This is a genomic window from Staphylococcus sp. HMSC14D10 (genome assembly GCF_001808125.1).
GTDB classification, from domain to species: domain Bacteria; phylum Bacillota; class Bacilli; order Staphylococcales; family Staphylococcaceae; genus Staphylococcus; species Staphylococcus haemolyticus.
Genome location: NZ_KV792254.1, coordinates 7,864 through 56,964, shown reverse-complemented (window position 1 = coordinate 56,964; position 49,101 = coordinate 7,864). Strand labels below are relative to the sequence as shown.

Annotated in this window: 44 protein-coding genes and 1 riboswitch; of the genes, 18 read left to right on the top strand and 26 right to left on the bottom strand. The window is 34.6% G+C overall.

What is annotated here, in order from left to right:
• Nucleotides 1-95 precede the first annotated feature (95 nt).
• The 4 genes from fetB to lnsB all read right to left on the bottom strand — a co-directional run bounded on the left by fetB (nucleotide 96) and on the right by lnsB (nucleotide 3,360).
• Nucleotides 96-890 carry an ABC transporter permease gene (fetB, locus tag HMPREF3134_RS06675; RefSeq protein WP_011274923.1) on the bottom strand — a complete coding sequence of 265 codons (795 nt, stop codon included), beginning with the start codon at nucleotides 888-890 and terminating at the stop codon, nucleotides 96-98.
• Nucleotides 883-1,545, bottom strand: a complete 663-nt coding sequence (locus HMPREF3134_RS06670) for an ABC transporter ATP-binding protein (RefSeq protein WP_070441683.1) — start codon at nucleotides 1,543-1,545, stop codon at nucleotides 883-885. The genes fetB and HMPREF3134_RS06670 overlap by 8 nt, the downstream gene beginning before the upstream one ends.
• A 176-nt stretch (nucleotides 1,546-1,721) precedes the next feature.
• Complete coding sequence (locus tag HMPREF3134_RS06665; RefSeq protein WP_016930767.1) at nucleotides 1,722-2,522, bottom strand: CPBP family intramembrane glutamic endopeptidase; 801 nt, start codon at nucleotides 2,520-2,522, stop codon at nucleotides 1,722-1,724.
• Nucleotides 2,523-2,577: 55 nt separating this feature from the next.
• The gene (gene lnsB / locus HMPREF3134_RS06660; RefSeq protein WP_016930768.1) at nucleotides 2,578-3,360 is read right to left on the bottom strand and encodes a CPBP family lipoprotein N-acylation protein LnsB; all 783 of its coding nucleotides are present in this window, start codon (nucleotides 3,358-3,360) and stop codon (nucleotides 2,578-2,580) included.
• 188 nt (nucleotides 3,361-3,548) lie between these two features.
• Here lnsB and HMPREF3134_RS06655 point away from each other — a divergent pair, with 188 nt between their 5' ends.
• Both HMPREF3134_RS06655 and HMPREF3134_RS06650 read left to right on the top strand, forming a co-directional pair.
• Nucleotides 3,549-5,126: an FMN-binding glutamate synthase family protein gene (locus tag HMPREF3134_RS06655; protein ID WP_029376624.1), complete on the top strand. Its 1,578-nt coding sequence runs from the start codon at nucleotides 3,549-3,551 to the stop codon at nucleotides 5,124-5,126.
• Between the two features lie 273 nt (nucleotides 5,127-5,399).
• Nucleotides 5,400-6,686, top strand: coding sequence for an O-acetylhomoserine aminocarboxypropyltransferase/cysteine synthase family protein (locus HMPREF3134_RS06650; RefSeq protein WP_053019513.1), 1,287 nt, complete (start codon nucleotides 5,400-5,402; stop codon nucleotides 6,684-6,686).
• 60 nt (nucleotides 6,687-6,746) lie between these two features.
• Here HMPREF3134_RS06650 and HMPREF3134_RS06645 read toward each other — a convergent pair whose 3' ends face one another.
• Nucleotides 6,747-7,208 (bottom strand): YehR family lipoprotein, encoded by a 462-nt coding sequence (locus tag HMPREF3134_RS06645; RefSeq protein ID WP_070441680.1) that lies wholly within the window; start codon nucleotides 7,206-7,208, stop codon nucleotides 6,747-6,749.
• Nucleotides 7,209-7,375: 167 nt separating this feature from the next.
• Between HMPREF3134_RS06645 and HMPREF3134_RS06640 the strand changes: the two genes are divergently transcribed.
• The gene (locus tag HMPREF3134_RS06640) at nucleotides 7,376-8,452 is read left to right on the top strand and encodes a M42 family metallopeptidase (RefSeq protein WP_053016470.1); all 1,077 of its coding nucleotides are present in this window, start codon (nucleotides 7,376-7,378) and stop codon (nucleotides 8,450-8,452) included.
• 193 nt (nucleotides 8,453-8,645) lie between these two features.
• Here the strand turns inward: HMPREF3134_RS06640 and HMPREF3134_RS06635 are convergent, their stop codons facing one another.
• A complete protein-coding gene (locus tag HMPREF3134_RS06635) occupies nucleotides 8,646-9,464 on the bottom strand; it encodes an SDR family oxidoreductase (protein ID WP_070441677.1) in 819 nt (272 codons plus the stop codon).
• Between the two features lie 268 nt (nucleotides 9,465-9,732).
• On the opposite strand from HMPREF3134_RS06635, the gene HMPREF3134_RS06630 reads away from it, so the two are divergent.
• From HMPREF3134_RS06630 to HMPREF3134_RS06620, 3 genes are all read left to right on the top strand, one after another.
• Nucleotides 9,733-11,277 carry an AbgT family transporter gene (locus HMPREF3134_RS06630; RefSeq protein WP_070441675.1) on the top strand — a complete coding sequence of 515 codons (1,545 nt, stop codon included), beginning with the start codon at nucleotides 9,733-9,735 and terminating at the stop codon, nucleotides 11,275-11,277.
• 213 nt (nucleotides 11,278-11,490) lie between these two features.
• Complete coding sequence (gene ppx, locus HMPREF3134_RS06625; protein WP_070441672.1) at nucleotides 11,491-13,032, top strand: exopolyphosphatase; 1,542 nt, start codon at nucleotides 11,491-11,493, stop codon at nucleotides 13,030-13,032.
• A 96-nt stretch (nucleotides 13,033-13,128) separates the two neighbouring features.
• On the top strand, nucleotides 13,129-15,294 hold the full coding sequence (locus HMPREF3134_RS06620; RefSeq protein WP_070441669.1) for an RNA degradosome polyphosphate kinase: 2,166 nt from the start codon (nucleotides 13,129-13,131) through the stop codon (nucleotides 15,292-15,294).
• A gap of 56 nt (nucleotides 15,295-15,350) precedes the next feature.
• Here the strand turns inward: HMPREF3134_RS06620 and HMPREF3134_RS06615 are convergent, their stop codons facing one another.
• Entirely contained in the window at nucleotides 15,351-16,583 is a 1,233-nt protein-coding gene (locus HMPREF3134_RS06615; protein ID WP_070441666.1) for an acetylornithine deacetylase, read from the bottom strand.
• Nucleotides 16,584-16,700: 117 nt separating this feature from the next.
• A complete protein-coding gene (locus HMPREF3134_RS06610) occupies nucleotides 16,701-17,396 on the bottom strand; it encodes an SDR family oxidoreductase (RefSeq protein WP_070441663.1) in 696 nt (231 codons plus the stop codon).
• 189 nt (nucleotides 17,397-17,585) lie between these two features.
• On the opposite strand from HMPREF3134_RS06610, the gene HMPREF3134_RS06605 reads away from it, so the two are divergent.
• On the top strand, nucleotides 17,586-17,852 hold the full coding sequence (locus tag HMPREF3134_RS06605) for a DUF1413 domain-containing protein (RefSeq protein WP_037535652.1): 267 nt from the start codon (nucleotides 17,586-17,588) through the stop codon (nucleotides 17,850-17,852).
• A gap of 151 nt (nucleotides 17,853-18,003) precedes the next feature.
• Here the strand turns inward: HMPREF3134_RS06605 and HMPREF3134_RS06600 are convergent, their stop codons facing one another.
• The 12 genes from HMPREF3134_RS06600 to HMPREF3134_RS06545 all read right to left on the bottom strand — a co-directional run bounded on the left by HMPREF3134_RS06600 (nucleotide 18,004) and on the right by HMPREF3134_RS06545 (nucleotide 31,169).
• Nucleotides 18,004-18,195, bottom strand: a complete 192-nt coding sequence (locus HMPREF3134_RS06600) for a hypothetical protein (RefSeq protein WP_011274908.1) — start codon at nucleotides 18,193-18,195, stop codon at nucleotides 18,004-18,006.
• Between the two features lie 978 nt (nucleotides 18,196-19,173).
• Nucleotides 19,174-20,040: a UTP--glucose-1-phosphate uridylyltransferase GalU gene (gene galU / locus HMPREF3134_RS06595; protein ID WP_011274904.1), complete on the bottom strand. Its 867-nt coding sequence runs from the start codon at nucleotides 20,038-20,040 to the stop codon at nucleotides 19,174-19,176.
• 253 nt (nucleotides 20,041-20,293) lie between these two features.
• On the bottom strand, nucleotides 20,294-21,652 hold the full coding sequence (locus HMPREF3134_RS06590; RefSeq protein WP_070441660.1) for a gluconate:H+ symporter: 1,359 nt from the start codon (nucleotides 21,650-21,652) through the stop codon (nucleotides 20,294-20,296).
• A 40-nt stretch (nucleotides 21,653-21,692) separates the two neighbouring features.
• Entirely contained in the window at nucleotides 21,693-23,231 is a 1,539-nt protein-coding gene (gene gntK / locus HMPREF3134_RS06585; RefSeq protein WP_070441657.1) for a gluconokinase, read from the bottom strand.
• 21 nt (nucleotides 23,232-23,252) lie between these two features.
• Complete coding sequence (locus HMPREF3134_RS06580; protein WP_070441654.1) at nucleotides 23,253-23,933, bottom strand: GntR family transcriptional regulator; 681 nt, start codon at nucleotides 23,931-23,933, stop codon at nucleotides 23,253-23,255.
• A gap of 137 nt (nucleotides 23,934-24,070) precedes the next feature.
• Nucleotides 24,071-24,793 (bottom strand): MerR family transcriptional regulator, encoded by a 723-nt coding sequence (locus tag HMPREF3134_RS06575; RefSeq protein WP_070441651.1) that lies wholly within the window; start codon nucleotides 24,791-24,793, stop codon nucleotides 24,071-24,073.
• A gap of 92 nt (nucleotides 24,794-24,885) precedes the next feature.
• The gene (locus HMPREF3134_RS06570; RefSeq protein ID WP_070441648.1) at nucleotides 24,886-25,761 is read right to left on the bottom strand and encodes an alpha/beta fold hydrolase; all 876 of its coding nucleotides are present in this window, start codon (nucleotides 25,759-25,761) and stop codon (nucleotides 24,886-24,888) included.
• Nucleotides 25,762-25,902: 141 nt separating this feature from the next.
• Complete coding sequence (locus HMPREF3134_RS06565; protein ID WP_070441645.1) at nucleotides 25,903-26,601, bottom strand: GTP pyrophosphokinase; 699 nt, start codon at nucleotides 26,599-26,601, stop codon at nucleotides 25,903-25,905.
• A 164-nt stretch (nucleotides 26,602-26,765) separates the two neighbouring features.
• Nucleotides 26,766-27,185 carry a DUF2188 domain-containing protein gene (locus tag HMPREF3134_RS06560; RefSeq protein ID WP_053025346.1) on the bottom strand — a complete coding sequence of 140 codons (420 nt, stop codon included), beginning with the start codon at nucleotides 27,183-27,185 and terminating at the stop codon, nucleotides 26,766-26,768.
• 71 nt (nucleotides 27,186-27,256) lie between these two features.
• Nucleotides 27,257-29,194, bottom strand: a complete 1,938-nt coding sequence (locus tag HMPREF3134_RS06555; RefSeq protein WP_070441642.1) for an FUSC family protein — start codon at nucleotides 29,192-29,194, stop codon at nucleotides 27,257-27,259.
• Between the two features lie 168 nt (nucleotides 29,195-29,362).
• Complete coding sequence (locus HMPREF3134_RS06550) at nucleotides 29,363-29,647, bottom strand: putative quinol monooxygenase (protein ID WP_037550272.1); 285 nt, start codon at nucleotides 29,645-29,647, stop codon at nucleotides 29,363-29,365.
• A 241-nt stretch (nucleotides 29,648-29,888) separates the two neighbouring features.
• Entirely contained in the window at nucleotides 29,889-31,169 is a 1,281-nt protein-coding gene (locus HMPREF3134_RS06545) for a pyruvate MFS transporter (protein WP_070441639.1), read from the bottom strand.
• Nucleotides 31,170-31,508: 339 nt separating this feature from the next.
• A riboswitch (TPP riboswitch) is annotated at nucleotides 31,509-31,618 on the top strand.
• Nucleotides 31,619-31,681: 63 nt separating this feature from the next.
• Between HMPREF3134_RS06545 and HMPREF3134_RS06540 the strand changes: the two genes are divergently transcribed.
• From HMPREF3134_RS06540 to HMPREF3134_RS06510, 7 genes are all read left to right on the top strand, one after another.
• Nucleotides 31,682-32,272: a thiamine phosphate synthase gene (locus tag HMPREF3134_RS06540; protein WP_070441687.1), complete on the top strand. Its 591-nt coding sequence runs from the start codon at nucleotides 31,682-31,684 to the stop codon at nucleotides 32,270-32,272.
• Complete coding sequence (gene thiO, locus HMPREF3134_RS06535; RefSeq protein ID WP_070441636.1) at nucleotides 32,265-33,380, top strand: glycine oxidase ThiO; 1,116 nt, start codon at nucleotides 32,265-32,267, stop codon at nucleotides 33,378-33,380. The genes HMPREF3134_RS06540 and thiO overlap by 8 nt, the downstream gene beginning before the upstream one ends.
• Nucleotides 33,364-33,564 (top strand): sulfur carrier protein ThiS, encoded by a 201-nt coding sequence (gene thiS / locus HMPREF3134_RS06530; protein ID WP_037550281.1) that lies wholly within the window; start codon nucleotides 33,364-33,366, stop codon nucleotides 33,562-33,564. The genes thiO and thiS overlap by 17 nt, the downstream gene beginning before the upstream one ends.
• A 1-nt stretch (nucleotide 33,565) precedes the next feature.
• Nucleotides 33,566-34,333 carry a thiazole synthase gene (locus HMPREF3134_RS06525; protein WP_053018443.1) on the top strand — a complete coding sequence of 256 codons (768 nt, stop codon included), beginning with the start codon at nucleotides 33,566-33,568 and terminating at the stop codon, nucleotides 34,331-34,333.
• Nucleotides 34,333-35,331 carry a ThiF family adenylyltransferase gene (locus HMPREF3134_RS06520; RefSeq protein ID WP_070441633.1) on the top strand — a complete coding sequence of 333 codons (999 nt, stop codon included), beginning with the start codon at nucleotides 34,333-34,335 and terminating at the stop codon, nucleotides 35,329-35,331. The genes HMPREF3134_RS06525 and HMPREF3134_RS06520 overlap by 1 nt, the downstream gene beginning before the upstream one ends.
• 113 nt (nucleotides 35,332-35,444) lie before the next feature.
• Nucleotides 35,445-36,059, top strand: a complete 615-nt coding sequence (locus HMPREF3134_RS06515) for an undecaprenyl phosphate transporter UptA (RefSeq protein ID WP_070441631.1) — start codon at nucleotides 35,445-35,447, stop codon at nucleotides 36,057-36,059.
• 377 nt (nucleotides 36,060-36,436) lie between these two features.
• Nucleotides 36,437-38,401 carry a fructose-bisphosphatase class III gene (locus HMPREF3134_RS06510; protein ID WP_070441628.1) on the top strand — a complete coding sequence of 655 codons (1,965 nt, stop codon included), beginning with the start codon at nucleotides 36,437-36,439 and terminating at the stop codon, nucleotides 38,399-38,401.
• 273 nt (nucleotides 38,402-38,674) lie between these two features.
• Here HMPREF3134_RS06510 and HMPREF3134_RS06505 read toward each other — a convergent pair whose 3' ends face one another.
• Nucleotides 38,675-40,456: a cation:proton antiporter gene (locus HMPREF3134_RS06505; protein ID WP_070441625.1), complete on the bottom strand. Its 1,782-nt coding sequence runs from the start codon at nucleotides 40,454-40,456 to the stop codon at nucleotides 38,675-38,677.
• Between the two features lie 253 nt (nucleotides 40,457-40,709).
• On the opposite strand from HMPREF3134_RS06505, the gene HMPREF3134_RS06500 reads away from it, so the two are divergent.
• Nucleotides 40,710-41,747, top strand: coding sequence for a YkvI family membrane protein (locus tag HMPREF3134_RS06500; protein ID WP_276312338.1), 1,038 nt, complete (start codon nucleotides 40,710-40,712; stop codon nucleotides 41,745-41,747).
• A 61-nt stretch (nucleotides 41,748-41,808) separates the two neighbouring features.
• On the opposite strand, the gene HMPREF3134_RS06495 is transcribed toward HMPREF3134_RS06500, so the two are convergent.
• From HMPREF3134_RS06495 to HMPREF3134_RS06480, 4 genes are all read right to left on the bottom strand, one after another.
• Entirely contained in the window at nucleotides 41,809-42,402 is a 594-nt protein-coding gene (locus HMPREF3134_RS06495; protein WP_070441619.1) for a methylhydroquinone degradation carboxylesterase MhqD, read from the bottom strand.
• Between the two features lie 15 nt (nucleotides 42,403-42,417).
• Nucleotides 42,418-43,323, bottom strand: coding sequence for a VOC family protein (locus HMPREF3134_RS06490; protein ID WP_070441616.1), 906 nt, complete (start codon nucleotides 43,321-43,323; stop codon nucleotides 42,418-42,420).
• A 14-nt stretch (nucleotides 43,324-43,337) separates the two neighbouring features.
• Nucleotides 43,338-44,306, bottom strand: coding sequence for a ring-cleaving dioxygenase MhqE (locus HMPREF3134_RS06485; RefSeq protein ID WP_070441613.1), 969 nt, complete (start codon nucleotides 44,304-44,306; stop codon nucleotides 43,338-43,340).
• 62 nt (nucleotides 44,307-44,368) lie between these two features.
• Nucleotides 44,369-44,803 carry a MarR family transcriptional regulator MhqR gene (locus HMPREF3134_RS06480; protein WP_037550309.1) on the bottom strand — a complete coding sequence of 145 codons (435 nt, stop codon included), beginning with the start codon at nucleotides 44,801-44,803 and terminating at the stop codon, nucleotides 44,369-44,371.
• Between the two features lie 177 nt (nucleotides 44,804-44,980).
• Here HMPREF3134_RS06480 and aldA point away from each other — a divergent pair, with 177 nt between their 5' ends.
• On the top strand, nucleotides 44,981-46,408 hold the full coding sequence (gene aldA, locus HMPREF3134_RS06475; protein WP_070441610.1) for an aldehyde dehydrogenase: 1,428 nt from the start codon (nucleotides 44,981-44,983) through the stop codon (nucleotides 46,406-46,408).
• Between the two features lie 49 nt (nucleotides 46,409-46,457).
• On the opposite strand, the gene HMPREF3134_RS06470 is transcribed toward aldA, so the two are convergent.
• Nucleotides 46,458-47,420, bottom strand: coding sequence for a metal ABC transporter solute-binding protein, Zn/Mn family (locus HMPREF3134_RS06470; RefSeq protein ID WP_070441608.1), 963 nt, complete (start codon nucleotides 47,418-47,420; stop codon nucleotides 46,458-46,460).
• 173 nt (nucleotides 47,421-47,593) lie between these two features.
• Between HMPREF3134_RS06470 and HMPREF3134_RS06465 the strand changes: the two genes are divergently transcribed.
• Together HMPREF3134_RS06465 and HMPREF3134_RS06460 are read left to right on the top strand one after the other, a co-directional pair.
• Nucleotides 47,594-47,875 carry a GNAT family N-acetyltransferase gene (locus HMPREF3134_RS06465; RefSeq protein ID WP_037550318.1) on the top strand — a complete coding sequence of 94 codons (282 nt, stop codon included), beginning with the start codon at nucleotides 47,594-47,596 and terminating at the stop codon, nucleotides 47,873-47,875.
• A gap of 238 nt (nucleotides 47,876-48,113) precedes the next feature.
• The gene (locus HMPREF3134_RS06460; RefSeq protein WP_070441605.1) at nucleotides 48,114-48,920 is read left to right on the top strand and encodes a VOC family protein; all 807 of its coding nucleotides are present in this window, start codon (nucleotides 48,114-48,116) and stop codon (nucleotides 48,918-48,920) included.
• The last annotated feature ends 181 nt before the right edge of the window (nucleotides 48,921-49,101 follow it).

Genomic DNA, 49,101 nt, shown 5'->3' with positions numbered 1-49,101 from the left:
GGACTCATCAGTCCGATTTGACGTAGAGCCACAAAGCATAGTAGATTAAAAGTCAGTTTTCATTTGGTGATTCAAGTGAAAACTGACTTTTTAATTTATTTATCTTCATCTTCTTCATCGGGTGCGTTAAGTGCACTATTACGCGCCACTAATTGATGACGGACGTTAAAGAATTGATTATAGCTTAAATATGTCGCGATTAACGCTGACATAATTGTAGCCGTTGTATGAATAAACACAACTAACAATTGGAATTTAATCGCTTGTAATGGTGGTACGCCACCAATAATCAAGCCTGTCATCATACCAGGAATAGAAACTAGACCGTATGTTTTTACCGAGTCTATCGTAGGTACGATAGCAAGTCGTATACTCTCTCTAATTGATGCTTTAGAAGCCAATTTAGGTGTGGCCGCTAATGTAAGCTTAGATTCAATATCAGTAATATCTTTAACAAATGCTCGGTCTAAATTCTGGTAAGCTAAATTAATCGCGATAAGGCCATTATTAGCTAACATACCACCTATCGGAATAACTTCATTTGCTTTGAAATCAATCGCTCCAGCTAATACAGTAGCAGTTAGCGGTAAGGCAGTTCCAATAAATATAGCAATAAATGAAATCCAAAAGACATGATGCATAACAGGAGAAGCACGGTTAATTGTGTTCCACGATGCGTTTATAATAATGATTAGCACTGCTAACATTAATATCCATGCTTGATCTATTTTGAAAATATAGTGCAATATAAAACCTAAGATGATTAACTGTACAACTGCACGTACGGAAGCTACTACTAAATCTTTAATAATATGTAACCCTTCTTTATACGAAATAAAGATTGGAATTAATAATAATAATGCAGTTAAACAAAGGGCTGTATTACTCATTCTGATTTAACGCCTCCTCTTTCGTTATCTCACCATCACTAATTGTTATTCTTCTATGAAAATGTCTCATACTCTGGTCATTACTGTGCGTAATCCATAAGACTGCGACACCTTCTTTAACCATGTCAAAAATCATTTGTTCAATAATGTGCTTATTTTGCGTGTCGAGTGCACTTGTAGATTCATCTAGCAATAATATATCCGGACGATACATAAGTTGACGTGCAATCGTAATCCTTTGACGTTCACCTCCGGATAGATGTTCAATCTTAGAGTTTAAATCATACTGACCTAAGTTTACTTTCTTCAATAAATCGAGTGCCTTTTCCTTATCAAAGTGCGCATCACGAGCTAACGCTGGAAATGACATGTTATCCCCAATCGTCTCACCAAAAAGTTGACTCTGTTGCATGAGATAACTTATCTTCATACGCAATTCTTCAGGAGGATAGTCATTGAATGGCTTATCTTTGAAATAAAGTTCCCCATCTGTCGGGCTAATTAGATTATTAATCTGCTTTAAAAATGTACTCTTCCCACTACCGGATGGACCTATGATTGCTACTGCCTCACCTTCATTTAATTGAAAGTTGATATTTTTGAGTATCATACGTCTATCCGCTTTATATGATAAATTTTTGATGTTTAATAACATCTGTTACTAACCTCCTCTTAACTATTACTTTTATTGGAAAATAAATTAAAATACTTTTTTATTTAATCTGTTCTAGCATCATTTATATCTATAATAACAAAAAAAGAAGTAAAATAAGCAAATTCAAGTTAACATTTCTTGATTCACTGTATCTCACTTCAATCGGAGTAAATCGATTACCAAATAATCGAAATAATAATAGAGAAATATGAAATTAAGTTATTTATCATATGCAACGTAATGGTGATTGCTAAGTTACGACCACTATAGTGATACGCAACAACAAATCCAATAGCCATAATTAAATATGGTCCAACTTCAAATGGAGATGATGCGCTTAGTACGTGTAATCCAGCAAAGATTAATACTGATACAACGTACATTGCACCATATGTTAATTTCTTACCGAGTTCATGAATAATGAGATGTCTAAAGAGTAATTCCTCAACGATTGGCGTAACGATTACTATATCTAAAAATAATATTGGCCAAATCCATCTCGTCTTAAAGAGTTCCTCAATTTGTTTATTATTTTCAGTATTATTAAACTGATATTTTTCAGGTAGCAATTCTATTAAGTTTCCGTATAAAAATTGTGCCAAATACATCGCAATGAGAACAACAATAATCAGTATGATATGTTTTTTCAAATCTTTAAAGCGTTGAATTGCTAATGGAATAAGCGATTTGCGATGCATTAAATAAAATAATAGTAATAACAGACACTGTCCTAATAAGACAAAAATTTGATTAATCCCCATTAATTGTTTTATGAAAGGATCTTGTGAGGTTTGACCCGTAATAGCTACAATCGTAATCATTACAACTATTGTTAATATCAATGGCAAAACAATATTAATAATTAAGTAGCCTGGTATAAGCCAGAAATCACGTTTAACAATTCGTTTTGATGCAAATTCATTGTTTAGTTGTGAATGCTTAGATGTTTCTTGCGAATGTTCATATTCATTTGTCATAAGTCTCTCCCTATCTATTCTTTTTGAATATGTAAATTTCAACTATTATCAAAAATTAAAAGAACTTCTCTACCATTGTAGTAATAAATATCACCAAATGTACAGAGCTATGATAAAGATATGATGCTGCTAAACTCTTTCCACTTCTTATGTAAATAATGATAGAGCCAATTGATAATATTAAATACGGTATCACTTCCATGATGGATATCAAGTCATATACCTGTACACTTACTTCTATCACTATACTCAATACAATAACTACCATCAAATTCAGCTTTTTTCCGAGTTCATGAATGATTAAATGTCGATAAATTAATTCTTGAATTAAAGGTTGTAATGCAACCACTGTAATAAAAGTAAACACAATTGCAATTGGATGATTGAATAGACCTTCAAGACGAAGTTGCGCTTGAGTTACATCATAACTTAAAGGTTTAGGTAGTTTCTGCGCTACAAAATTAAAAGCATAATATAGCAATAATGCACTGATACTCACACTAACTATTAATGGTAAGTAATTACGTTTAGCAATGCGAAATTGTCTAAATGACACATCAGCAATATAGAGTTTATGTAATGCAAAAAATGATACGATAACAATAAATTGCGCTATAACGAAACTGACGCTCAACATCAAATTATATAAATAGAGTGGTGGCGGGTCTTGCGTTATCATCGCATGAACACCTAGAACACCGAAAACAATAATAATTGGCATTAAATTTTGAAAAACGATGTAAATGGGTATTAATAAGAAATCTTTTTTTACTACTTCAGGACTTCCCCATTGATTTCTTAAACCCTCTTGTTTCAATGACTTTCCCTTTTTTTCCATAGGTCACCTCTTACATCTTGTACATCATACTTTATCATCGAAATACATGTATGTCATATATCATTTGTTATTCTATCAGATTATTAATATTAAGAAATTGAAAATTTCTTCCTAATTTAAATTGTAAAAGATTTACATTGGTGTATGATTTTAATTGTAGAAAGTTCAAAGGGGGAGAAATAAAATTGATTTCTATACTTACAGTTATGCAGTTTATTGTTAACATCATGATATTTATTGTGATTCTTTCAATAATCGGCTTAGTACTTGTGTTGCTATTTAAAGATAAAGGGCAGAATCAACACAGTGTCTTACGTAATTATCCTGTTCTAGGACGTGTACGTTACTTTGCAGAAAAGATTGGACCAGAATTACGTCAATACTTATTTGCTAATGATACAGAGGGGAAACCATTTTCAAGAAACCAGTACACAAATATTGTGCTAGCAGGTAAATACAACTCTCGAATGTCTAGTTTTGGAACACAACGAGAGTATAAGGATGGATTTTACATACGAAATACAATGTTTCCTTTACAACGTAATGAATTACAAATTGATAATCAAACTATGATTTCAACATTTATCTATAAAGTAGACAACGAGCGTTTATTTCAACGTGATGAACATAGAGATCAAACAGATATTGATCCGTATTACTTAACAGACGATAACGCTATTATTCTCGGAAACAATCTAAGACATCCATATAAAATCAAACGTCTAGTCGGTCAATCAGGAATGAGCTACGGTGCACTTGGTGGTCGAGCAATCACTGCATTATCTCAAGGGTTAGCTCGTGCAGGCACATGGATGAATACAGGTGAAGGTGGATTGTCAGAATATCACCTTAAAGGTGGTGGCGACATTATCTTCCAAATCGGACCAGGTCTTTTCGGTGTCCGTGATAAAGATGGCAACTTTAGCGACGAGCAATTTCTGAAGACAGCCAATCATAAAGAGGTAAAAGCATTTGAAATTAAACTCGCACAAGGTGCTAAAACCCGCGGTGGACATATGGAGGGCAATAAAGTTACAGAAGAAATAGCCAAAATCAGAAACATCGAACCCTATAAAACCGTGAATTCACCTAACCGATTTGATTTTATAGACTCACCTGAAGACTTATTACAATTTGTAGATAAACTACGTCAACTAGGTCAAAAACCTGTCGGCTTTAAAATCGTAGTGAGTAAAGTTGAAGAAATTGAAGCGCTAGTTCAATCGATGGTTGATATGAATATTTACCCGGATTTCATCACAATTGATGGCGGCGAAGGTGGTACAGGTGCGACATTCCAAGAATTACAAGATGGTGTCGGTTTACCACTATTTACGGCGCTGCCTATCGTATCTGGTATGTTAGAGCAACATCAAATTAGAGATAAAATGAAAATCTTTGCCTCAGGTAAATTAATCACGCCAGATAAAGTAGCAATTGCTTTAGGATTAGGTGCCGATTTAGTTAATATTGCTCGTGGCATGATGATTAGTGTAGGTTGTATTATGAGTCAACAATGTCACTTAAATACATGTCCTGTGGGTGTTGCGACGACAGATCCTAAGAAAGAAAAAGCACTCATTGTCGATGAAAAGCAATATCGAGTAACGAACTATATTACAAGTTTACATGAAGGACTATTTAACATTGCAGCCGCAGTTGGTGTCAAAAGTCCGAATGAAATTACAAGTGACCATATTGTAATTAAACGCATTGATGGTTCAATAGAAAATATCATTGACTATAAATTGAAATTAATACGTTAACTCGATGACAAATTTAGGTTAGGTTCGGACAAAATAATATTTTATAGCTATTTCGTATACTCGTAATAGCTGACTAAAAAGAGAAGGTGCTTATATCAAGTGCCTTCTCTTGCTTAGTATTTCTTGATTTTATTGAACACCCTATATATATCGTTCAGAAATTCTATCCCCTACCTTTCAATTCCTACTAATTCAGTTTGATTTCATTTTAAAGTGCTGTATAATAATTAAAAATAAATTATCAGAATATTCTATTGATTGGAGGTAATATTTATGACAGACAATCATCCAAATTGGAAATTTGAAACACAAACAATTCATGCCGGACAAGTTATCGATGAATTCTCAAAATCACGTGCTGTGCCTATTTACCAAACATCAAGTTATGTCTTTGATGATACGCAACATGCCCAAGACCTATTCTCTTTGGCTAAACCAGGTAATATTTACACACGAATTATGAACCCAACTCAGAATGTCTTTGAAGCTCGTATCACACAATTAGAAGGTGGTGTTGGTGCATTAGCTACCTCTTCAGGTCAAGCTGCTATTACATTGGCATTACTTAATATTGTGGAAACTGGTTCAGAAATTGTAGCATCGTCTAACCTATATGGCGGTTCTTATAACTTATTAAACATCACCTTTGCAAAACTAGGTATTAAAGTTCACTTTGTTGACCCTAGTGATCCTAACAACTTTAAAGCAGCGATTAATGATAAAACAAGAGCGATTTATGCTGAAACAATCGGTAATCCAGCTATAGATGTATTAGATATTGAAGCGGTAGCACAAATTGCTCACGATAATGGTTTACCACTTGTCATTGATAATACTTTTGCTTCTCCTTATTTATGTCGTCCATTTGAACATGGTGCTGATATTGCTATCCATTCAGCTACTAAATTTATAGGGGGCCATGGTACATCAATAGGCGGCATTATAGTTGATAGCGGTAAGTTTAATTGGGATAACGGTAAGTTCCCTGGATTAGTCGAACCTGATCCAAGTTATCATGGCATTTCATATACGAATGATGTAGGTGAAGCTGCATACATCACTAAAGCACGTGTTCAATTATTACGTGATTTAGGTTCAGCTGTATCGCCTTATAATGTTCATGAATTTTTAATTGGTTTAGAAACATTACATCTACGTATGGAACGTCACTCTGAAAATGCCTTAAAAATTGCTCAATTTTTAGATCAACATCCTAAAGTCACTTGGGTAAATTATCCAGGCCTTGAAAACAATAAATATCATAGCTTGGCTAAAAAGTATCTATCTAAAGGACAAGGTGCTATTCTTACATTTGGCGTGGATGGTTCAGTGGAAGATATCGCCCGCTTCGTAGATAAATTACAACTATTCTCATTACTTGCAAATGTAGGAGACTCTAAATCACTTGTCATCCACCCTGCAAGTACAACACATCAACAATTGACTGAAGCAGAACAGCGTCAATCTGGTGTACTTCCTGAAATGGTTCGTCTATCTATAGGTACTGAAAATGCTGAAGATATTATTAACGACTTAAACGATGCACTTAGCATTATTTAATCATAAAAAACAAGCTGTAACGACTTGAGCATTACTCGTTGTTACAGCTTTTATGATTCATTATTCATCTGTCATATTACTTTTTTGTTTAAAGCCTAATTTCTTTAATTCTCTAACGGTCCCTTCCATATTGACCTTTTTGCCTTTTTTAGATGTTGCCATTAAAGAGAAGTGCTTCTCGACTTCTTTGATGTTTGCTTTTTTATAGTTTATATCGATTGTTTCAACCCATTTTTCATGATTATTTTCTAAGCTATAAGATACACCTTTAAGGTCTTTCAATTGATGATGATCATGGAACGTCTTCTTAGCTTCTTTCTTAGACATACCGAAATCATTATATTTTAATGTTGTTACCGTTGATTGTTTTACTACTTTATTCTTTTTATAAGACAATGTCGTTAATACATGCTTCCCTTCTATGTCTCCTTCATATGTCTTAGAGCGTTCCTTACTACATGCGCCTAATACACTTACACTTAACATCATTAATATCGTCAATACAAAGAACTTTTTCATCATACTCATCTACTTCCCACTGTGTCATTTTCCAATTAAATTATAGCATTTACTTTATCTTATTATGTATATCATTACCAGATAATTTTGATTAGAAACAATTTTTTCAGAAAAACAAAAATCTACATGCTACAATGTTAGTAAATAATGACGTTAGGAAGTGTGTGTATATGAAAGAATCAATTGAATTATTAAAATCATTGACTGATGTGAATGGCATTGCTGGTTATGAACGCAATGTAAAGGCAAAGATGAAAGAATATTTAGAGCCTGTAAGTGATGAAATTATAGAAGATGGTTTGGGTGGCATATTTGGTAAAAAAGCAAGTGACAATGGAACAAAATCACTTATGGTAGCTGGCCACTTAGATGAAATTGGCTTTATCGTGACTAAAATCGATAATAATGGATTTATTAAATTCCAACCTATTGGCGGTTGGTGGAACCAAGTCATGTTATCTCAAAAAGTAACTATCACAACAGATGACGGCACTGAAATTCGTGGTCTTATCGGTTCAAAACCACCACACGTACTTGACCCAGAGGAACGTAAGAAGCCTGTCCAAATTAAAGATATGTACATTGATATCGGTGTTCGAAGTAAAGAAGATGCTGAGAATCACGGTATCGAAGTTGGCAATATGATTACACCTTATAGTGAATTTGAAGAATTAGCGAATGGCAAATATTTAACTGCAAAGGCATTCGATAATCGCTACGGTTGTGCACTTGCGATCGATGTATTAAAAAGACTTAAAGATGAACAAATCGGTGTAGATTTATATGCAGGGGCAACTGTGCAAGAAGAAGTTGGCTTGCGTGGTGCTAAAGTTGCTGCTAATAAAATCAAACCTGACCTCGCTATTGCAGTGGATGTTGCAGTCGCATACGATACACCAGGAATGAACAACCTTGGAAGTGAGACGACTTTAGGAAATGGGCCTGTAGTAATCTTAATGGATGCATCTAATGTTGCACATCAAGGCTTACGTCAACATATTAAAGAAGTTGCAAGAAGACATTATATTACTGTGCAATGGGATACAACAGCTGGCGGTGGTACAGATGCAGGAAGTATCCATGTTGCCAATGAAGGTATACCTACAATTTCTATTGGCGTTGCCTTACGTTATATGCATTCAAATGTGTCAGTACTCCACACAGATGATTATGAAAATTCAGTGCGCCTTGTAACTGAAATCGTTCGTTCACTAAACGATGACGCTTATGAGAGAATAAAATGGTAAGTTACTAGTTAAAATATTATGAAGTTGATAGTTTAATTCATATCATCTAAATAACGCATTTTCACACTAGTGTGTGGTGTGCTTAATATAATGAAGATTAACGTCATTTGACGTCACTAAACCCCAGTCTACTGCCATAGACTGGGGTTATAATATTAACCTTCATTTTAATTTTAAGTATTACAATTAATTGCTATTCTACTGAATTCTTCCAACTATCATCACTTAACATTTCTCCAGGCCAAGTATAAGCCATAACACCACCATCAATTCGAATCGTTTCACCAGTAATAAATGAACTATCGTCAGATGCTAGAAATGCAACAAGTTTACCTACTTCTTCAGGTTTACCTAGTCGACCTAATGGAGTGACCCATTTTTGATTATTGCGGAACGTTTTACCCGCTTCATCTTCTGAAGTACCAGCTAAATTGTCTACTAATGGTGTTTCAATTGTTCCTGGTGCAATAGCATTCGCACGAATATTCTCACGACCATATTCAATAGCAATAGATTTCGTAAAGTTAATGACTGCACCTTTGGCAGCGTTATATCCAGAACGATATAAGTCGGCAGCTTGTCCTGAGAATGATGCCGTATTAATAATAGAACCACCTTGTTCCATCATTAACGGTAATAAGAATTTGGTTACTAAGAACGTACCTCTCATATCCACTGCCATAATTTTATCGAATACTTCAACAGGATACTCGTGGATTCGGCCTGCGCCATTATCTACACCCGCATTATTAAAGATAACATCTACACGCCCATACTCATCTCTAGCTTTATCCGCAAAGTCTTGAACTTGTTTATCATCTGAGATATCTACTTTATACGCAGTAGCTTTACCTCCATTACGATTTATTTCTTCAACCGTTTTTTCTAATTCATCCGAAATATCAAGTGCGAGTACATGTGCACCTTCATTAGCCAAGGCTTTTGCTGATGCTTGGCCGATACCTGTACTTGCACCAGTGATGACTGCAATTTTATTTTCTAAACGTTTCATAACGGCTTTCACTCCTATTTTCAAATTTCTTTAATGAAATTCAACTCATCTATACAATGTTTATCTTCCACACTTCAAACACCCTCAAACCTTATTCTCATAATGATAGCGCTTCATCACACAATTTAATTTCAATCTTATTTGATAAGTAATTATTATTGTACTTATCACATTAATAACCAATTCTTATATTTAAATTTCTGAAAATTGCTATATTTTAAAAATCAGTTTGTTATACTTTGAGTTAACTAACAAAGGGGGCCATTTTATGACCACTAATACAAAAGAAAGAACATCTTTAGTTAATAAATTTCTAAATGGTGTTGAAAAAGCTGGTAATAAATTACCAGACCCTGCAATGCTTTTCTTCTTAATGTGTGTTGGCTTAGCCGTTATCACTTGGATTGTGTCTCTTTTTGATGTGTCAGTGAAACATCCAGGAAATGGAGAAACCATACATATAAAGAGTATTCTTAGTACTGAAGGTATCGCTATGATTATGAATGATGCCGTTAAGAACTTCTCTGAATTTCCTGCGCTAGGACTTGTATTAGCAGTGATGATTGGTGTCGGTGCTGCTGAGAAATCAGGATATTTTGATAAGTTAATGATTTCAGTTATTAACCGAGCTTCAAAGCGAATCATTGTACCTACTATCATTTTAATTGGGATATTAGGAAGTTTAGCTGGGGATGCAGCAACAGTCATTTTACCCCCATTAGCAGCAATGATCTTTATTAAGATTGGCTATCACCCAATCGCCGGTCTTGCAATGGCCTATGCTTCTTCATTAGGTGGTTTTGGTGCAAACTTTTTAATTGGTATGCAAGATGCATTAGTCTATGCATTTACTGAACCAGCGACGAAGATTGTTTCAGATAGCGTCAAGATTAATGTGGCTATGAACTGGTACTTTATTGCCGCAAGTGTCATCTTAGTACTTCCTGTTATCTATTTCACTACAATAAAGGTTGTTATACCACGTTTAGGTGAATATGATGCGAGTCAAGCAAATTATGATGAAGACGAGGAAACATCATCTCATATTACGCCAACTGAAAATAAAGCATTATTCTGGGCGAACATGTCATTTCTTTTACTGATTGTTGGCCTAATCATTTGTTGTATTCCAGAAGGAAGTTGGTTAAGAAATGCTAAAACAGGCAGTCTCATTGATGATTCACCCTTAATTAATGGTGTTGGTTTAGTAATTCTTGTTATTTTCTTAATTCCTGGGATGGTCTATGGCATTTTGAGTAAACAAATCAAGAACTCGAAAGATTTAGGTAGTATGATTAGTGACTCTCTTGGTTCAATGGGATCTTTCATATTAATCGTATTCTTTGCAGCTCAATTATTAGCATTCTTGCAATGGAGCAATCTTGGTATTATTGTATCAGTCTATGGCGCCAAATTACTTCAACATCAAAATGGTATCGTGCTTATTATAGGCATCATTATTCTTAGTAGTTTTATTAACTTAATTATAGGTAGTGCATCGGCTAAATGGGGTATTCTGGCTCCAATCTTCGTACCGATGATGATTTTACTAGGTTATCATCCTGCATTTACTCAAATGATTTATCGTGTTGGTGATTCAATTACAAACCCAATCACACCGATGATGCCTTATATGCCACTTATTCTATCTTACGCGCAAAAGTATGATAAAAATATGAAACTAGGTTCCCTACTTTCAAGTTTAATGCCATACACCTTTGCGTTAGGTGTCGTATGGACATTATTCGTTATCGCTTGGTACTTACTAGGCATTCCATTAGGACCAGGTGGACCTGTTAAAATTCCGAAATAATATAATAATTAAACATAATATTTTAGCCATGTAGATGTGCACAAACCTCCTCTATCTCCGAGGAGGTTTATTTTTATGTAATCCCTTACAAAATTTTTACTAATTACTAAATATTTATCGCAGTCTCCCTTTTTCAAAGTGTTATATTACGGTAAAATAAAAGTATAGAAGTGTATTTTAATCAACATTATTCTAGTCATTTAGGAGGACACGATGGAAGAACGAATAGGTTTAGTAGATATTGGATCAAATACTATCAGATTAGTTATTTTTAACTTTACTAAAGAATCAGGAATTAATGAATTGCTCAACATTAAGACGCCTGCACGACTAAGCCAATATCTCACTAAAGATAATAAAATGAGTAAAGAAGGCATACAAGTACTCATTAATGCATTACACAGCTTTAAATCTGTGTCTGATAAATTCAATGTAACTGAATTACATCCGATTGCTACTGCCGCAATCCGTCAATCTAAAAACAATGATGAAATTGTCAAAGAAGTTAAAAATGAAGTTGATATTGATATTAAAATCGTACCCGAAGAAGACGAAGCTTACTATGGTTACTACGCAATTACTCACACTACTGAAATTGAAAACGGAGTATCCGTCGACATCGGTGGCGGTTCAACTGAAGTAACGTTATTTAAAGATAAAGAGTTATTTGAATCACATAGTTTCCCTTTCGGTGTCGTAACACTTAAAAGAAAGTTCTTCAACGACAAAGATCATAATGACAAAGGCGCCATTAAAGACATGGAGAAATTCCTATCTCAACAATTTGAATCTTTAGAGTGGTTGAAAGATAAAGAGGTTGCACTTGTAGGTGTCGGTGGTTCCGCACGAAATGTAGCTCGTATCCATCAAGCCGAACATTCATACCCTATTGGCGGTGTACACAATTATACAATGACGAATAAAGATATTGATGAAGTCTTTAATATCATTCGTAAAAGTGATCGCGATGATTTAACCAACCTTGACGGCCTAAGTCGTGACCGTGTAGATATCATCTTACCAGCTGTATCAGTGTTTAAAACGTTGTATAAAATTGTAGATGCTAAACAATTCACATTCTCTAGAAATGGTTTACGTGAGGGGTATGTCATGAAGCAAGTACGTGAACGCTACCCTGATGTCTTCGATAAAAATAATGTACGTAAAGAATCAATTCATTTCTTAGCACGTGAATATAAGATTGAAGATGTTAGTTCACAAGCACGTCTTAAATTAGCTAAATCCTTATTATCACAATTAATTGATATCGCTGATTTAGACATTAGTGATAACGATCAACGTCTATTTGAAGAAGGCGCTTATATTTACTACCTAGGTAGCTTTATCGATTCAGATTCAAGTTCTCCACACACGTACTACATCATTGCTAACTCTATGATTAACGGTTATACACATAAAGACCGTGTTAAATTAGCGCTACTCGCCAGTTTCAAAAATAAATCACTATTGAAATTCTATTGCAAAGAAACAGATTGGTTTAGCAATAAAGAAGTAGATACGGTTCAAGCACTCGGTGGCATCATTAAATTTATCAACGCTTTAAATATTTCTCAAACAAGCTTCGTAGTCGATGTTGAATTGAAGAAAATGAAAAAAGGCGACGAGGACTATCAATTAACTGTTTTTTATACTGAAGGCGAGCCTATTGCAGAAGAATATCAAGCAAACAGACAGAAAAAACATATTGAAAAGATACTTAAAGGAAATGTTTCCATTATCTTTACAAAATCTTAAAACAAGTATGCTATCTTAAACTTAGTATGTTATGCCTTTTACTTACTAATTGAAAAGAATAACGCATATTTGAGGAAATGACGAGGTGTATTTGGAATGCAAACTCAATTGGGAGAAAATGATATTAGCTTACCGCAATACTACAACAACCGCGAACTAAGTTGGCTTGATTTCAACTATCGCGTACTTCAAGAAGCATATGACAAAAATAATCCGCTACTAGAGAAGTTAAACTTTATATCTATTTTTAGTTCTAACTTAGATGAATTCTTCATGGTTCGCGTTGCAGGTTTAAAAGACCAAGTTAAGATGGGCTACGACAAACCAGAAAACAAAGCACAAATGACACCACAAGAACAAGTTGATGCCATCCAAGAAAAAGCTAAAAAATATGTTGATACACAATATGAACGTTATAACGAATTAATGACAGAACTTCAAGATTATGAAATAGTGATGTGTGAACCACATGAATTATCTGAACCTTTATTAAACAAATTAGAAAGAGATTTTAAACTAACGATTCTGCCAACTTTAACACCACTTGGCATTGATGCGTATCATCCTTTCCCTAAACTTAATAATAAAAGTTTAAACATCTTCGTAGACATTGATACTGAAGATGCGATTAATTCAGCAATTGTTCAAATCCCGTCACTCATTCCAAGATTCTTAACTTATAATGAAGGTCCTAAACAATATGTGGTTATGGTTGAAGATGTTATCACATATTTTATCAATTATCTATTTACTGGTTATGAAGTATTAAATACCTTCACATTCAGAATCACAAGAAATGCCGATTTGACGATACATGAGGATGGCGCTGAAGACTTACTTATCGAAATCGAACGTTTCCTTAAAGAACGTAAGAGTGGTTCAGCTGTACGTCTGGAAGTTGATGGTCGTACTGCAAATCCAGATGATTTAGACTGGCTTATCGAAACATTGGAAGTTGATAAGCAAGATGTTTATTTCTTAAATGGACCATTAGACTTAACATTTATTTTCGGCTTAGTCGATCACCTATCTCATAAATTAAACTATTTAACTTATGAAAAATATTCACCACAAATTCCACGTTCTTTAGGCAATAATAATTTATATGAACTTGCATTAAAACGTGATATCTTCTTCCATCACCCATACGAATCTTTCGAACCAATTGTTGACTTTATTCGCGAAGCTGCGGACGATCCAAATACAATAGCGATTAAACAGACATTGTATCGCGTTAGTAAAGACTCACCTATTATTAAGAGTTTAAAAGAAGCTGCTGAAAAAGGTAAACAAGTAACCGTACTTGTAGAATTGAAAGCACGTTTCGATGAAGAAAACAACGTACACTGGGCACGCATGTTAGAAGATGCAGGTTGTCACGTTATATATGGTATGACACATCTTAAGACACACAGTAAAATCGCTTTAGTCGTTAAACGTATCGCTGGCGAATTAACATCATTCGTTCACTTAGGAACAGGTAACTATAATGACAAGACTGCGAAACTCTATACAGATATGGGTATTATCACTACAAATGAACAAATTGCAGAAGATGCCATTAACTTCTTCAATTATTTAAGTGGGTACTCAGTAAAACCAGAATACAATAAATTAATCGTAGCACCATTTGATATTCGTGATGTCTTTATCGATCGCATTGATAAAGAGATTAGCAGTCACCTTCAACATGGCAATGGTAAGATTATGATGAAGATGAACTCACTTACGGATAAAGCCATCATTGAAAAGTTATTCGAAGCATCACAAGCCGGTGTGAAGATTCAACTCATTATTCGTGGTATCTGTTGCTTAAAACCAGGTATTCCTGGCATAAGTGAGAATATTGAAGTAGTAAGTATCGTTGGTCGTTTACTAGAGCACTCTCGTATTTATTACTTCCATAACAATGGAGATGAACGCATCTATTTATCATCAGCTGATGTAATGACACGTAACATGATTAAACGTGTAGAAATCTTATTCCCAGTTGAAGATAAAGAAATTGGAAAACGCCTAGTCGACTTCATGGACTTACAATTATCTGATAATCAAAAAGGACGCTACCAAGATGAACATGGTCATTATCACTATGTGGAAAATAACTTATCACCATTAAATTCACAAGTCTATTTAATGCAAGAAGCAATTAAATATGGACAAGAACTTAAAAAACGTTCTGCTCAACCATCAGGTATGCCAGTTGTATCTAAACGTCGTGCCAATTGGATGAATCGTATCCGTCGTTCACTAAAGAAATAACATATAAAATAGGCAATGGTCGCACATGACCATTGCCTTTATTTTTGTAAACAATTTTATTTCTCAGGGTGATCGTACCAATGATTTAAGAATTGGTAGAGAACATCACTATAGGTTTGTAGTTCTGATGCTTCTATCTTCTCATCGACGCTATGTGCTTCTTCTAAACTACCAGGCCCATATAAAATAGTTGGTATACCAAAGTGTGCTGTCCAACCACCATCAGTTACAGTCGTACTCATACCATGCTTTAAATCCGTTCCATGAACAGTTTGATGCGCTGACTGTAATTGTTTAAATCCAGGATGTTCAGTAGGAATGGTGAAGCTAGGAAAGATTTCACCTTTGTCTTCAATCATTGATTCACCGCCCCATTCAAACTTCATTGGATTCTCCCGAAGCCAAATATCAGCCTCAGCCACCCGATTCAAGTAATCTTCTATTTCTGCAACTACATCTTCATATCGCTCGTTTGGCAAATAATGAACCGTTATCCATAAACGACATTCATCTGCAATAAATGCCGGATGACGTCCACCTTCAATCACTGCCGGGTTAATGGTATTTGCACCTGGAGGCATACCTGGACTATGTTTCATTACAGCCCAGTGCTGTTCTAATTCGTTTAGTGCGTGAATAATTTTTGTCATTTTTTCAATAGCACTCGCACCAAATAACCCACCACCAGCATGGATAGTTTGACTCCGCGCACCGTCATGAATGGTATTTTTACTTTTCACGGTAATCCAGCCGGTAATCACACCACCTTGACCAAGCGCCATATTCTCACTTGTGTCTAACACGAATGCTAGATCAGCTTTAGGTCCAATTTCACAAGCAAGTTTCGTACCTGCTTCACCCACTTCTTCTCCTACAACCGATTGCACAATAATATCGCCTTTCGGTTGCCGTCCTTCTTGATGTAACTTTTCAAGAATATAAAATAATGACGCCATACCACCTTTCATATCACTTACCCCACGACCATAAAGCCAGTCATCCACTTGGGTTAATTCAAATGGCGGATACGTCCAGTTTGAATCATCATCTACTGATGCCACATCTACATGGCCATTTAATATAAGTTTAGGTGCGGAAGGGTCACTCCCCTTCAAAGTCGCGACAATGACACTATCATCCTTATAAAGTTGTTCCCGTTGAATACTAAATCCAAGTGCTTTTAATAATTCTTCAATCTCATCTTGCAAAGGGTCTGTATTACGTCCAGGTGGACTCTCCGTATTATAGCTAACTAATAATTCTAATAAGTTATAAAGACGTTTCTCCATCTTTGTCACTCCTCCAAATCTTAGTTATCCCCACTATCATCCTTCATTATCAGTGTACCATTTTAATATAATTTTACATTATATAAGTACTTAATGTCCTAGTCTCTCTATAATCTACTACACTGGTCGTACTGTCACTTCGTTCACATTAACATGTGCAGGTTGTGTTAATGCGTAAATAATCGCATCTGCAATATTTTCAGGATCTAGTTTCTTACGACCACCAAAGTCACTGCGTTCTGTCATTGGTGTATCTACCATTCCTGGTAATATGCTTGTTGTTTTAATCCCCGTTTTTGCTAATTCTTTTTCTAAACCATTAAAAATCATCAGTACAGCAGATTTTGTAGCACTATATAATGCACTTTCTTTAGATACTTCATTCGCAGATATAGATGCTAAATTTACCACATGTCCTGACCCCTGTGCTTCAAACTTAGGTAATATCGCATTGAGACTGTATAGAAGTCCTTTAATATTCGTATCAACCATTGAATCCCATGACTCAACTTGATAGTCTGTGATTTTAGATGAACGCATTACACCTGCACAATTTACGAAGATATCCACATGTCCAAATACATCGATGGCTTTTGCTACTAATGCATCTACTTCTGCTTGGTTTGTCACATCTGTAGGCACAATATGTATATTGTCTTCATTCATATCTTTCGCTACCGTATTCAATTTATCATGACTACGTCCTGCTAGTACGATTTTAACACCTTGCTTTTCAAGTGCTTTTGCTGTTGCTGCTCCGATACCACTACTTGCACCGGTAATAATTGCTACGCGTCCGTTTAATTCTGTCATTTCACTTCATCCTTTATTTTAGATTCATAAAATACATTACCTTATTTAAAATGCATTAAACCTTTAAGACAATTTCCAGGAAATATTATTATGAAAATACTAAGATGAATTGTAATCTTTATGAAAACGTATTAAAGTGAATATATGTAATTAAATCATTGGGCATATAGAAAGATAGGAGGATACACAATGACATTTGATGAACGTATTCAAGCGTTACGTGCTGAAAAGAGTAGAACAAGTTTCTCGTTTCATTTCATCGATTTATATAGTGAAGAGGAATGGATGAATATGAGTGTGAAGCAACGTACACGCCAAGAGAGAGAATTTATCGCACAATTGGATCAAATTCCACGTGTAAGAATGCCATTCTCTAGTCAAGAAGGCTACAAATTTAAGTTATATAATCAAGAATATCAATATAATGAAGTTAAGAAGAACTTCAAAGATTTATAATACAATGAAGCCCGTATCTCTATGGTAAGATACGGGCTTTCAACACATTATTCCAGAATGATTAGGGGTATATTTATGGTATGCCTTCGACTGCTCACCAACGAAGGCATATAAGGTTCTTGAATGTTAATAGGAGGCCATTCAATTTGTATTAATTTGTAACGAGTGTTTTACGTTCGAGTCCATAGTAATATAGTCGTTCTGCATCAATATATGGAATTGAATCGATAGTCAAGTAGCCATCTTTAATATCGCCGATCATTCCTTGATTAACACCAGTTTTCAAATAAATGTCGTAACTACCTTCATCAGAAAAAACAACTTCTTCAATTACTTTTCTCATCAGTATCACTTCCCATTACTTATTCCTTACAATTCTTATCATACACCCTTTTAAAAATTTTTAAAGTCTTTTGTGATACTTTTCACAAATAGTTCACTTTTTTGAAAATGAAAGTAATTGAAGGGATTTATGTATGTGGAATATAGATGGCATCATTATATAATTTTATAACTCAATTTGTTACTATGCTTGACTACATATAGTTACAATCAAAAGTCCCTAAAGATAAATATTTTACCACCTATATATTGTTAAAATTACATAAATTGATATTATTAGACAAAATATTGATACTAACCACTATTAAAAAAGATTCAATTCCATAGTATAATTAACTCACATTAGATCGATCTGATGTATGAGGGAGATAATAAGCTCTCAACTGATAAAATTCGTTAGAGACGCATCTTAACTGGAGAGTAAGGTGGGTCTCTTTCTTTTTCACTAAATTTTAAATGAAGTAAAAAGATTGATATTTTTAGCTAAAGGTTTGATATTACGACAGGTATTCTATCTGAATAATATATTGTACAATTTAAGTGTATTAGATATACATCTAATACATAGAGTTTTAGAGGAGGTTGGGAAGTATAACCATTACATATTATATTTCCCAAAAAGCTCATCTTAGCGGAAACTGAGATGAGTGGAATTTATACTTCTTGAAATATATGTTCATAATGCTCGTGACAAGTCAGTCAACGCAACATGAATCAAACAGCCAAGATTACGTAATCCAAAGAAGTACCCATAATTCTTTACCATATGTCAGGTGTATTATGAACTATATTTTTAGGAAAAAAGCTATTACAAAATTTTTAATTAATACTTACTCTCTGATGCTTTAACTAAGTATTAATTAAGTCGAAATGTATCTAAAGAAGTATAGGTGCGATATTTTTCACATCAAAGATGAACCCCATAAACATTTAAGCTGATCACTTAAGTGTCTATGGGGTCTTCTTCTGTATCATTATATTAAAATCCTAATTCTTTAATAAACTTAATGAGTTCATCTTTCATCTTTGGATCTTTAAGTGCATATTCAATCGTTGTTTTAACGAAGCCTAATTTTTCTCCAACATCGTAACGATCACCATCAAAGTCGTATGCATAAACTGGAATATCACTATTCATACGTTCAATCGCATCAGTGAGCTGAATTTCATTTCCAGCGCCTTCTTTTTGTGTTTCAAGGTAGTCAAATATCTCAGGTGTTAAGATGTAACGTCCCATGATGGCTAGATTTGAAGGTGCTGTACCTTGTTTCGGTTTCTCAACAAATTGTTTTACCTCGTAACGACGGCCTTCTTTTTCTAATGGATCAATAATACCATATCTATGAGTAACGCTCTCTGGTACTTCTTGAACACCAATGACTGAATGACCTGTTTCTTCGTAAACGTTCATCAATTGTTTGATAGCTGGTGTCTCTGATTCAACGATGTCATCACCTAACAAGACTGCAAATGGTTCATTTCCAATAAATTGACGAGCTGTATGTATCGCATGTCCTAATCCTTTTTGTTCTTTTTGTCGAACGTAGAAGATGTTTGCTAAGTCCGTAGAATATTGTACTTTCTCAAGTAGGTCATCTTTTCCTTTTTCTTCAAGAACCATTTCTAATTCTTTTTGATTATCAAAATGATCTTCAATTGCGCGTTTATGTTTACCAGTTACGATGATAATATCTTCAATTCCTGCACGAGAAGCCTCTTCCACTATGTATTGAATTGTAGGTTTGTCTAGAATAGGAAGCATTTCTTTAGGCATCGCTTTAGTAGCTGGTAAGAATCGCGTCCCTAAACCAGCAGCAGGTATGATTGCTTTTTTTATCTGTTTCAAACTCAAGTAACTCCTTTGCACATTCTGTCTTTTATATCATTTGTTAGTTTATCACTCTTTTGATTTCTTTCCTAGCAATAGCTTATTAATTTAACTATGGGTGGTACAGGCACTACACTGGTGGTGCCATTTAAGTATGCAAATTTTTATTAATATATTCATTTTCAAACGGTTGAAAATTGTTAGTAGAAAACCTATTTGTTGAACTAAAAAACACTCACCATTTTGCAGTGAGTGCTTTTATAAAAGATTCTTATACAAATAAGTTAATAAATAATATAAAGATGATACCTGATACAGAGATGATTGTCTCAAGTAGTGACCAAGTTAAGAATGTTTCTTTGACGGTTAATCCGAAGTATTCTTTAAACATCCAGAATCCTGCATCATTTACGTGAGATAGAATAACGCTTCCTGCTCCTATTGCAAGTACAACGAGTGCAACGTTAACATCTGAGTGTTGTAATAATGGTAAAACGATACCTGTTGTAGAGATGGCAGCTACTGTGGCTGAACCTAATGCAATACGTAATACTGCTGCTACTATCCAAGCAAGTAAGATAGGTGACATTGTAGAACCTTCGAACATTTTTGCGATTGTATCACCCACGCCACCATCAATTAATACTTGCTTGAATGTGCCACCACCGCCAATGATTAAGATCATCATACCAATTGGATAGATGGCATTTGTAACTGACTTCATAATGTCGTCCATCTTTCTGCCACGGTTCAAGCCCATTGAGAAGATAGCGAAGATAACTGAAATTAACATCGCAGTACCAGCCGTACCTATGAAGTAAACAATTTGTTCAAATAAATTTTTAGCTTCTTCATGGCCAGTGATTAATTGAACAATAGTCGAAATTAACATTAAGATCACTGGCAATATTGCTGTAAATAAACTTAATCCAAAACCTGGCATTTCAGATTCTTTAAATTCTTTTTGAGAACCCAATGCTGAGATATCACCTTCACGAGTGTATGCTGAAGGTATAATTTTTTGTGCAATTTTATTAAATACAGGTCCAGCAATAATCGTTACTGGAATTGCAATGATGATTCCAAATAGTAATACTTCTCCCACATTCGCTTTTAGTTCTTTAGCGATAACGACTGGTCCAGGGTGTGGCGGTAAGAAACCATGTGTAACTGATAAAGCTGCCACCATTGGTAAACCAAGTTTTAAAGGTGATACTTTTGCACGTTTAGCAATCGTAAACACTAACGGAATTAATAAAACTAAACCTACTTCGAAGAATAGTGCGATACCCACGATAAATGCTGCAATCAACATTGCCCATTGCACGTGTTTAGGTCCAAATTTAGCAATCAATGTGTCGGCAATTCGATTGGCACCGCCACCATCTGCAAGTAATTTACCAAGCATTGCCCCTAATCCAAAGATTAATGCAATGTGGCCAAGCGTACTTCCCATTCCCGCTTCTATAGTTTCCATTATTTTATTTAATGGCATACCTAGTAGTATAGCAGTCACGACAGAAGTGACGATTAATGAAATAAATGTATTCAATTTCAAGAATATAATTAATGATAGTAGTAATAAAATCCCGATAACAACACTGATAAGTGGCCAAATATCTCCAAGCATAGTGAATCCTCCCAATGTTTTCTTTTTTTAATTAATTGATTTACTTCATGTGCTTACGTTGAAAATCTGCAATTTCTGCATAACGTTCTTCTAATGAGCGACTTAAATTAATAAAGATTGATACTAACTGTTGATACACTAGAACGGTTTCTGAATCAGGTTGATGTGCATTCGTTGTCCCGACCATTTCTTCAATAATTGAGAAGTCATCAATTTCCCCTAATGATTTCAAACCTAATACACAAGCGCCTAAACAAGAACTTTCATAGCTTTCAGGCACGATAAGGTCTGTGTCGAAGATATCTGCCATCATTTGACGCCACACTTCACTCTTAGCAAATCCTCCTGTCGCTTTGATTGTGCTTGGTGTTTCGTTCATTACTTCTATAAGCGCAAGATAAACTGTATAAAGATTATAGAGTACACCTTCTAAAGCAGCACGAATCATATGTTCCTTTTGATGCGAGAGTGTAAGACCGAAGAATGAACCACGTGCATCGGCGTTCCATAATGGTGCACGTTCACCTGCAAGGTACGGATGGAAGATGAGACCTTCTGCACCTGGCTTAACCCGACTTGCGATTTTAGTCAGTACATCATATGGATCAACGCCTAAACGTTTGGCAGTTTCAACTTCACTTGCAAGGAGTTCATCTCTTAGCCATCTCAGAACAACTCCACCGTTGTTTACTGGTCCGCCAATGACATAATGTTCTTCGTCTAGTACGTAACAGAAGATACGTCCTTTATAATCGGTGCGAGGTTTATTAATGACTGTTCGAATCGCGCCAGATGTACCGATTGTGACAGCGACTTCGCCTTTTTTATAACTATTCACTCCTAAGTTAGAAAGAACACCATCACTTGCACCTACAATAATAGGTGTATTCTCATCAATGCCCATTAAAGTTGCATAGCGTTTCTTCATACCTTTAAGAATATGTGTCGTAGGTACCAATTGTGGTAATTGTGCTTCAGTGATACCCAACAATTCAAGTGCCTCTTTATCCCAGTCAAGTTTTTCAAGATTGAACATGCCAGTAGCTGACGCCATTGAGTAATCGATGACATATTTTTCAAATAGTTGGTAGAATATGTAAGTTTTTATATCTGCGAACATGGCAGTTTGTTTATAAATATCTGATTGTTCATGCTTCATCCAGAATATCTTAGATAATGGTGACATCGGATGAATTGGAGTTCCTGTACGTTGATATATGTCTGAGCCATAATATTCCTTATTAATTAGTTTTGCGTATTTACTCGCGCGATTGTCTGCCCATGTAATACTTTCAGTCAAACGATGATGTTGTGCATCGAGTGCAATCAGACTATGCATTTGTGCACTAAATGAAATTAGTTTGATGTCTTCTTTTTTTATATTTGCTTCTCTAACAACATATTTCACAGTCATTAGTACTGCATCAAACAATTCGTCAGGGTTCTCTTCAGAAACATCTACATTTGGGGTATGTAAGGGGTAACCAATGTTGTGTTTCATTATGAATTGTCCATTTTCATCATATAATACTGATTTCGTACTTGTTGTCCCTATGTCAACACCAATCATGTATTTCATATTATTCCTTCTTTCTTCTATTTATCTTAGCCAGAAACTTTCAATGTCTTCGCCAACATCATCAAAATTTAAGTGAAAGGCTTCTCTTAATTTTGTAGAGTCATAGTGTTCTACCGCTTCAATAAACACCTCATGGTTACTATGAATGCGTTCAAAATCTTCTTTATCTTGCTCCATGCGATGTCTCATAGATAGTAATACGAGTGTTTCTATTACGGGTTTCAAATGATTCCAAAATGCTTGTAAATATTGATGGTTGGATGCGATAATCATGGCTTCATGAAATTGAATGTCATGTTGTGTAAATGCTTCAGCATCTTCGAATTTAACTGCTACTTTCATCATTTCAAGGTGCTTACGCATCTCTTTAGTTATAGGTGCTCTATCAGTGTGTTTGATCTTAGAGAAGGCAAATGACTCTAACATTAAACGTAAATCATAGAGTTCTTTCTTCTCTTGATCACCAAACAGTAAAACTTTAGCTCCCATGCGTTCTAATTGAATAAGTTGATCCGTCTGTAATAATTTGAATGCATCTCTAACAGGGGAACGACTAACATCAAATTGTTTTGCGACTTGATTCTCAGTAAGTAGCGTATCTACTTCGATTTCCCCACTCACAATTTGCAATCGTATTTCTGCTGCGACACCTTCTCCTTTAGACATGCCACCAAGCCATTGTTCTGGATAACCTTCTTTCACATCTTTCACTCCTATTGACTCAATTACAACTTGTATACAAGTATATTAATATATACGTTTCGTTTTTGCAAACGCTTTCTTTTTATAAATTTAAAAAACCCGGCCACAGATGGACCGGGAAAACCATGATTAAAATTCTATTTCTTCTCTTCAGAAACTTCGATGCAGTAATGTGTTTCGTGACACTTAGGGCATTCTAATTTACGTGTCTGCATAGTATGTCGTGCCAAAATAAACTGTTTCAATGATGGCTTAAACGTATATTGGCAATTGGGACACAGATATGAAATATTTTTATAATAATATGTTGTTAATCCAACGGCATAGGTTACTAAGATAGGCACTATCGCAATAAAAGGTTTACTCGAACTTCTCAATAAACTTGCGATTAACACTGTGTATTGAATAATGCCAATGACACCTGCGCTAATCCATACTTTACTTTTAAACGATTTCAATGTAGTAGATTGTTTCATTGCTTTATCTATGTCAGATAAATGATTTATTGGAGCGCTTGATTGACTTGAAATATATTGGTCAACGTTGTTCAAATGTTTTAGTGCTTTTGTTTGATTATATATACTTGTCTCTAATTCTTTCTTATTCAGTTGCAACATTGCTTTAAGCGTCTGCATATCGCTATCCTCGTAAAGTAGCGTTTTAATTTCATCCAATGTACAACCAAATTGCTTTAACAAAACTATCAACTGTAGTTGTTGTATATGATCATCATTGTAATGTCTACGATTTGATTCTGATGCACGTTCAGCTGTCAATAAGCCTTTACGATCATAATATTGTAGTGTTCGAACTGTAACTCCTAAATGATTGGCTAGCTCTCCAACTGTATAATGTGACATAGTGTCCACCTCCTACATTGAATCTACCTCATGACGCTACGTCACGAGCAAGAGATTTTTACACATAGCTTAAAGTAAGTCTGAAGGATGTCTTATTTGTCTTCTATCCAATCTTTAATATGATCGACAATGCCTACCGTACCATTTGGTAATTGTTCAAGGACAGAAGGAAAGTCCATATGGCCGATACCTGGATAGACGATTTCTTTCGTTTCTCCTCCATAGCGTTTATACTGCTCCATTGTCGCTTGTGAATCAGTATACGGAATGATTTCATCATCTTTGCCAGAGATAAATAATAACTTAGGAAATTGTTCAATTTCTTCAATATCTGGAAGATAATCAGCTTTAATTGTATAAATTAAGTCTGTAATGATTGTTTTAATTGGGGCGACGAATGATAAGATATCTAGTCCGTTTTCTTTTCGTGCGTAGACCGTCTTTTTTAAAATATATTGTGGCAAATTTTTAATTGCAGTAATTTCATCTTTAAAGTGATCACGTTTACTATCTGTAGAGAACAAACGTGCTAGCATACTTGTGTTTGGTGTAATTTTAGCTGCGCTGCTTAAATAAACAAGGTGCGATATAGGCAATGTATTAAATTTCAACAAACGTGTGCCAATCATACCACCCATCGAGTAACCAATGACCATGACCTTTTCAAGTTGTTGTGACGAAACAATTTGTTCCAAAACGTCTTCAATTCGTTCAGAGTAATCATCTAATGTGTGATTATTGCGATCGATACTTGAGCTTTTGCCACGGCTTGGACAGTTAATATAGATCATCTTATATTCTCTAAAGTACGGTTCAAACATCGTCATAATGCGGTAGGTCATGATTGCCCCATGTAAGAAGACAATTGCCCTATTTGAAGTTTGATTCCCGGCAAATGCCACTTCGACTTGTTCGTTATGATAATTTTTCAATTGATAAATTTGTGTTTTGAAATATTTTCTGTTCATAATCAACCTCAAAAATTGCTATATTACTAAATTATTATTTTATCACAAAATTATCAAAACAGAGGCAAATTAAAAAGTATAACTTATAGAATTGTTGCAAGTTACGTACAATTCATCAAGTTATACTATAAACTAATCGTTTTAGTTATTATCTGAAATAGCAGAATGAATCGATTGCATTTTAGATTCTACATCTGCAATTTCAAGTGCACAGTCTTTTAACATATCACTATAATCATCCGTACTCGCATTATTTTTATAGCGAATTTTATGCTCTAGACTTGCCCACATATCCATACCAATGGTTCTAATTTGAATCTCCACTGGAAGCTTTTCAACTTTATTTGATAAGAATACTGGGATAGACACAACAATATGTAAGCTTCGATAGGCGTTGTCTTTTGGATTTTTAATATAGTCTTTACGTTTTAGAAGTTTGACATCCTCTTGTTTTAATAGCATCTTTTCAATGACATAAATATCCTCTAAATAGTTACAAACAACGCGAATACCTGCAATATCTAATATATGTTCACGAGCACTTTCTGCACTAATATCTAGTTGTTTGCGGTGCAACTTTTTAATTAAGCTGTTCATTTCTTTCACACGGCGTTCCATATGGTGAATAGGGTTGTGTTTATAAACGTGATTGAAGTTGTCATCTAGAATATCTAATTTTGTACTGATTTCTTTTAAGGCTGAGGAGTATAAGTGGTCCAGTTCTACGAAGCCAATAAGTCTATCAAAGGCTTCGTCTCCATCTTTAAAATGATGTAAGTTATCTTTAAATTCACTTCGTAATTCTTCTATATACAATGATGGTTTTCTTTCTACATACATAGTATTTCCTCCTTAATCATCACTGTATATTATAGCGAATTGCAAAATGAACTAAAAATAATACTCTTTGATTTCACATTATTTTTAACAATTAAATTTATAATTAAAAATGCAAACCTTTATATTGAACAATGCGTCTAGACATAAAGGTTTGCAACTATTAATTATGATGATTCATTCTTATTATGTTCGATGACTTTTGTACCACGATTATCAGCGATGTCTTGTGCGCGTTTAGTGGCCTCTGCTTTCATCTCAAACGTATCAGACGCTTGTTTCGCACCTTCTGTTTTCACTTTCCATTCATCATCTTCGAAATAGACATGTACATTTTCGTCATTTAGTTTTGGATTTGCAGATTGATCTTTTTTGTGTTGGGTAATGTGTTTATGTTTTAATTCATCTAGCTCATCTTTCGTCGCATCTTTATACCAATCTTTAGCTTGCTGTGTAGCAATCGGTATAACATCCCCTTCTTTATAACCATCTTTTAACATAGCATTACCAATATCAATTGCTTTCTTACGTTCTAATTCATCGAAGTTCTTCCACGTGTTCGGATAATCATCCATCGTCCAAGGCATCCTATCAAACTCCTTTTTAACTTGATAGTTTGCTTTACCACTATCGTTTAGAGTGAAACTTGCTTATTGGACTATGCTTTAATCGCCACACCATTTTCAACATCATCTATATCTTTACGTGTATGCACACAATTATTTTGTAGTCTCATTAATGCCGATTTAATGTAATTATATTGAGGTAAATCGGAGAGTTCATTAATTTCAAGTCGGCTTTGAAGTTCGAAATGTTTCGCTAAATTTTCAAAAGTAACTAGGTATTCTCCCATTTGCTGATCTGAAATACGTTGACGTTGATGATCTTGCATCGCACGCATTAACATAAAGTTAATCTCTTCCAAGGCAAATATACTTGGATAATAATAACGAATTACTTCTTGATTAGAGAACAATTCATCACTTGCTGAATTGTTGATTTGAATCATGTTACTCATTTTCACTGAAAGTGCTAAACTTTCATCTCTTTCACGTAAATCATCTTGGTAGTGATTCTCTGAGAATAAATATTGGAAGATTACCGCTTCCTTACGAACCACTTCTGCAATCGTTCGTGGTAACATGACAGACGCTGTTTGACGGTTAATAAGAAGAATTCCGACAACTGCAATTGCTATACCGATTAATACATCAAAGATACGTGTATAGGCAATTGAAATTGAAAGGTTATCTGATGCTAAACCATTTAATAATATAACTTGGATCGTGATAAATATAACTGCGAACGCATAGTTTGAACCTACAAATGTTTCAGTGACCATCGCTGCAATACCCATTATGATAACGGCAATGATTAAGTGTGGATTGAAATACAATATAGCTGATAAAACAAGTGTTCCTAAGATAGTACCTAGTCCACGAGCAACAGAACGGTCTAACATACGTCGAGTTGTCATGCCTAATAAGACTGTATGTGCTGTTAATGGTATCCAGTAAGATTTTTGGATATTAAAGGCTAATGAAATAAAGATTGCTACTGCCATAATGACGGCGTAAATTAATGTATTTCGAAATACAATCGAATCTAATGTTAAATTATGAATGATACGTTGACTATATAACGGTTTACGAACACTTGCTTCATGTTCAATTTGACTTGAATCTAAGTTCGTAATTTCATCAATTTTCAAGATATATTGTAATAAATCATCAAATGCTTCATCTACATGAACTTCTTTTGCCCACTTTTCACGAGAGGCTGTTGTTCGATATGCATTTCGTATCGCAACATCCATCATTTCAACTAATTCATTTGGTATAGGGCGTATACCTTTTTCATGTAGTTCCAATAATTCTGAATATAACCCCTGTGCCGATGTGTGGAGTAATAACAGTCTTTGAAAGCGCGGACTCAATTTCTGGTTCACTCCAGCCGTAGCAGTGATTAACAATTCATCTGAATTTTTAAACTGTGTTACCGCTGTTTTTGTACTTTCTTTAAATTTATCGACATCATTATAATTGTGCATTAATTCTTTAATCATGTTAAAGTCCGAATTAATCGCTCTATTTTCGATTTTTTGTTTTTGGAAAAGTATTGTCAAGATGACTACTAATGTAGCAATCGCACCACCAACAAGAATTGCTAAACCACGGTATAACGCTTCATTTGGTGCTATTGGCAAGTTACTTGGTAAACAAAACGTTACAAGAAAGAATGTTGAAGATGGTCCTGCAATCTTCAATGCACTGAAGATGTAATATGGGATGACTGTAACTAATAATAAGGTTACGCCATATAATATCGGCTCAGTAACTGTAAGTGTGCCCAGTATCATACATACTGCAAATGACAATGAGCATACGATAACAGTTCTAATCATTGAGCGGGGTGAACTTTTGAACACATAGATATGCGCCAACGTCCCAGTCGATACAAGCAATCCTAATGCAAAATTGCCTAGGAAATAACCTAATAGTGCTGGGATAATTAATAACAAGCCTTGTCTGACACCCTTCATCAGATCAACTTTACTTGTGTCAAATGTGATAAGTGAGTTTAAAACATTTCCCAATGTTATCTTTCCTTTCTATAAAACATACATATTTAATGGTAACACTTTTTATTAAGTTATATGATGACCATTGTCTAATTTACAAAAAAGGTAGGATTGAAATTATATCTGTGACATAGATTTCAAATCCTACCTTAGTAATGTATATTATTATGAAAATTTCTTTAATTATTTGGCTTCCGCAACATCGATGACTGGTTTTTCTGTAATATATTTGCCGATATTTTCGCTGAACACTTTAAAATGGTCTGAGTGGTTGTGTGCTTCAACCGCATCTTGATCTTTATAGTTCTCTACGACTACGAATGTATTTCGTTCAGTTACATCTTCATAGTGGCTATAAAATGTATTTCCTTCCTCTTCACGTGCATGTTTAACTAAGTTCGTCATTAAATCTAAATAGGCTTCACGATGTTCTTCACTTACTTTAAGTTTGGCATTAATAATAATCATACATTTCACCCTCAATTTTGTGATTAATTTAATACTATTTTACCATTTTCACTCATACATAAAACAATAATGTGACTTTAAGCTTTAAACACATTTTATTATATTTTCTCAAAATAGACATTTAGTGAATCTATGTTCCAAAGCACTTAGCAAGTAATGTAATTAAATAAGCCAGTAAATGAATTAATTAAAATCCACTTACTGGCTAGATTCTAGGAATGATTTCCTAGCTTATATGAAATTATTTTAATTCACGACTTTCATCTTTAATCAATGGTTTGTCTGGTGATACAAACAACCATAAAATTGCTGCGATGACTGCTGGAATAATTAATAATTGGAAAGTCATTGTCCAACCAAGTGATGCAACCAACGCACCAGCTAAGAATGGACTTAATAATGCACCAATGTTACCCCATAAATTCATCCAACCAGATACTGTACCGGCAAAGTTTCTACCAATGTCATTAGCTGCTGCCCAGCTCATACCCATTGATATACCCATACCACCTAAACCAAGTGATAACCAGAAAATCGTTACGTATAAATTCTCAGTATGTACTGCAAAGAAAATTGAAATTGCAAATACGATGAAACCAACAATGGCAATTAAACCTCTTGAAACGAATCTTGATTGTCCGCTGCGTAAAATTTTATCTGAAATCGCACCAGCAGACAAAATTAAAATAAACATGATAAACCAAGGTAATGAACTAATAGTCATGTCTTTAAATTCAACATGATATTGTTCAGTTAAATAAGTTGGTAACCAAATCAAGAATAATGAAATAACGAATTGTACTACAAAGTATTGACCTGCAATCGCATAGAAACTTACACGACGGAAGAATTGATTCCAAGGTGGTAGTGATTTACTTGTTTGAACAAGGTCACGATTCTCCATAATGAAATGTTTCTCAGCGTCATTAACCATACGGTGTTGCTCTGGTAAGTCTTTCGCAATGATTCCCCATAGTATTGCAATTAAAATACCTACAGCACCGAAGATGTAAAATACAGCTTGCCAATTAAATGCATTTACAATAGCAATAGTAATCACAGGCGCTAATACAGGTCCAAAATAAGAACCAGCGAGTAACATACTAGATGCTCTACCTTTCTCATCTTTAGAGAACCAGTTTGCATTAAACACAGCGTTTGATGGATACATTGGCGCTTCACCAACACCGAATAAGAAACGCACTAAATATAATAAACCGTGATGTTTAATCATACCTGTAAAGATAGTGAAAGCACTCCACCATACTAAAGCGATTGTAATCATCTTACGAGGTCCAAATTTCTCAGCTAACATACCAGAAGGTACTTGCATTAACGCGTAACCTAATGAGAAGAATGAAGCTAATAGACCAAATTGTTGCTTTGTCATATGTAAATCTTCCATCATTTGTGGGGCAATATATGAGATGTTAGATCTATCCATGTAAGCAATAACACCTATGATAAAAAATGCTAATGCGAAAAACCAACGAACACTACTTTTCTTTTGTCTTTGTACCATATCCTCTTTTTCCTACTTCCTTTAATTTGTTGATTCTAAATATGTTGTCTAATATAATCACGAGACTCCCTATTTGTAAAAATAACTCCCTTAAAACCCTTACCATCATAAGGTTTCAGCATTTATTTTTAATAATATTACCAGTTTTTGAAATCGTTTTCAACATCTTATTTAAAAGTTCTTTTATTAAATTGTAGATCGTTGGTTACTTTATTCACTAAATTCGTATTTACGCTTTGTAATCTCAATATTCATTAAAATTTGAACTCCATTTAAAAAAATTGTAAAATGAACTTGAAATGAAACGCTACTCATCATTATTTAAAATTAAATAGATAATTTATCCACTGGAAGTGCCTTTGTTTAAGGCTGAGAGTAAAGAAAGAACTTTATAATTCCTGGAACCTGATCCAGTTTGTACTGGCGTAGGAAAGTGGCTTACACATATCGTTACATAGATACTAACGCTATTTCCTACTAAGGAGATAGCGTTTTTTCATTTATTAGGGGTGATAGACATCTTTATTGCGATAACAACTTATAAACATTTAACAGAAGCAGACTTACAACACTTCATTGAAATTAATAAAGGCATCGATGGTTTACTCTTTCGTACGCCTATGTCTAGTGATGATTTATTTTCCTTTTTAAAAAAATTAATCGCTGCTGGCTTTCCAAGAAACAAAATTATTATCCATAGTGATGTTGACTTATTAGAATCCTTAAAACTTAAACGCTTGCACTGTCGTGAAATGGACACATTAGCGTTCGATTATAAAGCACAACATCCTGATGTTGAAGTAAGCATGTCGACGCACACTATTAACTCTGTGAAACAAGCTTTTAAACATCAATTAGATTATGTCTTTTATGGTCATATCTTTACCACGGCTTCTAAGCCAAATCAGCAGCCTAGATCAATGTCTGAAATCAAAGCCGTGTTACAAGTTCCGATTCCAGTCTATGCCATAGGAGGTATTACTGAAGATACGATACAACGGCTTCCAAATGGCTTTGCAGGAATTTGTGCAATTTCTTATTTTATGAGCGCATCTTTACAACAAATTCAACATCTACGAAAGGAGTGGTTGAAAGATGCATGACGTACTTATTGTTGGTTCTGGTGTTATCGGAATGTCCATTGCGAGACAAATAAGTCATACGCAACTCGACATTGCAATTGTCGACCGTGATATACCTGGTAAACATGCTTCATATAAAGCTGGAGGCATGTTAGGTGCACAAAATGAATTTACAGAAGACAGTGACTTATTTCGTCTCGCTCTAGAATCACGTGAATGCTTTCCTGAATTATGCGAAACACTCCAAGATGAAACTGGAATAGATATCCAATATCAATCATCTGGATTGATTAAAATCGCAAATCAAATTGAAGATGTTGAGCATTTGCGCTCACAATTTCAATTCTTACACGCCTTAGATGACAATGTAATTGAACTATCAGACGATGAATTAGCAGATTTAACCGATGGTAGTGTGGTTGCATCTGAAATGGCAATCTACATTCCAAATGATGGACAAATCAATGCAAATCATTATACGAAAGCATTATTTAAATCCTTACAACAGCGTCGTATTTCGCGCTACTTCAATACAAATGTAACAGATATTATTCGCCAGAATGGTTACTATCAAATCGTTTCATCTCAAGGTGATTTATATGCGAAGAAAATCATTGTCGCAGGTGGTGCATGGTCATCTCAATTGTTAAAACAATATCAATTGCCTCGTGAGGTTGTCGGCGTTAAGGGCGAAGTTCTTCTCATGGAACATGACGATTTAAACTTACAGCAAACGGTATTTATGACTAATGGATGCTATATAGTTCCGAAAGCGCCTAATCGTTACTTAATTGGTGCTACTAGCGAATTTGATAATTATTCTGTAGGTAATACGGAACAAGGCGTCTCATGGTTAAAACACTATGCGACAGAACGTATACCTGAACTTGCAAACGCACGTATCATGAAGCAATGGTCTGGCGTACGTCCATATACCAATGGCGAATTACCAATTATGGACCGAGTTGACGATGGATTATATGTCATTACCGGCCATTATCGAAACGGTATTTTATTGTCCCATGTTATTGGTCGTGACATTGCAAATTGGCTATTAACTGGAGTCAAACCATCTCGCTATGAATCTTTCAATGTCTCAAGGAGGTTAAATCATGAAATGCATTATTAATGGCGATGCATTCACATTCGACACTGAGCAATCCATTCATCAAGTGCTCATCTCTCTAGAATTAGACCCAGAACGTGTCATTGTTGAACATAATAAAACATTAATTAAACAAGAAGATTATCATCAACACACGGTACGTGAAGATGACCAATTAGAATTATTAGAATTTGTTGGAGGCGGATAAAATGTTTAAAATTGGAAATTTAGAATTACAATCTCGTTTATTACTAGGTACAGGAAAGTTTGAAAATGAAGACATACAAACAGAAGCGATTAAAGCTTCAGAAACAAATGTACTTACTTTCGCAGTAAGACGTATGAATTTGTATGACAAGAATTTACCTAATCCACTCGCAAACATTAATTTAAAAGACTTTATAACTTTTCCAAATACTGCTGGCGCAAAAACTGCTGAAGAAGCCATTCGTATTGCAGAAATCGCTAAACATGCAGGTGTATGTGACATGATTAAAGTAGAAGTTATCGGTGATGATGAAACATTATTACCTGATCCATTTGAAACATATGAAGCTTGTAAAGTATTGCTAGAGCGTGGATACATTGTATGTCCATATATTTCTAATGACGTCGTTTTAGCTAAACGTTTAGAAGAATTAGGTGTGCATGCCGTTATGCCATTAGCATCTCCAATCGGAACAGGTCGCGGCATAAACAACCAACTTAATTTAAGTTACATTATTAAAAACTCAAATGTGCCAGTTATCGTTGATGCTGGTATTGGTTCTCCGAAAGATGCATGTCATGCGATGGAATTAGGGGCTGACGGCATTCTACTCAATACAGCGGTATCAGGTGCTAAAGATCCTGTGAAGATGGCAGAAGCAATGAAATTAGGTATTCATGCTGGTCGTTTGTCTTATGAAGCAGGACGAATCCCAGTAAAATATACTGCCCAAGCATCAAGCCCAACTGAAGGTTTAGGTTTCTTATAATGCAACGTTACAATCGTCAAATGAGATTCCCTCCTTTTGGTGAACAAGGACAGCATGCCCTTTCTAATGCACAGTTACTTATTCTAGGTGCCGGCGCATTAGGTAGTCATGTCGCCGAGCTTCTTGCTCGGATGGGGGCACATCACATCACAATCGTTGATATGGATATAGTTGAAACGTCTAATCTACATCGACAAGCGCTTTATACTGAAGATGACGATCAAAATATGGTACCAAAAGTACACGCAATAAAAGAACATATTGCACATATCAATCATCATGTAGACGTACAAACTTATTACCAAGAAATAACTTCAAACAATATTGAAGATATATTAAATGAAGTTAAACCAGATATCGTTATCGATGGGATGGATCATTTTAAAATTCGTTATCTCATCAATGAAGTGTGTCACAAACATCAAATTCCTTGGGTATATGGTGCTGCTGTCGGCAATAAAGGAACAGTTTATGGCATTGATTTCAAAGGACCATGTCTAAAATGCCTCTTAAAACAAATGCCATCAAGTGGCGAAAGTTGTGCGATTAATGGCGTACTACCAACTATTATTACGCAAGTAGCAAGTTATGAAGTTGCAGAAGTACTTCGTTACCTATCTGGGGAAGGCTTTTCAAAGAAACTAATCACTATTGATACGTGGCATATCGATTATAAAGCGATGAACGTCGATATATTGAAAGATCACGCGTGTGAGGTATGTGCGAATCAACACTACTCACTCTTAGAAACGAAACACCAGCAGCATATTGAAAGCTTATGTGGACGTACATATCTCTTTAGATATCAGCCAAGTATATTTGAACACGCACACCACCTTCCCTGTGAAATTGTGAAATCCACTTCTTTCGCAAAATTAATTAAAGATGACGATTATGAAATTACCTTATTTAAAGATGGACGTATGAATGTTTATGGCATCGAAGATGATGAAGAAGCAATTAAGTTGTATCATTCTTATTTAAAAGCGCTAAAATAAAAATACACATAGATTTATACAAGCAATTCATAGTAAATTTTATTATAATAAATTTACTATGAATTTTTAATTTCACAAATAATGCTTTTAATAAAAGGAGTTCTTGAATATAAATGGAACAATTAATCACTGATTTTATAAGTAAGTGGGGTTATACTGCAATCTTTATTCTCATCTTATTAGAGAATGTTTTACCTGTTGTCCCTTCTGAAATAATTCTTACCTTTGCTGGTTTAATGTCAGTTAAGTCGGGTTTATCAATACCTATTTTATTCCTTATATCAACAATCGCATCATTTATTGGATTATTAATCCTATATTATTTATGCCGTTTAATTAACGAAGAAAGTATTTATCGTTTTGTAGATAAACATGGTAAATGGTTTAAACTTAAGGGTAAAGATGTAAGGCGCGCAAATGACTGGTTTAAACGTTATGGTGCATGGGCAGTATTACTATGTCGCTTTATTCCAGTATTACGTGTATTAATCACAATTCCTGCAGGTATCAATAAAATGAATGTCGTTACGTTCGCAGTATTGTCATTACTAGGTACTACAATTTGGAACTTCGCCCTAATACTATTAGGCCGTATGCTAAGTGGTAGTTTCGATACTTTAATGGCTGGTTTACACACTTATTCATATATCATGTATGTCATTATTATTCTTGCAGTACTTTACTTACTGTATAGAATATTCTTTAAAAACAGAAACCGAGTTAAATAACAGTTAAGGGAGTGGGACAGAAATAATATTTCCAAAATTTATTTCGTTGTATCCCCAACTTGCTTAGCTTGTAGAATTTCTTTAAGAAATTCTCTTTGTTGGGGCCCCGCCCACCAGGCAAGGTTGACTAGAATTTAAAAAAGCTTGTTACAAGTGCATTTTTAAATCAGTCAACTACTGCCAATATATATTTGTAGCCTGAGTCATTAAATTATGTCCCAGGCTTTTGTCTTACATATATTTAAACTTTAAGAATTAATTCTTACATTTTAAGCATCACCATTGAAAAAGTGGTGATTTTTAAAGATAATTAATGTAAGCGATTTTATGACATATCTACCCATATGAATATCAATTCCAAACAGGAGTGAAATTAGATGACACAAACGACTGAAAGTGAATTACGAGAGAAATATTTAGATTTATTATCACAACAATTTGATAGTCCTGAGAAGTTAGCAACAGAAATTGTCAACTTAGAGTCTATTCTAGAATTACCAAAAGGTACTGAACACTTTGTCAGTGACCTTCATGGTGAATACGAATCGTTCCAACATGTATTGCGTAATGGATCAGGTAATGTCCGTTCAAAAATAAACGACCTTTATGCAAAGACATTATCCCAAAAAGAAATCGATGACTTAGCTGCCCTCGTCTATTACCCTGAAGAAAAATTAAAACTTGTGAAAAATAACTTCGATTCAAAGGGAAAATTGAATGTTTGGTATATTACTACAATTGAACAATTAATTGATTTAATTACTTATTGTTCATCAAAATATACACGCTCAAAATTACGTAAAGCGTTACCTAAAGAATATACATATATCGTTGAAGAGCTACTTTATAAGAATAATGAATTCAACAATAAAAAGTCATATTATGAAACACTAGTAAATCAAATTATCGAGTTAGAACAATCTGACGACTTAATTATTGGTTTATCTTATAGTATCCAACGTCTAGTAGTTGATCATCTCCATGTAGTTGGTGATATTTACGACCGTGGTCCTCAACCAGATAAGATTATGGACACGTTAATCAATTATCACTCTGTTGATATTCAATGGGGAAACCACGATGTCTTATGGATAGGTGCATATGCTGGTTCTAAAGCATGTTTAGCCAACCTACTTCGCATATGTGCACGATACGATAATTTAGATATTATTGAAGATGCTTATGGAATTAATTTACGTCCGTTATTAACGCTTGCTGAAGAACATTATAGTGGCGATAATCCTGCATTTAAACCTAAGAAGCGCCCTGATAAACCAGTTGGGCTATCTAAACTTGAAGAAAGCCAAATCACTAAGATTCATCAAGCCATTGCGATGATTCAATTCAAACTAGAAATGCCAATTATCAAACGTCGTCCTACCTTTGAAATGGAAGACCGTTTAGTCTTGGAAAAGGTCAACTATGATACGAATGAAATCACGATTTACGGTAAAACATATCCTTTAAAAGATACATGTTTCAGTACTGTGGACCCACAAGATCCTGGTAAATTATTACCTGAGGAAGAAGAAATTATGAATAAACTGCTACTTTCTTTCCAACAATCTGAGAAATTGAAACGTCACATGTCGTTCTTGATGAAGAAAGGAAAACTTTACCTTCCATATAATGGCAATCTTCTTATTCATGGATGTATCCCTGTTGATGAGAATGGAGAAATGGAATCATTCGAAATTGAAGGTGAACAACATAAAGGGCGTGACCTTTTAGACGTGTTTGAAAGACATGTACGCTATGCATACGACTACAAAGAAATCACTGATGATCTATCAACAGATTTAGTGTGGTATTTATGGACTGGTAAATACAGTTCACTTTTCGGAAAAAGAGCGATGACAACATTTGAACGTTACTTTATTGAAGATAAGGCTTCTCATAAAGAACCTAAGAATCCATATTATTATTTAAGAGAAGATGTTGATATGATTCGCAAAATGTTAAAAGACTTCGGTCTCAATCCAGATGAAGGTCGAATCATTAATGGTCATACACCTGTTAAAGAAATAGATGGTGAAGACCCTATCAAAGCAGATGGTAAAATGTTAGTTATCGATGGTGGATTCTCAAAAGCATATCAAAAAACGACAGGTATTGCGGGTTATACATTACTTTACAATTCATTTGGCATGCAATTAGTCGCACATCAACATTTTGATTCAAGAGATAAAGTACTATCAGACGGTGCAGATGAATTATCAGTTCGTCGTGTTGTAGATGAAGAATTGCAACGCAAAAAAATCAGAGATACCAATGATGGTAAAGTACTTCAAGAACAAATCCGCATCTTAAAATTATTAATGCATGATAGATACTTAAATTAATACAAATATTTATGACACCATAAAATAAAGGGCAATTTCTATATATTCAAAATAGAAATTGCCCTTTATTTTGTTTATTCTTAATAACAGATAGTAAAGCACACAAATAGGTAAGTAATTCTAAAATGGATTATGAAACATAGTTGATAAGACTCCTAAGGGAGCAGTGGCGTAAATGAACGTAAGTGTTCACACACTTACGTAAGTAGTTCTAATGATTAAAATCAAAGAACTACTTTACAATCCTCTAATTAAACATAACTTAAACTATTTTCAATACACATCTCTTAAGATGCCGTATGTGCCTTGATCATATTGTGGTATAGGTTTAGTACTTTTATTAAATGAGACAACACTATTATCATCAACGTGATAAATAATCATATCATGATCAGTAATTGTGTCGTATTCCTCTGCAAGTACCTCCACAATATTCTTATTACTTATCGTATTATCAAACCATCTTGGACTGTGTGATTCATCAAATAAAATATGATTGCGTAATGGACCATTTAAGTTATTACGTGCCTGTTCATCAGTAAATGACACTGGCATCATACTTACATTATTCAATCCAAACTCCGGTACCAATTCATTAAACGCTAAACTATTAAAAATAAACGACTTAGTCATTAATAGACATTTATTATAACGAATTAAATCCGCATATATTCGATCACTACTTGATAATAAATTCCCCTTAAACACTTCAAAACCAAGTTCTTCTGCCTTCTCCGACGTATTCTCAAACAAATTAAATACCATAATAGGAATATCATGTTCATGCAATTTCTTACCTAGATGGAATGAAAATTCACTCTCTCCTACTATAATAACGCCTGGTGGTTCTGTACTCGCAAGTCCAAGCAACTTACTCAATGGCGTAAAGCTAAAGCCATAAATGACAACTGTAATAAACACTAGTCCAAACGTCACTGGCGTGATATAACTTGCCATTTTCACATGATCATCCATGAATAATCCTCCAAAGAATTGTGCCACAGTTAAAACGACAATCCCTCGAGGTGCCATCATTGCAACAATAGCGCGTTCTCTTTTCGTGATCTCTGTACCTATTGTTGATAATAAAACAGAGATTGGACGTACCAATACAATCATTGCAATCGCAAAAATCACTAATTGCCATGACAAGACATCCATCAATACAGATGACGTTAATGACGAAGTGATTAATATAAAGACGGTAGATACAAGAATAGATGATGCATTTTCAATGAAATGATCTGACTCCTTGTAAATTAAATCATGTCTCTTATAACGTGCCATCATTAAGCCGAAAATGGTAACGGCTAATAATCCTGATTCTTGTAATATTTGGTCACAAATACTAAAGACTAATAAAATAAAGACCAACTGAATCGATGGCATCAAATTTTGCAGAATAAAATCACGTTGAATTAACCAATTGAAAACGAATGATGCTCCGAAGCCAATAATGGCTGTTATAATCATTTTCAAAATAAAGATGAGAATAACTTGGACACCAAAACCTTGCTCAAATATTTGATAAATATAAAACGCTGTTAATGCGAGTATCGGTCCTATTGGATCTAATATGATACTTTCCCATCTTAAAATAGAGTCAACACTCTTACGCACCTTTGCTTGCTTAAGAAGTGGCTGAATGACGGTTGGACCTGTAATTAAGAATAATCCGCCCATCACAACCGCAACAGAGATTGGAAAATCTAAAATTTTATGTAATGCAATCGCACCGAGCACCCATGATATAGCTGCGCCAACGGTAATAATTCGAATGACCGCTTTAGAAATGCCTCTTAATTCACGAAAGTCTAAATTACTACTTCCTTCGAATAAAATGACAGCTACAGCTAAAGACACAATCGGACTAAATACTTCGGCTCCCAATGTTTCTTGAGGGTTAACCAGTCCCAATATCGGTCCAATCAATAAGCCCACAATCGACATAACTACAATTGATGGCCATTTAATCTGTGTCGCTAACCATTGACTAAATATGCCTAATGCTAAAAATAAGACAATGATTAACATGACAGGTAAATCTAATGACATACCTACACCTTCCTCAATAAGATTCAACTTTTTTTATACTGTGTAATACTATCAAACTTTGATTAAGCCTGCATTATTATTTTATAAACAACCTGTTAATGCCTTTTTAGGACACACAATGTTCACTTCGAGTAAACTTTCCTATTTATTTCTAGTATCTTTTCATCTAAAATAGGTAATTGCGTTTAAATATATGAATTTAGAAATGATTTGAAAGGAAATTTTAATTGTGCAACTTTTTAAAGAGAGTATCATGGTAGCTTTCGCATTTGTTGGTGTTGTCGTTGGTGCTGGTTTTGCTACTGGTCAAGAAATATTTCAGTTCTTCACAAGTAACGGTATCTATAGCATCTCTGGCATTATTGTTACCGGTTTGATTATAACGCTAGCAGGCGTGTTCGTATTAAACACTGGCTTTGTCATTCAATCTCATAATCATTCTGAGTCTATTCGATATTATTTACATCCAATCATTGCACGTATCTTTGATATTATCTTAACTCTATTCTTATTCTCCTTAGCGATGATTATGACTGCGGGTGGTGCGTCAACTATACATGAAAGTTTCGGATTACCTTATTGGTTAAGTTCATTAATTCTAGTGTTAGTCATTCTGATGACGCTATTTCTTAGATTTGAACGTCTGATTACGGTATTAGGTATGGTTACACCGTTCTTAGTCATTGTTGTTTCTATTATAGCTATCTATTATTTTATAACAGGGGATTTAAATTTTAGTGCGACCAATCGTTTCAATAAACAGCATCATTCTCTATCACTTGGTTGGTGGTTTGATGGGTTAAATTATGCAAGTCTACAAATTGCAGCCGCATTTAGTTTTTTAAGTGTTATGGGCGGTCGCATGCAGCATCGTCAGTCTGGCTTATGGGGTGGCCTAATTGGTGGCATCATTATCACATTACTGTTATTAATGATTAATTTTGGCCTTGTTACAGAATTTGAACATATTCAATCTGTCGCATTGCCTACCCTATTACTCGCAAGTCACATTTCACCATTATTAGGTACAGTGATGTCGATTATAATGGTTCTTGTTATCTATAATACGATTGTAGGTCTTATGTATGCATTTGCTTCCAGATTTACAGAGCCATTTTCCAAAGGGTACTTTGTACTCATCATTATAATGGCTATCATCACGTTTATATGTACATTTATCGGTTTCATTTCTTTAATTGGAAAAGTCTTCCCAATCATGGGATTATTTGGCTTCATACTCCTTATCCCCATTTTATACCAAGGGTTTAAACACTTAATATTCTCTAAATAATTTAGGAAAACATTAAAATGGACCCAAAGATGCGAACCATACATCTTTGAGTCCTTTTCCATTATGAATTCAGTATTTCTTGACCTTTCTGTAATCCAGCTTGTGTAATTTCATGACTATTGACCCATACTTCTGTAACCTGTGCACCCAGTTGCTTAAATAAATTAATAACATGTTCACTTTGTTCAATAGATACGATTGGATCATTTTTTCCCATTGATAATAGAACGTCTACATCACTCATATCTTTGCTTGTTGAAGCGTCTATTGGATAAAGTGGCGCAAATAGTAATGCTTTTTTAAACGGTGCTTTGTCACGTAACATTAAGTTAATCGCAATATTTGATCCATTAGAGAAACCAACTAAAGCCGTTCTATTCAAATTAAATTGATACTGTTCAGCCGCTTCATAAATAAAATCTAGCAACCGTTGACCTCGATATTCTAAATCTTCCTCATCGTATACACCTTCAGCAAGACGTTTGAAATAACGATTCATACCATTCTCATTGACGTCTCCACGAATACTTAACAAGTTATAGTTAGGATTTAAAGCTGTTCCAAGTGGAATAAGATCTGTTTCATCCCCACCAGTACCATGTAACAAAATTAACGTAGGTGAGTTATCCTTACCTGGTCTATAAATATGTTCCATTTGTGTCACCTCTCCTTAGTCCTCTTTTAATTTTAATGGCATTAAATGACCTTCTATTTCATATCTTCTTCCCTCGTAAAATGGAGGTAATTGTAGTTGTTTACCTAAATCATTTACATCTTCATCAATCGTGAAGCCAGGTCCAGCAGTCGCAAATTCAAATATTAAATTGCCAGGTTCTTTCATGTAAATCGCATGAAAATAGAATCGTTCTTTCACATCTGTTACATGCAAGCCTTTATTAAGAAGATAATCACGCCATTGTACATGTACCTCGTCATTTGGTACTGACCATGCAATATGATGGAAGATGCCACCACCCCAACGTACAGGTTGTGGGTTTACAAACTTTTTCACAATAATTTGATGATGCACGCTACCACTCGTTTGATAGTGCACATTGTCATCTGTTTCTTGAATATATTCCAACCCTAAATCATTTCGCAACAATGCTTCCGTAGCTTGAGGATTAGCTGATAGCATTGTTACGCCATGAAATCCTATGATGTCATTGTTAACACATTCGTCATCACTCTCAACCATCGCTAGTGTTAATCCGTGAATGTCCTCAAATTCTAACGTTGCTTGATTGAATGATTCAGTTTGACGTGTTTGAATCCCATTCGCATTCAATTTCATTTCCCAATGTGACATGCTATCTTTCGGTATTCTAAACGCTAATCGTCCAACCTGACCTGAACCGATACGACCTCTATATTGATTTGGCCAATTAAAGAAAGTAAGTACCATATCATGTTGCGCTCTGTCATTTGAGAAATATAAGTGATATGTTTTTGTATCATCATAATTTACTGTCTGTTTAATCAAAGTTAAATTTAATACATTTGTATATAAATCATACGTTTCTTGAGCATCTCCTACAATCGCTGAAATATGATGAATATGTGTAATTGGTTCCATAATTCAATACCTCTCTATTTATAACTTTTTCCAGTTGTATCAAACGGACGAACTTGCGCTTCAATCGCTTCTCTTTGTTTCTCTAAAAATGGTGGAAGTGATAATTTCTCTCCTAGCGTTTCATAGGGTTCATCACCCATAAAACCAGGTCCATCAGTTGAAATTTCTAACAAAATATGACCGATTCTTGCATACAATGCTTCAAAATAAAAACGGTCAACTAAACCAGAGTTTGGTATGCCTAGTTCTTGATATTTCTGTATCCAGTGTTCAATAGCCTCATGATCTTTCACTCTAAATGATGCATGATGGACTTCACCATATCCTTGTACAGCAACTGGTCTCTCTGTATTCTTTCTTAAAATAACTTGACCACCATTGCCACCTTCACCGACTTCAAGCAATGCTACATCTTCTTCATTCATAATTGTTCGCATTCCATATATATTTTCCAACAATTGTTTGAAATCCTCGAAGTAACTAACCGTAATTTCGATTGGTCCTAAGCCATAAATTGCTTTATCCTCTGGAACCGGACCATTCTTCCATGGTTTACCTGGTGAGACACCGCTATTGCCTTCATCGGATACTAATTGATAGTCTTGTCCATCCTCCTCTTGAAAATGCAATACCTTCTTACCTAGCACATCTTGAATACCATCATGTTTTATACCAAATGCATCAAAACGCTTCATATAGTATGTCAATGCTTCATCACTCGGAACACGAAACGATGGTTTAGTAATCGAATTGGTACCTTTACGTCCTTGAGGAATTCCAGGAAAATCAAAGAATGTCATATCTGTACCAGCTGTCCCCTCATCATCTGCAAAAAATGTATGATACGTTTGAATATCATCTTGGTTTACTGTTTTTTTAACTAGTCTCATACCTAGTACTTCGGTAAAAAATTTATAGTTACGTTCAGCATCATCTGTAATTGCAGTTACATGATGAATACCTAATAAATCATGTTTAGCCATATTAAAAACCTCCATTTATTTCGATTTAGAGATAATTTTCGTTATAAATAAAAGTGCACGATTTACACTTCAGTAGATTGTGCACTTAATTTTTTGAATGCTTGCTGAATCGTTATCAATTCTTCATCTGATAGAACTGAAAATGCTTGTTCTAACGTTGTGGCATGTTGTGGAAATATATCTGACATAAATTGTTGACCTTTGTCAGTAAGTGTGGCGTTATATACACGCTTATCTGATGGATCTTTATCACGTGTAATCCAACCTTTGTCTTCTAATTGGCTCACAACGTATGAAATACTACTACTCGCGATGAGCACCCTATCTCTAATACGTTGAATAGGTTGTGGACCTTTACTATAGAGTAATTCTAACACTGCAAATTCCGTCACGTTGAGCCCGTAATTCTTTACATCTTGTTGCACGATTTTTTCTAATGTATCTAATGCTCTATTTAGACCAATAAATGCTTTTAATGAATGTTCTGTGCGATCCATTTACTAACCACCTTTAATTTATTTCGATTTCGAGATAGATTGTACACGCGTTTCAATTAATCGTCAATATGTTAGTTCTATTATAATTTCAATATCTATTTATTTCTATCTTTTTTCAAAATGAAATAAGCATGAAAACGGTTGTTACAGGGAATACAAACATTGGAGGTGTCTCAAATGACCAATCAATTATTTATAAATAATGAATTTGTAGAGAGTAAATCTAGCGACACGATGGAAGTCATCAATCCTGCTACAGGAGAAACATTTGATACCATTACTTTCGCAACTGAGGAAGAAGTTAACGAGGCAATCGAAAAATCTAAACATGCACAACTTGAATGGGAAAAAGTACCAGCACCAACACGTGCAGAGCATGTAAAATTATTAATTCCTTTATTAGAGCAAAACAAAGATGAACTTGCCAAATTGTATGTTAAAGAACAAGGTAAAACATTAGCGCAAGCTGAAGGTGAAATCGATAAAGCTGTGCAATTTATTGATTATATGACAAGTTTAAGTATGCGTAATAAAGGCGAAGTACTACAAAATAATGTATCGAATGAAATGATTCAATTAATTAAAAAGCCAATTGGCGTAACTGCAGGTATCGTGCCATGGAATGCACCAATTATGGTCTTAATGCGTAAAGTGATTCCAGCACTTGTAACGGGATGCTCAATCGTCATTAAGCCAAGTGAAGAAACAACATTATTAACGTTAAGATTGGCTGAGCTATTCCGTGCTTCAACAATTCCAGCCGGTCTAATTCAAATTTTACCAGGCACTGGAGAAGCTGTGGGTACACAGCTTGCCACACATAAAGATGTACAACTCATTTCTCTAACAGGAAGTATGCGTGCTGGTAAAGCAGTTTATAAGAATGCAGCAGATACAGTAAAAAAAGTGAATCTTGAATTAGGTGGTAACGCACCTGTCTTAGTTACACCTCATGCTAACCTGGACAAAGCGGTGGACTACATTGTCAAAACAAGAATTAATAATGCTGGTCAAGTATGTACTTGCCCAGAGCGTATATTTGTTCACGAAGATGTTCATGATGACTTTGTAAACAAGGCTAAACAACGTATGAGCGACTTACAAGTCGGTGACCCATTAGACGATAACACTGATTATGGTGCTATTATCAATCAAACACAATTGGACAGTATTGATGATAAAGTGCAAGAAGCCGTTAAGAATGGTGCAGACTTAGTTTTAGGTGGCCATAAATTAGATCGCGCTGGTTTCTTCTATGAACCTACAATTCTTGATAATGTTAAAAAAGATGACAGTGCCTTTAAAGAGGAAATTTTTGGTCCTGTTCTAGCAATTACAACTTATAATGATTTCGATGAAGCAATTGATTACGCAAACGATACAAATGCAGGTTTATCTTCTTATATCTTTTCAGAGAATTTAAAAGAAGTGATGGAAGCTACAGAACGTTTAAAATTCGGTGAAGTTTACGCTAATTGCGAAGCAGAAGAAGTTGTTAATGGTTACCATGCTGGTTGGAGAGAATCAGGTTTAGGTGGTGCAGATGGTATTCATGGTTTCGAAGAATACTACAATACAACGGTGAGCTATATTAGATATGAATAAATAGGTATAAAATATCCCCATCTCCTAATGAAAGGATTGGGGATATTTTTTATTGATTCAACGCTTTATCCAACGCTTTAATATTCTTTTTCATGATTGATTGGAAAGTTAAGTCTTTGTCGTTAACTTGTTCTTTAGATAGAACAGACAAATTATTAAAACTTACTGGTTCTGCATTGGTTTCATCACGAATAACATCAGTTATCTTTGAAGTGATATTTTGTTCGTAAAGGATATAAGGTTGCTTCGATTGATTGATTTGTTTAATAAGCGCAAGAATATCCTTTTGACTAGGCTCTTCGTTATTCATACCACTAACACCCTCTTGTTGAAAGTGATAGCGCTCTGCTAAATAACCTAATGAATCATGAGAGATAGTTACTTTTTGTCTTTTAGGATTTTTAGTAATTGTTTTCAAATTATTGTCTAAATCTGTTAAATCCTGATTTAATTTCTTAAAATTTTGTTCATAATATGCTTTGTGTTGAGGATCTCTTTTAACTAAATCATTTTTTATTTTTTCTGCAAAATGCTTGTCTAAGACTGGGTCAAGCCAAACATGCGGGTTGTAACTTTCCTCTTCATGACTATGATGGTGGTCGTGATCTTCATGATCATGGTCTTCTTCAAGCAATGTATGATGATTTAAATCAGCTGCAACTGCTAATTTCATATCATCGTTGGTCATTGATTGCGTAATCGTCTTAGCCACTGGATCTAAGTCGTCACTTGAATATATAAATAGATCACTTTTAGCAATATTAATCATATCTCTTTGAGTTGGTTCATATGTATGGGTGTCTGCACCTGGAGGATAAATCGTATCCACATTGACATATTTGCCACCTATTTGTTTGGTAAAACTTTCAAATGCAAATACTGTAGTATAGATATTTATTTTATTATTAGTTGAAACATCTTTCTTTTTCGCATCCGAATATTGCCCTGTGCTACAAGCTGATAAAGCAATACTAATGCACAGGACGATAATGATATAGCCAATCCTCTTCACACAGAACCCTCCAAAGCGTAATAAATTCGTTTTTAACTATATCTTTAATAATGTAATAATGCAATATCTATGTTTATTATATTATTTAGGATTAAATATTTAATTATAAAATGTTTTAGATTTCTTCAAAAGTGATAGATAGTAATATGACATTATTAAAGGAGTGACGTTTTATGACACAAGAAATTAAACAAGGACATCAACAATTTTATGTTGGCGAAGATGAACAAAATGCTCAAGCTGTCATTACGTTTAAACAAGTAGATAATAATGAAATCGACATTGACCATACTGGTGTCGCTGATGAATTAGGTGGACAAGGTCTAGGAAAACAATTAGTTGAAGCTGTCGTTAATTATGCACGTGAAAATAACTTAAAAATCATCGCATCTTGTCCATTTGCGAAAGACGTTCTAGAGAAAAATGATGATTATCAAGATGTTTATTTAGGATAATCTATTTCATAATCGTTGTCATACAATTTGAAGTTAACTGAAATGTTTCACAGAATTAGCTTTTAGGCTAGGATGAGGTTTTTAATCACCTTTATTACATTAGTCTAAAAGCTTTTTTGTATGCTTTTAAAGTTTTAAAGCAACTGTCTTGATTAATTTAACGATTAGTAGTATATTTATTATACTTAATATAAATAATAAATAAAGATGACTTATTCATCTTAGGAGGCACTACATTATGAATGAATTTCACACTACTGAAGCAACACAAGTTACTAATATTACATTAAACGTTGAAGACTTAAATAAAATGACAAACTTCTATAAAAATATACTAGGATTTTCAATTAAAGAACAAGACTACAATCATGTCATCTTTAATGTTGGTGCTAATGGTCATACATTAACACTACAATATTTAGAAGATGGCCGCCGTCCTGGATTTAGAGAAGCTGGTTTATTCCATATCGCTTATTTACTTCCAACACGCACAGATTTAGCAAACTTTTTATTCCATGCTAGTCGTTTGAATGTGCCTGTAGGTGGTGGTGATCACCTTGTAAGTGAAGCGTTATACTTTAATGATCCAGAAGGTAACGGCATTGAAGTATATCAAGATCGTCCATCTGAAGATTGGCAATGGGATGGTAATTTTGTAAAAATGGATACACTTGCAGTAGATGCGGACGATTTAATTGCACAACGTACTGAAGAAGGTTGGAACGGTTGGCCAGCAGATGGCAAAATTGGACATTTACATCTTAAAACACACGATATCGGGCAAGCACGTGACTTTTATGTGGAACAAATAGGTTTAGAACACATTTCTAATTTCCCACAAGCTTTGTTCATGTCTACTCAAAAATACCATCATCATATCGCTACTAATGTATGGCAATCTAACCAAGCTAGAACAGATAACGAGACTACTTATGGCTTAGTTCATTTCGATATATATAAACCAAATGCTAAAGAAGAACATATTACATCTCCTGAAGGCTTTGATATTACAGTTCACAGTGATACAAGTGTCGTTCCAAGATAGAATGATTAATATTTGGCATCGTTTATAAAACATGTCATTTTAAATAGATTGGGGGCGGGACAGAAATAATATTTTTCCAAAATTTATTTCTGTCCCGCCCCAATAACAAGTTTGTCTTGGATTAAAAAGAAGCTTGCTACAAGTGTATTTTTAATTCAGTCAACTACTGCCAATATATATT

Excerpts from the sequence above, each read along its gene's own strand:
- HMPREF3134_RS06515 (WP_070441631.1), top strand. The coding sequence starts at position 35,445 with ATGGAACAATTAATCACTGATTTTATAAGTAAGTGGGGTTATACTGCA.
- HMPREF3134_RS06605 (WP_037535652.1), top strand. The coding sequence starts at position 17,586 with ATGACATTTGATGAACGTATTCAAGCGTTACGTGCTGAAAAGAGTAGA.
- HMPREF3134_RS06670 (WP_070441683.1), bottom strand. The coding sequence starts at position 1,545 with ATGTTATTAAACATCAAAAATTTATCATATAAAGCGGATAGACGTATG.
- HMPREF3134_RS06600 (WP_011274908.1), bottom strand. The coding sequence starts at position 18,195 with ATGAGAAAAGTAATTGAAGAAGTTGTTTTTTCTGATGAAGGTAGTTAC.
- HMPREF3134_RS06575 (WP_070441651.1), bottom strand. The coding sequence starts at position 24,793 with ATGTCACATTATACAGTTGGAGAGCTAGCCAATCATTTAGGAGTTACA.
- thiS (WP_037550281.1), top strand. The coding sequence starts at position 33,364 with ATGAAATGCATTATTAATGGCGATGCATTCACATTCGACACTGAGCAA.
- HMPREF3134_RS06665 (WP_016930767.1), bottom strand. The coding sequence starts at position 2,522 with ATGACAAATGAATATGAACATTCGCAAGAAACATCTAAGCATTCACAA.
- HMPREF3134_RS06495 (WP_070441619.1), bottom strand. The coding sequence starts at position 42,402 with ATGGAACATATTTATAGACCAGGTAAGGATAACTCACCTACGTTAATT.
- aldA (WP_070441610.1), top strand. The coding sequence starts at position 44,981 with ATGACCAATCAATTATTTATAAATAATGAATTTGTAGAGAGTAAATCT.
- HMPREF3134_RS06630 (WP_070441675.1), top strand. The coding sequence starts at position 9,733 with ATGACCACTAATACAAAAGAAAGAACATCTTTAGTTAATAAATTTCTA.
- HMPREF3134_RS06560 (WP_053025346.1), bottom strand. The coding sequence starts at position 27,185 with ATGCCTTGGACGATGGATGATTATCCGAACACGTGGAAGAACTTCGAT.
- HMPREF3134_RS06520 (WP_070441633.1), top strand. The coding sequence starts at position 34,333 with ATGCAACGTTACAATCGTCAAATGAGATTCCCTCCTTTTGGTGAACAA.
- HMPREF3134_RS06465 (WP_037550318.1), top strand. The coding sequence starts at position 47,594 with ATGACACAAGAAATTAAACAAGGACATCAACAATTTTATGTTGGCGAA.
- lnsB (WP_016930768.1), bottom strand. The coding sequence starts at position 3,360 with ATGGAAAAAAAGGGAAAGTCATTGAAACAAGAGGGTTTAAGAAATCAA.
- HMPREF3134_RS06615 (WP_070441666.1), bottom strand. The coding sequence starts at position 16,583 with ATGGAGAAACGTCTTTATAACTTATTAGAATTATTAGTTAGCTATAAT.
- HMPREF3134_RS06485 (WP_070441613.1), bottom strand. The coding sequence starts at position 44,306 with ATGGCTAAACATGATTTATTAGGTATTCATCATGTAACTGCAATTACA.
- HMPREF3134_RS06505 (WP_070441625.1), bottom strand. The coding sequence starts at position 40,456 with ATGTCATTAGATTTACCTGTCATGTTAATCATTGTCTTATTTTTAGCA.
- thiO (WP_070441636.1), top strand. The coding sequence starts at position 32,265 with ATGCATGACGTACTTATTGTTGGTTCTGGTGTTATCGGAATGTCCATT.
- HMPREF3134_RS06650 (WP_053019513.1), top strand. The coding sequence starts at position 5,400 with ATGACAGACAATCATCCAAATTGGAAATTTGAAACACAAACAATTCAT.
- HMPREF3134_RS06645 (WP_070441680.1), bottom strand. The coding sequence starts at position 7,208 with ATGATGAAAAAGTTCTTTGTATTGACGATATTAATGATGTTAAGTGTA.
- HMPREF3134_RS06500 (WP_276312338.1), top strand. The coding sequence starts at position 40,710 with ATGGTAGCTTTCGCATTTGTTGGTGTTGTCGTTGGTGCTGGTTTTGCT.
- HMPREF3134_RS06510 (WP_070441628.1), top strand. The coding sequence starts at position 36,437 with ATGACACAAACGACTGAAAGTGAATTACGAGAGAAATATTTAGATTTA.
- HMPREF3134_RS06460 (WP_070441605.1), top strand. The coding sequence starts at position 48,114 with ATGAATGAATTTCACACTACTGAAGCAACACAAGTTACTAATATTACA.
- ppx (WP_070441672.1), top strand. The coding sequence starts at position 11,491 with ATGGAAGAACGAATAGGTTTAGTAGATATTGGATCAAATACTATCAGA.
- gntK (WP_070441657.1), bottom strand. The coding sequence starts at position 23,231 with ATGAAATACATGATTGGTGTTGACATAGGGACAACAAGTACGAAATCA.
- HMPREF3134_RS06490 (WP_070441616.1), bottom strand. The coding sequence starts at position 43,323 with ATGGAACCAATTACACATATTCATCATATTTCAGCGATTGTAGGAGAT.
- fetB (WP_011274923.1), bottom strand. The coding sequence starts at position 890 with ATGAGTAATACAGCCCTTTGTTTAACTGCATTATTATTATTAATTCCA.
- HMPREF3134_RS06525 (WP_053018443.1), top strand. The coding sequence starts at position 33,566 with ATGTTTAAAATTGGAAATTTAGAATTACAATCTCGTTTATTACTAGGT.
- HMPREF3134_RS06565 (WP_070441645.1), bottom strand. The coding sequence starts at position 26,601 with ATGTATGTAGAAAGAAAACCATCATTGTATATAGAAGAATTACGAAGT.
- HMPREF3134_RS06590 (WP_070441660.1), bottom strand. The coding sequence starts at position 21,652 with ATGCTTGGAGATATTTGGCCACTTATCAGTGTTGTTATCGGGATTTTA.
- HMPREF3134_RS06550 (WP_037550272.1), bottom strand. The coding sequence starts at position 29,647 with ATGATTATTATTAATGCCAAACTTAAAGTAAGTGAAGAACATCGTGAA.
- HMPREF3134_RS06640 (WP_053016470.1), top strand. The coding sequence starts at position 7,376 with ATGAAAGAATCAATTGAATTATTAAAATCATTGACTGATGTGAATGGC.
- HMPREF3134_RS06570 (WP_070441648.1), bottom strand. The coding sequence starts at position 25,761 with ATGAACAGAAAATATTTCAAAACACAAATTTATCAATTGAAAAATTAT.
- HMPREF3134_RS06635 (WP_070441677.1), bottom strand. The coding sequence starts at position 9,464 with ATGAAACGTTTAGAAAATAAAATTGCAGTCATCACTGGTGCAAGTACA.
- HMPREF3134_RS06610 (WP_070441663.1), bottom strand. The coding sequence starts at position 17,396 with ATGACAGAATTAAACGGACGCGTAGCAATTATTACCGGTGCAAGTAGT.
- HMPREF3134_RS06480 (WP_037550309.1), bottom strand. The coding sequence starts at position 44,803 with ATGGATCGCACAGAACATTCATTAAAAGCATTTATTGGTCTAAATAGA.
- HMPREF3134_RS06545 (WP_070441639.1), bottom strand. The coding sequence starts at position 31,169 with ATGGTACAAAGACAAAAGAAAAGTAGTGTTCGTTGGTTTTTCGCATTA.
- HMPREF3134_RS06620 (WP_070441669.1), top strand. The coding sequence starts at position 13,129 with ATGCAAACTCAATTGGGAGAAAATGATATTAGCTTACCGCAATACTAC.